This is a genomic window from Mycolicibacterium pyrenivorans (assembly GCF_025821625.1).
Lineage (GTDB): Bacteria > Actinomycetota > Actinomycetes > Mycobacteriales > Mycobacteriaceae > Mycobacterium > Mycobacterium pyrenivorans.
Window position 1 is genome coordinate 1 of record NZ_JACKSH010000287.1, and the last position, 50117, is coordinate 50117.

The window sequence follows — 50117 nt, forward strand, 5'->3', positions numbered from 1 at the left end:
CGCAGACGGGCTATCGCCCGTCAACTACGAGATCAGGGAATCCAAGACCAAGCCGGAAGCGGCATAGGAAACCCTCCACGATTTCGGGGGAACCACACTATGCGGCTTGGGGTTGATGGGTCGTGGTCCACTGTAGAGCGAACTCGGCTGGGGTGAGTTGGCCGTGGGCGGAGTTGGGGCCTGTTGGCGTTGTAGTCGCAATGCCAGTCCTCGATGATCACGCGGGCTTCCAGGAGCGAATCGAAGCGCCACGAGTTGAGCAGTTCATCACGTAACCGGCCGTTGAACGATTCGATCCAGGCGTTCTGCCACGGCGAGCCAGGATCGATGAAAAGTGGACCGGCACTGTTGAATCGGCACCAATCACTGACCGCGTGCGCCACGAACTCGGGGCCGTTGTCAAAGCGGACATAGTGCGGCGCCCCGTGGGTGAGGGCCAAGCGATCCAGAACATCGACGACGCCGTCGGCGTCTATGGCGCGATCAACTTCGATCGCGAGGGCTTCGCGGGTGAACTCGTCGGTCACGTTCAACATCTTCAGGGTGCGGCCGTCGACGGTGGTATCGAACTGAAAGTCCATCGCCCAGATGACGTTCGGCCGGATCGGTGACATCGCGCCCACGGCGACACCGATACCGGTCAACCGCTTCTTGCGGCGGCGCTGCGGGACCCGCAGGCCCTCCTCGCGCCACAGCCGGCGGATCCGCTTGTTATTGACCGTCCAGCCCGCCCGGCGGGCCATCTTGGCGGCCCGTCGCCACCCCCAACGAGGCCGGTCCACCGAGAACCGGCGAAACCAGGCACGTAGCTCGGCCTCCTCGGCGGGGATGGGCGGCGGGTTCAGGCGCATCGTGGAACGGTGGATGCCCACCACCGTGCAGGCCCGGCGTTGCGACACCCCGAACCGCTCACGCAGCACCTCGACGGCGCGGCGTTTACGGTTCGGGGTCAGAAGTTTCCCGCCGAGAGGTCCTTGAGCATGTCGATGTCGAGGGCCTGATTGATTGGCGACCAACTTCTTGAGCCGGGCGTTCTCGGCTTCGAGCTCTTTGAGCCGCTTGGCCTCGTTGGCCTTCATGCCGCCGTACTGGGCCTGTCAATGGACAGCTGAGACTGCCCGTGGGCGGACATGAAAACTGCTCGTAGGTGGCCAATAAGAACTGCCCAGTGGCGGACACGAATCTGCCCATGAGGGTGTGTCCGCCACCGGTCGGTGAGGCCGTTGTCAGCTCAGGGGTTGGACTCCTTTCCCGTGCAGGGCCTGGGCCAGGCGCACGGAATCGCCGCTGGTTTGGCACAGGTGCGCGTGATGGAGCAGCCGGTCGACGGTGGCGGTCGCCAACGTCTTGGGCATCAGCTCATCGAAACCGCTCGGGTGAAGGTTCGACGAGATCGCCACCGAGCGGCGCTCATAGGCGGCTTCGACGATGCGGTAAAGCCCTTCAGCGGCGTCCGCACCCACGGGAAGAAGGCCAACGTCATCGATGACCACGAGCTCGGCGCGGACGATCTTGGCGACGGCCTTGCCCAGTGAGTCGTCGGCGCGGTGCGCCCGCACCAGCACCCCGATCTGCTCGAGGGTGAACCACGCCACCGGCATCCCGGCCTCAATGACTTTCTGCCCCAACGCTTCGAGGAAGAACGTCTTGCCGGTGCCGGCCGGGCCGCAGACCACCAGGTTCTCCCGACGCCCAACCCATTCCAAAGTCTGCAGCGCCTGCTGGGTCGGTAGCGGGATCGAGGAGGCGCCCGGATCCCAGACGTCGAAGGTTTTCCCGGTCGGGAAACCGGCAGCTTTACGGCGAGCAGCCAGCATCGAGCGGGCCCGTCCGGCAGCTTCCTCGGTCAGCAGCGCTTTGATGACCTCGGTGGGATCCCAGCGTTGAGCGCGGGCGGTGGCCAGCACGTCGGCGGCGATCGCGCGGGCGTGCGGCAACCGCAGCCCACGCATCAACCCTTCGACGTCAGCGGGCAACGGCGGCGCGGTGGTCGTGGTGTTGGTCATGCGATGCCTGCCTCGGTTCCGTCGATGATTGTGCGGCCGAACAGGTTCCAGGAACTGGTGCCTTGGGCCAGGGAGGTGTCTTCGTCGGCGCCGCGACGGGTGGGGTCCAGGCCTTTGGCGGCCAGGATGGAATCGAGGTCGCCGGTGGCGAACCGGCCGTGGACGGCGGCATGGCCGAGCGCCCAGTCGACATCAACATGGCCGGCCAGCGCGGAGAGTTCGACGGCGTGGGCCATCTTCTGCAGGATGCGTTCGGTTCCGACAGCGGCGGCTTCTTTGAGCCATACAGCTGCGCCAGTGCCCAAGGCCAGGAACGTCTGCTCGGAGATGGTGCGGGCCCGCACGCGGTAGTCCCCGGGAACTTTGTCGTGGTGGTCAGGGAAATGAGCGTCGTCGATGGCCGGGCTTCCGGGGGTGGCGCGGCGGTGCCGCGCCACCTCGATCGGGCCCCCGTCATCGAGAGCGCAGATCACCACCTCGTCGGTCCCCGCGTGGTGGCGAATCCACACCGTCTGACCCAATAGTGTTGCCGGTAGGGAGTATTGGCAGTGTTCGAAGGTGACCATCGGAGTGTTGTCGGGAACCCGCCGGGTCACCCCCAACGCGGCGGTGTGAGGCAGGTCCGGGATTGCGTGCAGTGCCGGGCGTTCGGCGGTGAGCATCTCGACCGGGCGCCGACCCGTCGTGCGGTGCACCCGGGCATTGATGTCGGTGACGAACTGCGCGCACGCCGTTTCGACGTCGGCGAAGCTGGCGTACTGGGGCAGCAGGTTCGTCTCGGTGGGCACGATGTCGGCCTTGGCGAGCTTGACGGCGTTCTCCACCCCGCCTTTGGACGCCGGGTCGGCGGGCTCACAGGTCAGCACCGAGATGCCGTAATACCGCCCGAAGGTGACCGCGGACCGGTTGCGGACCGGGACCCCGGCGATGTGTCCGACGGTGACGGTCTTCTCGTTGTCGGTCAGCAGGTAGGTCGGGGCACCACCGACGAGGCGGAAGATGCGGTCCAGGCCGGCGAAGACACTGGGTGCGGTCCGGTCCCGTAACGCGATCACCACCCGGTAACGCGACCATGCCAGCCACGCCACCAAGAGCACCACTTTGCGGCCGGCCACCAGCGGGCCGTCGGCGAAGTCGTACTGCAGCCACAGTCCGGGCTCGGTGATCCACGGTCGATGCACGCGTGTATTGCCCAGTCGCCATTGCGATTTGATTTCTGCCAACGCTCGGCGGGTGGTGCGGTCTGTGCCGGTGTATCCCAACGCGACGAGTTTGTCGTGGGCTTTGTCGCCGCGGATCTTTCCCTTCGACTCGCCGACCCAACCCTCCAGGACGTCGCGCCAATCATCGATCATCCGGGCACGCCGAGTCACCGGCGCCAATCCGGCGTCGCGGTCTTCGACCGCTTTCTTCACGGTGTGATGCGAGCACCCGCACAGCTCCGCCGCAGCACGATAGGACCCGGTCAGGTCGTAGGCATTGAGTATTTCCATGAGTTCTCCGTCAGACTTCAAGGTAGGTCTCTCCTGCGGGTTTCGGTTCGACTAGGCATCGACATCGAAACCACAGGAGAGGCCGCCACGGCGCTGACGCGCCGGACGGCATCAAACAGGTCTGGGCAGATTCATGACCGCCGGCGGGCACTTCCGTGTCCGCCGGTGGGCAGTTCTTATTGGCCGCGAATGGGCACTTTCGTGTCCGCCAGTGGGCAGTTTTTCATGTCCGCCGACATGGGCCAACCAGCGATGCCACGTCGATTCCGCGATCTCCAGATGCCGGCACACCTCGGCCAACTCCTGACCCGACGCGAGCAGCTTGTTGCCCTCGGCGAGCTTGCGGATGATCTGATCCGGCGTATGCCGCCGGCGCTTGTTCGATGCCATGTCGTCGTCGATTCTTCCTCGCCCGAACACCGGGCAACAGAGTCCCACAACGACTGGACCACTACGACGGGCTCACCTCAGCGGCGTGGTCCCGGTCTCGTCTGCAGCAGAGAATCGACGACGCCGTACGCGCTGCGCGGGCGGTTGTTCTGCGCCGCGTGCGGACGGCGGATGCAGGGCGCCGCTCGCGTCGGGAAACGAACAACCCGCATCCTCTACCGTTGTGAACTAGGTAAGTCGCGTTCGTGCGGACGGCGGATGCAGGGCGCCGCTCGCGTCGGGAAACGAACAACCCGCATCCTCTACCGTTGTGAACTAGGTAAGTCGCGTTCGGTACCGACGGATCTGAGTGATCACCCGCGCACCGTCTATCTCCGTGAAGATGAGGTGACAGCGCGGCTTGACGAATGGATCGCCACTCTGGCTGATCCTTAAGACCTCGCACGGGGGCAGGACGTGGACCCGGCAGCCGGTACTGGCTACGCCGCCTTGCAGCGCCAGCTTAGCGAGGCGAATGCCAAGGTTGCTGCTTTGGTTACCGCCGTGGAGTCTGGTGTGGCCGTTGAGGATTTGACCGCTGCATTGCGTCGCCGCACCGCCGAACGCGACGAGCTGAAGGCCCGTCTTGAGCAAGCGGAGCGGCCTCGCGTCATGTCTGCCGCACAGATCAACGAATTGGTCGAGAAGTGGGGCGGGCTGTCATCGGTGCTTGGTGCGGCAACCGGCGCGGAGCGCGCTGAGGTGTACGCAAGCCTGGGGCTGCGTCTTGATTACGATCCCCATCTGCGACGAGTCCAGGCGACAGCCGACTTGAGTCGTGTCGCCGGATGTGTCCGAGGGGGGACTTGTCCGTCTACGACACGGGTCGTGGTCTGGCGATTGGGGCGCTGACCGCTTCAATCGAGCACCGGTCCACATTTTTCGCTCAATCGCGACGCCGAGGAGCTCGCCCATCGGGCGGCCAGCCGTCGGTACCGGACTCAAGCGGAATATTCAGAGATCGAAGCAGGATCGAAAAGAGCCGCCAATTGGCGATTGCTCCGACAAGTTCGACCAAAACCGCGTGATCGCTATTGAATGCCTTCTGGCACCCAGCCCAGTTTTCCTCGGAGATGACCCCGTCGCTTACCACATCATCGGTCGCTGCGAGGACCGCACGCTCGACTGGCCCGAGGCTTTCGGAATTCTGCCAGTCGCGCACCGCGAGGAGATCATGCTCAGGAACGCCGAGCAGTGTGGCGATTCGCCAATGTTGAGTCCATTCGTATTCGGAGCCAGTGACCCAGCCGATGCGCAAGATGACCAGCTCGCGTAGCCGCGCGTCAAGGGAACCGCGGAAGAGTAACGCGTCCAGCAGCCCATACAACGCAACCGCCACACGCGGCTGATGAAGTGCCACGCGGAATACCGACAGCTCTGCCAACTCTTCGGGCAACCCACATTCGGCAGCTCGCAGCTGGGCCTGCTCACGGTCTAGCATCGGTACGCGTTCCGCCATGGTCACGGGTGGCCCTCTCTGTTGAACCTCTGCACGCCGTTAGGGCGTGGGCAAAAAGACGTTGTGCAGCGCCCCACTTGATCGGGCACTTTCATCTGCAAGCGAAGTGAGCAGCTGCGCGAGCCCAGCGAATCCGGTTGATTCTCTGGTGATCCGGTCGAACGGCCAGCGGCCCATGGCTAGAATCTCGAGGGCTGCCCGGTAGGCGGGATACTCCACGCCGAGTGCGCCTACGACGTGTAATTCTTTATAGACCAACAAGTCTGGTTCAAACCGGGGCGCGCCGCCTCCTCCGCGGGTGCCGGCCACCACAACTGTGCCGCCGGGCCTGGCAAGGCCGACGGCATCGGCGAACGCGGTGGGTGCTTTCGCGGTGACGTCGACGACCACGTCGGCAAGCCGTCCGCCTGTCTCACGCTGGAGCGCGGTCGCTGCATCGTCCTTCGATACATCGATGGGCAGGTCGACACCGAATGATCTGGCTATGGCCAGTCGTTGTTCGTCGCGTGGGCCGACGCCGGTCATCGCAACGAACGCGGCTCCCGCCTCTTTGGCCGCCACGGCCGCACAGATTCCACGGATGCCGGGTCCCAGGATCGCTACGACGTCCCCCGCCTTGGTGTCGGGAAGACTCGCCCCCCATTGGATACCGGCCCCGAGAGGGTTGAACAACGTGGCGAGAACGGGGTCCATGTCTTCGGCAATCGGCAGTAGCATCGCGTCCCACGGAAGCTCCACATGGGTGGCGTATCCGCCCCATAACCCCGCACCGATCTCCACGTCGACGAAGCCGAACATGGTGGCGATGCCGTTGACCGCACACCGCCGGTAGTCGCCGCGGCGGCACTCGGGGCAGTCTCGGCAGGACCGGAACACCTCGACGGCCACGCGCTGGCCCGCCTGCACCCCCCAGCGTTCGCCGGCCGCGGCGCCGACCCGCTCGACGATGCCGACGATTTCATGCCCTGGAACGAATGAAAAGCCGGCAGGCAGGTGTCCGGTGAATTGTTCGTGATCCGTACCGCACAGACCACACGCTTCAACTCGCAGTATCGCACCCTGGTCACCGACGTCGGGAATGGTCATCCGGCGTCGCTCCAGATTCCGCGGTCCGGTCAGCACCATCGCCTCGGCGATCATGGAAGCTCAAACCCGCTGAACGATCCTCTTGTTCGGAGGCTGACCGTTCTGCCGACGTACATCTCACTCGCCATCGCCTCGGCGATCTGCGGATCGTCGCTGCGTGCGACAACTCTTCGCCCGTCAGACAGGTGCGCGATGATCGGAGTCCATCGAGGTTGCCCGTCTCGGTCGTAGACGACGGTGTATCCGTCCACTGTCGCGCAACCGGTCGCCTCGTCGACGCCTGCGACACCCAACCTCAATGAATCGATCTGAGCTTGCTCGACCGCCGTGTCGAGCAGTCGCCACCCGGTTGGTGGCGGGGTGGCCGACCACAGACCGACCGAATGCTTCGTGGAATACCACCCGAGGCCGGTGACGAGTCCGACATCGGTTGGGTCGCGTCTACACCGTCGGACCATCTCAACGATCGAGTGGCTGACGTAATTGTTTCCGGGACCGCCGTGATAAGGCAGGCCTCCGGTTACTGTGAGGCCTCTGTCGTCGAGCGGGTCCAAGTCGAGAGCCTCTGCAGCCATCTCAACTGCCGACGGGAAGCAGGAGTAGAGGTCGAACCACCGAATGTCGTCGGTGGTCAACCGGCCCGCATTGAGAGCCTTGCGTGCCGCTACCTCGATACCCGATGAGCGACTGAGGTCCGGCCGTTCCACGGGGAAGTACACGTCGTTGCAAGTCGCTGCTGACCAGGGAAAGACCCAACGATCGCGCGCGACGCCCAATTCGTCCGCTACCTCGGCCGCCATGAGGATGAAGGCGGCAGCCATGTCGACGGACATGATGCTGTTGAGCAGCTTGGGGTAGGGCAAGCAGACCATGCGGTTTTCCGCGGTGACTTCGCTGAGTTCGGTGGCACTTCGTGTGCGTGGGAACCAAGCCTGCTGGGGATGGCGTGCCGCCTCGGCTGTGAATGGTGCCATCAGCGTGCCCAGCCACTCCCGTTGAGCATCGAAGTCGCGGCCGTGGCGCGCGGCGATCGCGGACTCGAAGATGGGATACACCTCGTGCGGCCAACTCAGACCCACCGACAATTCGGCTTGACTCAGCCCGGGGCGGGCGTCGCCCAGGGATTCGTCGCCGGAGCGAGGCGGGGGCGGCGAGTCGAGAAGTGCCCTGCCCTGACGCTTGCGCGCGGAATGCCCGCTTTCCGCCCCGACGACCAGGACGACATCTGCGCGGCCTTCGGCTATTTCGCCACCCAATACCTCGACGAGATACTGCGGGGTGTTTCCGCCGACCGGACAGCTGATCAGGCGGGCGGGACTGATGCGCATCGCTTCGGCGATCCTGCTGGCGGGATTGTCGCGCGGTATGACCAGGATGCCGGGAGTCGCGACGGTGTCGATGCGCCGCTCGACCGCGCGACCTGCGTCTTTGACCGCGCGGCGTGCGGCCTGCACCGCCAAGTCGATCGGGTCCGCGAAGTCGTCCCCACGATGGGTGACTTCGCCCACGCCGACGACAACGGGGGTACGCGCTTCTACCGACATCGGCATCGGCACCCGCTCAGGGCCTCGGGGCTGACTTGAGACATAACTGCGATGGTGTCATGTGCGTGTGCAAGTCACAATGGTGTGCGGTCGCGGCATACTGGCTGTGTGTCGACGAAGTTGTTGAGATGGGGCGCCGCCGCGCCGACAGATCGTGGGTCAGCTCGCGACCGGTTGCTCGATGCTGCCGAGCGGTGCCTCGAGAGTTGCGGTGTGGTGGGCACGACCATGGAGGACATCGGCAGAACAGCGGGTGTGTCCAGGGCAACGGTGTATCGCTACTTCCCCAGTCGGGAGGCGGTGATGTCGGGCGTCATCCTTCGCGCCGCCGGGCGCTATCTCGACCGCATCAGCCCGCGGATCGCGGCGCACGCCGACCTGGGCTCCGCGCTCGTCGATTTCGTGGAATACACGGTTGAGGCCGCGCGCCGCGAAGAGATCATCGGATTGTTGTTCGGCAGCGACGAGGAACTCGCCGGCGTGGGTCTCGCGGCGGGGACCTCGACGTCCCTCTTCGAAATCGTCACCGAATTTCTGCGTCCCATCTTCACCAGACACTGGAGTTGCGTGGAACCGGGCGTCTCCGTCGACGACGCCGCCGAGTGGGTTGTCCGCACGATACTGAGCCTGCTGACTGTTCGGGGGCCGCGGGAGCGCAGTCGTGACGGACTCCGGGCGTTTCTGTCGAGGTTTCTCCTTCCGGCGATCCTGGCAAGTGACCACCGTCGACCGGTGTGACAACTACGGCGTAATGTCTCGACGGCAGATGAGTTAGGAGGGCCTGTGCAATTCACCACGTTCAACGAAGAGGTCGCTGAGCAACTAAAGAGGGCAGCAGAAACCACGGGCGGGTTGGCCGGTTACCTCGGCTTCCGTCACACCGAATTCACTGCGGGACGGCTCATTGCGGAGATGGACGCACGCGACGACCTGAAGACGCCGTTCGGCAACCTGCATGGGGGCTGCTTATCGGCCATGGTCGACCACTGCCTCGGCGTGGTGTTTTATCCGGTGATTCCGATGGGCTCCTGGGTCGCGACCACGGAGTTCAAACTGAATTTGCTTCGCCCGGTCTCCAGCGGCACCTGTGTAGCCACAGCTGAGATCATCGCGCTGGGCAGAACCAGCGGGGTGGCGCGGATCGACATCAGCAACGACGGCAGAGCGGTGTGTGCGGCCCAGGGAACCGTCACCGTCGTCGCACCGAAGACGAGTTCCTGATGTCGGCAAAGAGAACAGGTGATTCGTCGTCTCCCGTGGTCGAGCGTGTGCCCACGGCGGACGGGCTGTCGCTGGCGGTCGACCTCTACCGCTGTGACGCGCCGCGGGCGGTCGTGTTGCTCCTTCACGGCGGCGGTCAAAGCCGACACGCCTGGGACGTCACCGCCCAACGCCTGCACCAGCGGGGTTACACGGTGTTGGCGTACGACGCGAGGGGGCACGGTGACAGCGACTGGGACCCCGACGGACGCTACGATATGGACCGGCTTGGATCCGACCTATTGGCCGTGCGCTCATACGCCGATTCCGGCCGCCCCGTCGCCGCGATCGGCGCCTCTCTGGGCGGCTTGACCATTCTCGGAACACACTTGCTCGCCCCGCAGGACCTATGGCAGGCCGTCGTACTGGTTGACGTCACTCCGCGAATGGAGATGGACGGCGCCCGACGAGTCGTAGCGTTCATGGCGGCACACCCCGAAGGTTTCGACAGCCTAGAGTCGGCCGCTGACGTGATCGCCGCCTACAACCCGCACCGCCCTCGCCCCGACAACCTCAACGGCCTCCGAAAAGTCCTCCAACGTCGCGAAGACGGTCGCTGGGCCTGGCGATGGGATCCAGCCTTCGTGACGTCGAATTTTCAGTTTCTGCAGGGTGATCCAGACGAAGGCGCTAAAGACTTCGACATGATGAGCGCATTCCTTCTTGATGGTGCGCGCCAGATGTCCGCGCCAACGCTGCTGGTCCGGGGCCTGCTGTCTGACATGGTCTCCGAAGAGACAGTAAAGCATTTCCTCACCGTCGTTCCGCACGCGCAAACCGTTGACGTGTCGGGCGCGGGACACATGATTGCCGGCGACAACAACGACGCATTCTCGACGGCAGTCGTCGAATTCCTCGACAGGACCATATGAACCCTGCAGTCGGTTGACTGCCCTTGTAGGGCTGGCGCCTATCCTGCTCCTATGCCAACTGAACCAGTGCGGATGTCTTTCCGCCGGCATGTGCGCGACCAGGTTTTGAGGGCGACACGAGAACTCACCATCAAGAAGGGCTGGGATCAGGTCCGGATGAGCGAGGTTGCCGAATCGGTCGGCGTGTCCCGCCCGACGTTGTACAAAGAGTTCGGCGACAAACAGGGGCTCGGTGACGCGCTTGTGGTGTCAGAGGGCCAGCGCTTTATGGAAGGCATTCTTGCCGTCCTTGCCGAACACGTGGGCGACGTGCGGGGCGGCATCACCGCAGCGGTGCAATTCACCCTCTGTGAAGCAGAAGACAGCCCGCTCCTCAAGGCAGTTCTGACGTCCAACCCTTCGGGGAATGATCGCGGTGGCTCGTCGTCTACTGGAGTCCTACCTCTTCTGCCGACGTCGGCTTCCCTGCTTCAGCTCTGCTCCGCGGCTCTGATCACGTGGTTTAACGACCACTTCGACGATCTCGATCCCGAAGACGTTGAGGAGGTCGCAGATGTTTTGGTGCGACTGACAGTGAGTCATGTTGTACTCCCAGCCGCGGACATCGCCACCACCGGTGAGCGGATCTCCCGCGTAGCACTCAGGTACCTGGGAGTTGTCCACAGTTTGTAACCAGCAAGCTCTCGTGTCAGATCGAGCCGGCGAGGAGGTCTGCGCGGTCAACCCGAAGTTGCTGGCTGATGGCCCGCTTACTGGACATGAAATCCCGAGGACGATTGACGCAGTCGGCGGCGATGAGTTCGCCCTCGCGGAAGTAGAAGCAGCTGAAGTCACGCTCACGCGACGGGTCACCACTGAGCAACACTTCGTCGTACCCGGCGTTGAGACCGGCAATCTGGAGTTTGAGATCGTACTGGTCGGACCAGAACCACGGAAGCGCAGCGATTGCGCTGTGTTTTCCGCAGATTGTCGCCGCAGCGATCTTGGCCTGCTCGCCGGCGCTCGATACGGATTCCAAACGAATACGCGAGCCGTATCGAGCCATGGTGTGGCTGGTGCAGTCGCCGGCGGCCACGATGTCGGGGTCGCTGGTGCGGGCCTGGTCGTCGATCACGATGCCGTTGTCGACGGATAATCCTGCGGCCGAGGCGAGCTCGGTGTTCGGCACCACACCGACGCCGACGATGACCAAGTCGGCGGGGATCGATTCGCCGTCAGCCAGCACCACCTCCTGCACCCCACCGTTACCGAAGAAGGCTTCGACGAGAGCGTGTGTTCGGATCTCCACTCCCTCGCCGCGGTGGATTCGCGTGTAAAACGCGGAAACCTCCGGCGCGGTGACCCGTTCGAGTACACGCTCGGTTGCCTCGAGGACGGTGACGTTCATGCCGAGCGAACACAGCGAGGCCGCCGTTTCCAACCCGATGTAACCGCCGCCCACGATCACAACCCTCCGACCCGGTGTGGCGGCGGCACGGATCAACTCGACGTCTGCAGCGGTACGCAGGTACTGAATTCCGGGAAGATCCACCCCTGGTGTGGGGAGTCGTCTGGCCCTTGCGCCGGTGCACAACGCGAGCTTGGTGTACGTCAGCGTGTCGCCGGTGCTCAGAGACACACGCTTGGCACTCCGGTGGATCGCCTCCACGGTCGCATTCAAGAGTCGAATGTTCTGCTTTTCGTAGAAATCAGCGCCGCGAATCAGGAGGTCGTCGAGGCCGTTCTTGCCGGCCAGGTATCCCTTCGACAACGGAGGCCTGTGGTAGGGCAGTCCCCCCTCGTCGCCGATGAGCACGACCTCCCCAGCCCACCCCTCCCTTCGAAGATTAGCTGCCAACTGCGCGCCGGCGTGGCTCGCGCCGACGATCACTGCTCGTTCGGGAGTCATGCACTCGGCCTGGGAGTGAGGCGAACCATCAGCTTGCTGATACCCCTGACGAAATTCGATTGCACATACTCGGGTTCGCCGACCACCTCGATGTTCTCAAAGCGAGGGAGCAATTCCTCCCAGAGGATTCGAAGCTGCAACTCAGCAAGTCGGTTTCCCATACACCTGTGCACGCCGAACCCGAACGAGATGTGATTGCGGGCGTTGCTCCTATCGATGATCAACTCATCGGCCCGCTCGAAGACACGCTCATCGCGGTTACCAGAGGCGTACCACATCACGACCTTGTCGCCCTTGCGGATGAATTGCCCGTTCAACATGATGTCTTTTTTCGCGACTCGGCGCATGTACGCCAACGGAGTCTGCCAGCGAATGATCTCGGATACCATGTTGGGAATCAGATCAGGGTTCGCCTTCAACTTCTCGAACTGATCGGGGAACTGGTTCAAGGCGAGAACCCCTCCGCTCATCGAGTTGCGAGTCGTGTCGTTTCCCCCGACGATCAGCAATACCAAATTGCCGAGGAATTCCATCGGGCGGTCGATGAGGTCCTTCGTGTCCTCGTTGGCTTGCAGCATCGTGATCAGATCGAAGCCCGGTCGCTCCCCGTTGGCGGTACGGGCCGCCTTGTCGTGCCAGAGGGCGCTGAGCCCCTTCGCCATGTCGACCATGCCACGAAACACTCTGTCGTTGTCGGAAGGACCACCATTGGCTTGCTCCATGGAGGTGGCGAGGTCCGACCATTCCACGAGCTTGTGCCGCTGCTCGTACGGGAAGTCCAGCAGGGTCGCGAGCATGCGCGCTGTCAGCTCGATGGAGACGTGGTGCACCCAATTGAACGGCTGATCCACCGGTAGATTGTCCAGCACTTCCTGGACACGCGAGCGGATCAGCCCCTCCATCTCGCGCAGGTTCTTCGGCGCGACAACCCCTTGGACGGAAGCCCGCTGCAGGTCGTGTTGCGGCGGGTCCATCGCGATGAACATGGCGATGTCCAAAAAGCGGGGCGGTCTCCCGATGATGATGAACGGCTCTGCGGAGAAAGCCTCGTGGTTCTTGTCGACGGCGATGATGTCCGCGTGGCGGGTCACCGACCAGAACGGGCCGAACGGACTCTGGGCCTGGTAATGCACCGGCGCCTCGTTGCGCACGCGTTCGAAGTAGGACTTCCAGCGGCCTTGGCGGTAGAGGAACGGGTTGCTGAGATCGATGTCGGCGATATCGACGTCCTCGACCGGGGGAATAGGGGTCTCGGTGAAGATCTTCTTACCATTGGCGCCGGTTACCCACCGGCGTGTCTTGTCGTACAGGTGTGCGCCGCGGATTTGCAGCTCCAAAGGCACGGCAGACTGGGCTTTGGCGGTCACTGTCGCGGGAATACTCATATTCTTCCTCCAAATTCATGACGTTGTTTCAGAGCTGGAACTCGGGTAGCTCGACCGTCAAGCCATCCCATGCCTCGGAGGCGGCCATCTGGCACGACAGCCTCGACGTCGGCTGACGCTCAGGGTTCATCGCGAGCATCTCCTCTTCGTTGGCGCCGCAGAGACCCACCGTGTCCGACCACTCGGGAGCGACGATCACGTGGCACGTTCCGCATGCGGCTTCCCCTCCGCAATCGCCGTCGATGCCGGGCACCGCGTTGTTGACCGCGATCTGCATCAAGGACTGCCCTTCGGTCAAGGGGGCTTCGTACTTCTCGCCGTCATGAGAGACGAAGGTGACGACTGCCATGGTTAACTCTCCTCAATCTGGGACTTCTCTTAATTAGTGTTGCCGCGCGTGACCAGCGTCGCTAGGCTCGCAGGAGTCAAAGAGTTGTGTTTTTAGCTCACGCGCAGGGAGGCACGTGACACTCGACGACTCGGGTATGCCAGCGCTGGCTTTCCTGCAGATGCTGGACAGCGAGGCGCTGGGGCATGACGCAAGCAATGCGCTCCGCAGCCTCATGGTTCGCGACCACGTCACCGAGTCGATGTTGGTGGGGCGTGACGCGCAGGTCCCCTTACGGTGGTTCAGGGAGATATACCCCGATTTCGATTGTGATCAGGGAACCCGTCTGGGTTTCGCGTTCGCCGAACACGCCAAACTGACGTCCTTTGGGGCACTCAGCGTTCCCTTGGTCAGCGCGGGCTCGGTAGCCGAGGTTGTCGAGTTGCTTGCTTATCTGCCGGTAATCACCACAGCCCTCAGCCCGTCGTTCCATTCGACGGAACGCGGTCTCACGATCGGGCTCACCGGTCGCACCGGTGACGCGGGCCTGAACTGCCTGGCCGTCACCTACGGTGGGCTGGCGCTGCTGCGTCTGCTCGACATGCTCGCGGGTGCCGTACCGAATATTGAACTGCATCTGGGTCATTCAGCGCCGGAGTCGTGGGTTCTTCATGACGAAGTGTTGGCGGGTCGGATCTTCTTCGACGCCCCTAGCTCGTTCGTCCACGTTCCCGCGGCTACGCTCGAGGAGGTCTGTCGATTCTCCGATCCTGTTGCGTATCGGATTGCCGTCACCGATTTGCAGCGAACTCTCGATCAACGACGTGACACGTCGTTCTCCGAAAAAGTAAGGGACCTGCTGGAGAAAGATCCCGGACAAACGAACATCAGCCGGACGGCGGACGAGCTCTCGATATCCCCGAGCACGCTGAAGCGGCGCCTCAGCGAAGAGGGAACCACCTTTCGCGAATTACGTCAGTCGTTCTTGCAGGAGCGAGCAATTCTGCGACTTCTCGACAGATCGGTGTCTGTAAGCGAGATCGCGGCAGAACTCGGGTACGCGGACCTCACGAACTTCACACATGCCTTCAAACGGTGGACCGGTCGTTCACCGCGCCACTTCAGAAAAACGCGCGACTGAGCGGCGCATAGATCCGTCCTGGCGTGTGCTGGGCGCCCATCGGAACCGGCGGGCTCCACGATCGGCCGCATCTGTCACGTGGACGTCGTCGAAAACGACACGATCGGCACGGGTTTCGGTCATCGCAGCACCCTCTTGGTAAGAGGCGCAACGACATCCAGAGAATCCATACCGCGCTGGCGGCGGGTGCGGGCGGGGGTGACGCGGACCCCCTAGTCACGCTATGCTAACCGTCGTTCACGTCAGGACCAGCGTTGAACGCGTGGTCGGAAGGAGTCCGGATGCCACACGACCAGCCGGCCATCATCGGTGCCGCCGAACTCACTCCAGGAAGAAACGTTCCGTACACCTCCACTGAATTGCATGTGCGCGCCGCGGTCGCGGCTCTCGCCGACGCAGGGGTGGACCCAGACGAGGTCGACGGTCTCGTGTGCGCCGGCCCGATGACGAACGAGGGTTCGATCTTCCTGTCCGAGGACCTCATGGACTATCTCGGGCTACACAACCTGAAACTTCAGATGACCTGTCAGCTTGGCGGCGGAACCCATCTGGCCATGACGCGCATGGCGAGTAACGTCATCGCCCGGGGCGAGGCCGAGACGGTGCTGGTCGTGTCGGCGGGCAAGTTTCCACCGATCCGCGATGGCGGGCGCGAACTGATGGCGCTGGTGTGTGACCACGCGTTCGAGATGCCCTACGGACCGTCCGTGCCGGCGCTGTACGGTTTGATCGCGCAGGCCTGGATGCACGAGACAGGACAGGGCAAGGCGGACATCGCCGAGGTCACCGCGTCGCAGGACCGGTGGGCCGCGCTGAATCCCGCGGCGATCGCACACCGCTCACAACGCCTGACTGTGGAGGACGTGCTGGCGTCCCGCCCAATCGCCGGGCCGTTCCACTTCTACCACTGCTCAATTCCCTGCGAGGGCGGTGGCGCGCTCGTGCTGGGCTCGGCCCGCCGGGCTCGCGCGGGCAAGCACCGGCCGGTCCACCTGCTCGGCTTCGGAGAGGGTCACACCCACGGTTTTCTGACCTCGCTGGCCCGGCCGGGTCGTACCGGGGCCGCCCGTTCGGGTCCGATGGCCTTCGAGCGCTCCGGACGGGCGCCGGCCGACATCGACATCGCCTTGCTCTACGACGCCTTCGCCTCCAACCCGGCGATGATTCTTGAGGAGGCGGGTTTCGTGAAGCCCGGCGGGGCAGGCGATTTCTACCGTGACGGCTGCGCCGATCCGGGGGGCGACCTTCCGGTGAACACCGACGGCGGCCTGATCCGGTTCGGGCACACCGGGACCTCCTCTGGCATTTCGCAGATCCTCGAGGGTTATTGGCAGTTGTCCGGTCGCGCCGAGGGCCGTCAGGTCTTCGGGGCGGACACCGCGTTCGTGCACAGCTACGGCTCGATGCTGTGCAGTCACGTCAGCATGGTGATGGAGGGAGCGTCATGACCGCAGCTTCGAGTTCCCTCGACGGTCTGCACGATCCTGAGGCGCTGCCGCCGCTGACCGATGTCAACCGTCCCTACTTCGCAGCAGCGGCCCGCGGCGTACTCGTCTTCCAGCGGTGCGCGAACGGCCACCCGTTCCTCTACCCGCGGCTGGTGTGTCCCGTCTGCCATGACGGTGAGTTGGCCTGGGAGACCGCGGCGGGTACTGGTGAGATCGTCAGTTTCGCGCCGGTGTACCGCCCCCCGTGGGACTCGTTCCCGCGCAGCGAGCCGTACGTCGTCGTGCTCGTTCGTCTGGACGAGGGGCCGCAGTTGTTGGCCAGTCTCGAGGGCGTGGCCCCCGATGAAGTTGCGATCGGCGCAAGAGTGCGCGCAGTGTTCGAGCGGGTGAACGAGGACCTTGGGCTGGTCCGATTCAGGCCGGCGGCGTCGTGAGCACGTACGGGGTCTCGGTGCTCGGCGCGGACTTGGCCACCCTTCTCGAGACCGCCGAGGCTACCGACCTCGCCGGCTTCGACGCCGCCTGGGCCTCGGAGTTCTACTCGCGCTCCGGCTCGATCTCGATGGCCGCGATGGCCGCGCGCACAAAGCGCTGCCGCATCGGGTCGTCGATCCTGTATGGCGTCGGGCGCAGCCCGCTCGTGCTCGCCACCGAGGCGCGTGACCTCGACGAGCTTTCAGGCGGGCGCGTCGTGCTCGGGCTCGGCAACGGCACACGCCGCATGATGAGCGACTGGCACGGCGTGGAGGACACCTCCGCTCCCGCTTTGCGCATGGAGGAGCTGGTCCCGCTCGTGCGTCGGATCTGGAACCTGCACGAGGGCCCCGTGCGCCATGAGGGGCGCTTCTACCGGATGAATCTCGTCCCAACCGGCGACGTCGCGCCGCCGAAGCGAGCGATCCCGATCATCACCGCGGGCGTGCGTCCGCGGATGTGCGAGGTGGCAGGGCGCGTGGCCGACGGGTTGGCTGGTCATCCGCTGTTCACCACGGCTTACGTCGAGGAGGTCGCCCGCCCAGCCGTCGTGCGCGGTGCGGAGCGGGCCGGACGCGATCCCGCCGACATTGAGATCGTCTCGATGGTCATCTGCGCGGTGCACGACGACCCGCAGATCGCACGTCGTGAGGCCGCGCAGCAGATCGCGTTCTACTCCTCGGTGAAGACCTACGAGCACGTTCTCGATGTGAGCGGCTTCGCCAGGCAGGGGGCGGCGATTCGCGAGGCGTTCGCCCGGCGTGACCTGCCGGCCATGTTCGCCGCGGTCACCGACGACATGATCGACGCGATGGCGGTGGCCGGTACCGCCGCCGAGGTCCGCGACGGGCTGCGCCGCTACGAGGGCGTGCTGGACCACATCGTTCTGTACTCACCCTCGATAGGGGTCGCACCCGAACGCATCGCCGAGAACCTCGGCAGCCTCATTCGCGATTGTGCGCCGGCCTTCGCCGGCGGGAAAGGTGACCAGAGTGGCTGACGCATCGCTCATCGGGACGCAACTCGGGAGGACCACGTTTCCCGTCGACCGGTCCAAAGTGCGCGAGTTCGCACTTTCGCTCGGCGACCGCGACCCGGTCTACCAGGACGTCGCGGCCGCCCGCGCCGCCGGCTTCGGCGCGATCCCCGCTCCTCCGACCTTCGTCGTCTCCTCGGCTCACTGGCGCGCCGACGACGACATGTTCGGCGCCCTCGGGCTCGACCTGCGACGCGTACTGCACGGTGAGTGCGGCTGGGAGTATTTCGCGCCGGTGTTCGTCGGCGACGAGCTCACCGAGACTCGTCGGGTGTCGAACGTGACCAGCCGCGAGGGCAAGCGCGGCGGCACCATGACAATCGTGACGATCGAGACCGACTTCACCAACCAGCGCGACGAACTCGTCGTGCGCCAGACCGACGTCTTGATCGAAACCGGAGGCTCCACCCAATGACGACATCCCCCGCGCCGGTGGCGTTGGCCATCGGCGACGAGATGCCGAGCTCACAGTTCGGCCCGCTGACGCGCTCGCACATCGTCCGCTACGCCGGCTCCGGCGGCGACTTCAACCCGATCCACCACGACGAGGAGTTCGCCCGCGCGGCCGGCATGCCCGGTGTGTTCGGTATGGGACTGCTGCACGGCGGTGTGCTCGCGCAGCGGCTGACCGCCTGGGTGGGGCTGGCCAACATCCGCTCGTTCCGCATCCGGTTCACCGGTCAGGTATGGCCCGGTGACCTGCTCAGCTTCGGCGGCAGGGTCACCGGCGTGCGCGAGGCCGGAGGGCAGCAGGTGGCAGACCTCGAACTCGTGGTCACGCGCCAGACCGGCGAACCCGCGATAAAGGGGAGCGCCGTCGTGCAGGTGGCCCGGTGAGCGCGCCAACGAGCGACGTCACCGGCCTCGGGATGACGTTCGGGACCTTCGACGAAGGCCGGGCGTGGGTCGGTCATCGCTCCGAACCGCGGCATGCGTGGTTCCCGATCGACCGCTCGATGGTGTTGTACTACTGCTCGCTCGTCGAGGACGCGAACCCCCGTTACTGGGAGGGTGAGGACTGCCCGCCCGGGCTGCTGATGAGCCTCGGCTTCGCGCCGCAGTGGGTGCCCGGGTACCTAGCGCGTGCCGACATGATGTTCGCGCTCAGCGTCCCGTTGCCGGGCCACCACATCATCAACGCCTCGACGACGACGGAGTTCGAACGCCGGCCCCGGGTAGGCGATCACGTGTCGATCGTGGAGGAGATCGCCTCGATCTCCGAGCCGAAGACGACGCGGGTGGGCACCGGCGTGTTCATCACCACGGTGAGCACCTTCTCCGACCAGCACGGTGAGGTCATCGGCCGCAACACCAACGTGCTCTTCCGATACGACACTGCCGATAGTGAAGGCGCATCATGAACGACTCCGCCGAGCACAGCATGGTCCGCATCCCCGTGCGGTTCGAGGACATCGCCGTCGGCGACACCCTGACGCCCGTCTCGATCGACATCAGCTACAAGCGCATCTGCATGAACGCGGCTTCGACATGGGACTGGTTCCCCGGTCACCACGACCCCGACTACGCGCGCAGCCAGGGCCAGCGCACGATCTACCTGTCAACCCTCTTCTTCCATGGCTTCATCGACCGCGGCCTCAACGAATGGGCCGGACCCGATGCGCTCATCCGGCGCCGCAGAATCTCAATGATCCGGTCGATCTACCCGGGCCAGACCGCGACCCTGAGCGGCAAGGTCGTGGCCAAACGCGACGATGGCGGACGGCGCCTCGTCGACCTCGAGTTGCTCGTCTCGAGCGAAGATGGTCCGTGCGTGCCGAGTGAAGCCACCGTTGAGCTGGCCGACCCGTTTGTCGAGGTGCCGGGGTGAACTGCCACTCACATGCGAGGCGACGGTGAGGGACGGAGGCTCGGTGGCCGAGCAACCGATTCGCTACGAGGTCGTCGACAGCGTGGCCTGGCTGACGATCAACCGGCCCGAGGCGCGCAACGCGCTGAACAACGCTGTGCGCACGGGGCTTTTCGACGCGGTGCGCCGCTTCAATGACGACGACGCGGCGAAGGTGCTCGTCCTCACCGGCGTGGGCGATAAGGCGTTCTGCGCCGGCGGGGACTTGAAGGAGATGGCGCAGAACGCGCTCAAGGTGCCCCCGAAGGACTTCGCTCCGCAGTTCGGCCGCAACATCGATGTCGCGAAGCCGACGATCGCGGCCGTCAACGGTGTCGCGTTCGCCGGGGGCTTCCTGCTCGCGCAGCAGTGCGACCTGGTCGTGGCTGCCGAACACGCGACCTTCGCCGTCAGCGAGGTCAAAGTCGGCCGCGGGTCGCCGTGGGCGGCACCGCTATCGTGGCTGGTGCCCCCACGCGTTGCCATGCAGATCCTGCTGACCGGCGACCCGATCACCGCCGAGCGCGCCCACCAGGTCGGCTTAGTCAATGAGGTGGTGCCGGCCGATCAGTTGCGCGAGCGTACCCAGCAGTTGGCGCTCAGCATCGCCGCGAACGCACCGCTATCGGTGCTTGCGTCCAAGCGCACCGTGTACCTCTCGGCACAGCACCACCTCGCCGCCGCCTACGACCTGGCCGACGAGATATGGGAGCCGGTCTATCTGAGCGACGACGCGCAGGAAGGCCCGACGGCGTTCCGCGAGAAGCGCGCACCACAGTGGAAGGGACGCTGACATGGCGGTGACTATGCAGTCGGTAATCGCCGACATCGAAGCCGAAACGGCCGCGTTGCGCGAACTCATCGCACCGCTGCCCGAAGGTCCGCGCGGCTGGGACGCGCCGACTCCGGCCGTGGGCTGGGCGATCCGCGACCAGATCAGCCATCTGGCGTTCTTCGACGACGTGGCGGTGCGCTCGGCCACCGACCCCGACGGTTTCAGCAGCGACTACCTGCCGATGATGGCCGACGGAAGCATCTCACCCGACGTCATCGCTGAGCGCTACCGTCAAATGCCGGCTGCCGACCTGCTCGCGTGGTTCGACACGTCGCGTGCAGCCCTCGTTGCGGCGTTCGCGGACATTGCCCCGGCGACCCGCCTGCCGTGGTTCGGGCCGCCGATGAGCGCGGTCTCGTCGCTGACAGCGCGACTCATGGAGACCTGGGCGCACGGCCAGGACATCGTCGACGCGCTCGGCGCGACCCGCGAGGCCACGGCACGGCTGCGGCACGTGGCCCACATCGGGGTGGGTGCGCGCGCTTTCAGCTACCTGGCCAACGGTCTGGACCTCCCCGCGGACCCGGTACGCGTCGAGCTGACCGCTCCGGACGGCAGCGTCTGGACGTGGGGGCCAGCCGACGCCGCCAACCGCGTGAGCGGGCCGGCGCTGGACTTTTGCCTGTTGGTGACCCAACGCCGCCACCGCGACGACACCGCTTTGGTCGCCGACGGACCGCTGGCCGACCAGTGGCTCGCGATCGCCCAGGCCTTCGCGGGGCCCCCTGGCGGCGGGCGCGTGGCGGGCCAGTTCGCAGGGGGTCAGCGGTGAGCGTCCCGGTTCGCATCGGCAACTGCTCCGGCTTTTACGGCGACCGCATCGCCGCAGCCCGCGAGATGGTCGAGGGCGGACCGATCGACGTCCTGTGCGGTGACTATTTGGCCGAGCTGACCATGCTCATCCTGGCCAAGGCCCAGGCCAAAGACCCGTCCGGCGGGTACGCGCGGACTTTCCTCACCCAAATGGAACAGGTGCTGGGCACCTGTCTCGATCGTGGCATCAAGGTCGTCGCGAACGCGGGCGGGCTGAATCCCGCCGGCTTGGCCGCCGCGTTGCGCGAGCTGTCCGCACGTCTCGGCCTCACCGCGCGCGTCGCGCACGTCGAGGGCGACGACCTACGTGGCGACCTCCACGCAATCACGCCGCCCGTCGGCGACATCAAACCGGTATCGGCCAATGCCTACCTCGGCGCCTGGGGCATCACCGAGGCGCTGCGTTCGGGCGCCGACGTCGTCGTGACCGGCCGGGTCACCGACGCATCCCTGGTGGTCGGTCCAGCCGCCTGGTGGCACGCCTGGGCACCCGCCGACTGGGATCGGCTCGCGGGCGCGGTCGTCGCCGGGCACGTGATCGAGTGCGGCCCTCAGGCGACAGGCGGCAACTACGCGTTCCTCGACGAGATCACCGACCGCCGCTACCCGGGGTTTCCGATCGCCGAGGTCGCCGAGGACGGCTCTTCGGTGATCACGAAGCATCCCGGCACCGGGGGACTGGTCTCAGTCGGCACGGTCACCGCCCAGCTGCTCTACGAGATCGCTGAACCTGCCTACCTCGGCCCCGACGTCGTCGCCCACTTCGACACCATCCGGCTGGCTCAACAGGATGAGCACCGCGTCGCGATCAGCGGTACGAAAGGCAATCCGCCGCCGGACACGTTGAAGGTGGCGTTGAATGAGCTGGGCGGCTTCCGTAACACGATGACCATGGTGCTCACCGGCCTCGACATCGAGGCCAAGGCGGCCTTCGCCGAACAGCAGCTCTTCGACGTTCTCGGCGGACGCGACGCCTTCGACGAAGTCGACGTGAGGCTGTTGCGTTTCGACGTCTCCGATGCACCGACGAACGAGCAAGCCTGCGCGCACCTGCGTGTGACGGTCAAGGACGCCGACCCGCGCAAGGTGGGCCGAGCATTCTCCGGCGGGGTCATGGAGATCGCCCTGGCTGGTTTCGCCGGCTTCCACACCACCACGCCACCGTCCTCGGAGACCGCCTTCGGCGTCTACCGGCCGGCCTACGTAGCGCGCTCGGCCCTCACGCACGTACTGGTCGACGCCGACGGCACACGGCACGAGATCCCCGACCCGCCGACCGGTGCCGTCCCGCCGGCTGGGATCGCCCCGCCCGCGAAGCTGCCGGTGCCGTCCGGGCCGACACGTCGTGCGCCGCTCGGGTCGGTACTCGGCGCGCGGTCCGGAGACAAGGGCGGCAACGCTAACCTCGGCCTGTGGGCACGGGATGACTCTGGGTACGCGTGGGCGCGCGACTACTTCAGCGTCGAGCGGCTGCGCACACTGCTCGGGCCGGAGACGGCGCACCTGCCCATCGAGCGCTTCGAACTGCCGAACCTGCGCGCCCTCAACGTGGTGGTGCACGGCTTGCTCGGTGACGGGGTGGCCTCCTCGACCCGGCTGGACGCGCAGGCCAAGGGGCTCGGGGAATACGTGCGGTCCCGCATGGTGGACATTCCCCAGTCGCTGCTCGACACACACTGAATCCGGTGCGGGGCGCCGTCTACCTGCTGTGTAACCCCGAATCGACTACGTCAGCGGATAGGTCGTGCAATGCTGGGGCGGCTTCAACTCCTGAAGGGACTCAGCCGACCGCCACGCGAATCCGGTCACGGCGCGCCGCTGAACAGTGCCGCAACGGCCGCGGCGGCCAGCATCGCCTCAATCGTCGCGTCGTCCAGCGACGCCGGCATGTACGCGGACGCGTTGAGCAATGACAGCACGGCGGCGACCAGGCCCTGTGCGCGCTCACGGTCCAGATCGCCCCGTGCTCGTACGAGCGCGTCGACCCAGAAAGACTCGTAGCTGTGCTGTCGGCGTCGCAGGGCACGGGTCGCCAGCGGCGACAGCGAGCGGTGCTCGCGGGCGTACACGGCCAACAGACCGCGTCGTCGCGCGCCGAAGGCCGCGTGTAGGTCGACAAGGGCGTGCAGGACCTCCGTCGGTGTGCCGGCGGTGGTGGCACGCCGGGCGCCGGCCAGCAGCTCAGTCATGGCGGCGTCGCATAACTCGCGCAGGATCGCGTCCTTGTTCTGAAAGTGCCGGTAGACGGCCGGCCCGCTCACCCCTGCTGCGGCACCGATGTCGTCGATGCCCACGGCGTGAAAGCCTTGCCGCGCGAACAGGTCGGCGGCGGCCTCGAGGAGCAGTTTGCGGCGCAAACCGGCCACTTTCTGTCCTCCTGTCAATTTGTGGTTACGTTGTTCGCCGTCCGATCCGCTGGGCTGGGATCCTACCGACGCTGGCGTTGCCTGCGTCGGCACCCGCGCACCACATCGAGGGAGGTGAACGAAACCGCTAGCCCCCCGGATGCTGTCGCATCCTCTTCTCAGTTCATGATTTAGGGGCTCTGCTTCGAACCCGCGATTGCAGCGGCACGACTCAGCGCAAAACGACTCCGCCCTCGATGCCCGTGAACTGCGCGCGCAGCTCGGTCTTGAGCAGCTTGCCAGTGGCGTTGCGCGGCAGTTCGGCGACGAAGTGCACGTCACGCGGACACTTGAAGTGCGCCAGCCGCTCCCGGCACCACGCCACGATCTCCTCGGCGCTCGGTGCCTGTGTTGCCGGGTCGGCGACGACGATCGCGACGACGCGTTCGCCCCACTTTGAGTCCTTGCCGCCGATCACGGCGGCGTCGAGTACCGCCGGGTGGCGGAAGAGAACTTGCTCGACCTCGATCGGGTAGACGTTCTCGCCGCCGGAGATGATCATGTCCTTCTTGCGGTCGACGAGGGTGATGAAGCCCTCGGCGTCCATGCGCCCGAGGTCGCCCGTGTGGAACCAGCCCCCGCGTAACGCCTCGGCGCTCGCCTCGGCCTTCATCCAGTAGCCGGTGAACACATTCGGGCCGCGCACGATCAGTTCGCCCACGGTGTCGGTCGCGACGTCGCGGTCGTCGTCGTCGACGATGCGGGCGTCGACATGCATTGCGACGCGGCCGATCGACCCGGCCCGGTTGCTGATGTTCTCGGCGTCGAGGACGGTCACCAGGGGAGCGGTCTCGGTCATGCCGAAGCCCTCGGTGAAGGGCACGCCTCGCTCGCGCATGAAGTCGATGACCGTTAGGGGGACGGGCGACCCGCCGCCCATGGCGAAACGCAGCGCAGACAGGTTGAAGGAGTCGAAGTCGGACACCTGTGTGAGAGCGGTCCACATGGCCGGCACCATGAACTGAACCGTGACGTGGTGGTCGGCCATCGCCTGCAGCGTAGCTCGCGGCTCGAAGGACGGCATTATGACGCTGGTGCCGCCGACGTAGAGCAGCGGCAGGGTGTGTACTCCCAGCCCGCCGATGTGGAACATCGGCGCCACCGCGACGGTGACGTCCGCGCCCCGCAGGCCGATGTCGGTGCCGAGGACGTTGATCGCGTTCCATAGCAGGTTGTCGTGGGTGAGGATCGCGCCCTTGGGTCGGCCCGTCGTCCCCGACGTGTACATGATGAACGCGGGGTCGCGGCCGTCGACGTCACCGTTGAGCGGTTCGGGCGCGGCGCCCGAGACGGCGTCTTCGTAGCCGAGCTCGCCCGGCGCCGGCACCCCACCGGCGCGCACGACATGGCGCACGCGGACTCCGGACTCAGTGACGGCGCTCCTGGCCTGCGCGGCCAACGGCCCGTGGAAGACCAGAACATCGGCGCCTGAGTCGGCCAGGATGTAGCCGATCTCGGGTCCGGCAAGGCGCACGTTGAGCGGAACTGCAAGTGCGCCCATTTTGGCGCAGCCCAGCAGCACCTCGATGAACTCGGTCGAATTGACCAGCAGCATCGCGACCCGATCGCCCCTGCGCACGCCGAGGGCGATGAGTGCGGCGGCGACCTGGTTGGTGCGCCGATCGAGGTCGGCGTAGGTGATGTGCGCGCCGTTGCTGATCAACGCGGTGCGCCCGCCGTTGAGGAAGGCGCGCCGGGTCACCCACTGACCGATGCCGAGTTGCATTCGATTCCCTTTCATTCCGCGGCGACTCAGTAGGACGCGGGCAGTTTCAGGCTGTGCTGCGCCACGAAGTTGAGGATCATTTCGCGGCTGATCGGCGCGGTGCGCATGAGCCGGGCCGGACCCCACAACGTGGCGAGGCCGTACTCGGTGGCCATGCCGTTGCCGCCGTGGGTCTGAATCGCCTGGTCGAGCGCCAGGATGCCCGCCTCGGCTGCGGCATATTTCGCCATGTTCGACGCCTCACCCGACCCCGGATCGCCGGCGTCGTGCAGGGAGGCGGCACGCTGAGTCATCAACCGGGCCAGCTCAACCTGGATCTTGGCGTGGGCGAGCGGGTGCGATACGCCCTGGTGCGAGCCGATCGGCGCTCCCCACACGTGGCGGTTGCGGGCGTAATCGGCGGCTTTATCCAGCGCGTAGCGACCGATGCCGTTGCCGAGCGCCGCCCCCATGATTCGCTCCGGGTTCAGGCCCACGAAGACCTGGCGCAGGCCCTCGTTCTCCGCGCCGATAAGGTTGGCGGCCGGCACGCGGACGTCATCGAAGAATAGAGTGAACTGCTTCTCTGGAGTGACCGCCTGCACCGGGATGAGTGACTTGGTTAGCCCGGGGACATCGGTGGGCACGACGAGCAAGCTGAGTAGTCCGCGACCACTGTCGTTGGTAGACGTTCGGGTGACGACCAGGATCGCTTCGGCTTCGTCGACGCCAGAAATGTAGTACTTGGTGCCGTTGATGACCCAGTCGTCACCGTCGCGTTTCGCGGTCGTGGAGATGTTGTGCGAGTTCGAGCCCGCGTCCGGCTCGGTGATCGCGAAGGCCATGATCGTCTCGCCGCTGGCGATGCCCGGCAGCCACTGCTGCTTGAGTTCCTCACTGCCGAATGCCTGGATGATCGTGCCGCAGATGGTCGGCGAGACGACGGTCATCAGCAGCGGGCAGCCCGCCGCGGCGAGCTCCTCACCGACGATCTGCATGTCGTAGATTCCGCCGCCGCCGCCGCCGTACTGCTCGGAAAGGTTCACCCCGAGGAAGCCCTGTTTGCCCACGGCCTGCCACAGCTCGGTGCTCTTCCCGCCGGCCAGCGACTTTTCCAGGTAGTACTCGTGTCCGAAGTCCTTGGCGATCTCGGCGACCGCCTTGCGCAGGTCCTGACGTTCCTCGGTCTCGTGCAATTCCATGACACTCCTCACATCGGTATCGACGCGCCACCGATCGGGAGCGCGCCGGCTTCATTAGAGCTCCGTGGCGTCCGACGCCACTTCACCGCCGTCCACCGCCTCGACCACGGCGAGGACGTCACCGCTCGAGACCTGATGGCCGACCTGGACCGGCAGGGCGCTCAGCACCCCGTCAATCGGGCTCGCGACGGTGTGCTCCATCTTCATCGCCTCCAGGACGACGAGGGTTTGGCCCGTCGAGACCGTCTCGCCCTCGGCGACCGGCAGTCGGACCACCGAACCCGGCATCGGCGCGGTGAGCGACCCGGGCGGGTGCAGAGTGCTCGGGTCGACGAAGCGTGGCGCCAGCCGCAGGGCGGAGTAGCCGGCGACCGAGTCGACGTGGGCGATATCGCGGTCGAGGACTATGTCGTAGGCGCGGCGCACGCCGTTCACGCGCAGCACAACACGCTCGCTGCTGCCGGCGACAAGCTCGACGTCGGCCAACGCCTCGTCATCGACGCGCAGGCAGGTGTCCGTCAGACGTAACGTGTACCCGACGCGCACTTCGCGCCCGTCCTGGGTCTGCCATGTCGTGGTCTGCGATTGCGATGAGTTGTTGCGCCAGCCAGCGGGCAACGTGGCCTGGACCGTCGCCGCAGCACGCCGCGCGGCCACGCTGGCCACGGTCGCCGCGACGGCGTGCAGGCGCTCTGCCTGCGTGTCAAGGAGGGCAGCGCCGAGTTCGGGGACGTCGTGTCGGTCAAGGAAACCAGTGTCGGTGCCCCGCCCGGCGAACTCGTCATGGCGCAGGACGCGCACAAGCAGGTTGCGATTGGTGGTCACGCCGTGAATACGGGCGCCGGCCAGCGCCGCCGAGAGGCTGGCAAGTGCCTCGTCACGCGTTGGTGCCCACGCGATGACCTTGGCCAGCAGCGAATCGTAGTAATGACTGATCACCGAACCGGCACGAAAACCCGAGTCAACCCGCACGCCGGCGAGCGCCGGGACATCCATGGTGCGCAGGGTGCCGGTGTGAGGCCGGTAGTCGTCGGCCGGATCCTCGGCGCACAGACGGGCCTCGACCGCGTGACCGCGAATTCGCGGGTTGTGCATTTCCTCAGGCAGCGGGCGGCCCATGGCTACGAGCAGCTGGGCACGCACCAGGTCGAGGCCGGTGATCAGCTCGGTAACCGGGTGCTCGACCTGCAGCCGGGTGTTCATCTCGAGGAAGGCAAAGGAGCCGCCCTTGCCGTCCTGGCCGGCGTCGTAGACGAACTCGACCGTCCCGGCGCTCACGTAACCGACGGCGCGCGCGGCGGCGATGGCGGCTTCGCTCATCCGAGCGCGCAACGCGTCGTCGACGACCGGTGACGGCGCCTCCTCGATCACCTTCTGGTGTCGACGTTGCACGGAGCACTCGCGCTCGAACAGAGACACGACGTTTCCGTGCGTGTCGGCCATGACCTGGATCTCGACGTGGCGTGGGCGCTGGAGGTAACGCTCGAGGAAGACTGTGCCGTCGGCGAACGCGGCGGCGGCCTCACGCGAAGCGGAGGCGACCGCTTCGTCGAGCTCGTCCGGCGACGCGACAACGCGCATGCCTCGGCCACCCCCGCCGGCGCTGGCCTTGACCAGCACCGGGTAGCCGACGTCGGCGGCCAGCTTCGCCAGCTGCTCGGCCGACAGCCCCGTCGTGTCGCCACCGGGCAGCACAGGCACCCCCGCGTCGGACATCATCTTCTTGGCCTGCAGCTTCGAGCCCATCGCGTCGATCGCCTCGGGCGGCGGACCGATGAAGACGAGGTCGGCGGCGGCACAGGCACGCGCGAACCCGGCGTTTTCCGAAAGGAAGCCGTAGCCGGGGTGTACTGCGTCCGCGCCGGTGAGCGTGGCAGCGGCGATGATCCGGTGGATATCGAGGTAGGTCTCGGCGGCAGACGAGCCGGGAAGGTGCACGGCCTCGTCGGCGTCGGCGACGTGCCACGCGTCGGCGTCGGCGTCGGAATGGACCGCCACGGTGGCGATCCCGAGGTCGCGGCAACTGCGGAACACCCGCCGCGCGATCTCGCCACGGTTGGCGACCAGGACCTTGCGGATCTTGGGCATCGCCATCACATCCGGAACACGCCGTAGCCACGCTGGCCACGGACTTCGCCGTTGTGGATCACCGACAGGCAGAACCCGAGAACGGTCCGCGTGTCGCGGGGATCGATGATCCCGTCGTCGTACAGGCGGCCGCTGTTGGCCAGTGCGACGGATTCGCGCTCGATCTGTTCCTCGACGGCGGCGCGCATCTGGGCGTCGGCCTCCTCGTTGAAGGGCAGCCCGCGGTCGGCGGCGGACTCGCGCGCCACGATGGACAGCACTCCGGCCAGTTGCGCCGGACCCATCACGGCCGACTTCGAGTTAGGCCAAGCGAAGAGGAAACGCGGCGAGTACGACCGCCCGCACATGCCGTAGTTCCCGGCGCCGTAGGACGCACCCATGGTGATGGTCACATGCGGAACTGTGCTGTTGGACACGGCGTTGATCATCTTGGCGCCGTCCTTGATGATGCCGCCCTGCTCGTACTCGGCACCGACCATGAAACCGGTGGTGTTCTGCAGGAAGATGAGGGGGGTGTCGATCTGATTCGCCAGTTGGATGAACTGCGAACCCTTCTCAGCCTCCTCACTGAACAGGATGCCCCGTGCGTTGGCGAGGATGCCGACCGGGAAGCCGTGGATCGCGGCCCAGCCGGTGACGAGTGACGTGCCGTAGAGAGGTTTGAACTCGTCGAAGGCCGAGCCGTCGACCACTCGGGCGATGACGTCGCGGGGGTCGAAGGGCACCTTCGGATCAACCGACGCGATGCCGAGCAGCTGATCGGGGTCGTGCACCGGCGGGTGCGGCGGCGTGGTGGGTCCGGGGCCGTTCTTCCGCCAGTTGAGCCGCGCCATGATGCGACGGCCGATGCGGATCGCATCCTGCTCGTCCTCGGCCATGTAATCGGCCAGCCCCGAGGTGCGGGCGTGCATCTCGGCGCCGCCGAGCGACTCGTCATCGGAGACCTCGCCCGTGGCCATCTTGACCAGCGGCGGACCCCCGAGGAACACCTTGGAACGGTTGCGAACCATCACGACGTAGTCGCACATGCCCGGGACGTACGCACCTCCCGCGGTCGAGTTGCCGAAGACCAAGGCCAGTGTCGGCAGCCCCGCTGCGCTGTGCTGTGTCAAGTCGTGGAACAGCTGTCCGCCGGGCACGAAGATCTCTGCCTGTGTGGGTAGGTCGGCGCCGCCAGACTCGACGATGTTGATGATGGGCAGTCGGTTCTCCCGCGCGATGGCCATGCCGCGGAACACCTTGCGGAAGGTATAGGGGTTCGATGCGCCGCCGCGGACGGTGGGGTCGTGGGCGATGATCATCGACTCGATGCCCTCGACCACGCCGATGCCTACCACCACGCTACCGCCGACCGGGAACTTACTGCCCCAGGCGGCAAAGGGGCATAGTTCGAGGAACGCCGTGTCGGGGTCGAGCATCAGCTCGATGCGCTCGCGGACAAGCAGCTTGCCCCGCTTACGGTGGCGCGCAACGTATTTCGCGCCGCCGCCGCCGTTGACCAGCGCCAGTTGCTCCGCGATGGTGTCGAGTTGCGCGCTCAGTCCTTCGCGGTTCTTGAGATAGCCGGGCGCGGTGTCGTCGACCCGATCGGGCAGGACCTGTACCAAAGTTTTCCCTCCGGGCGAGCATCGACGTCGATCTGCTAGGCGCTGATGTTAGCCGCAATTAACATCAGGTGACAACGGCGGCAGGCCGGGCGTCAGATTTGTTTCCCGCGCCGCGATTCCGTCGAATCGCGATGGACGAAGCGGTGCGCTTCGCTGCAGATCGAGCGATCGAAATAGACTGCGGGCGCGACGGCACACAGGGCCCTTGCGAGGTCGTATCGAGTTCCTCGTCCGGCGCGTGTGGTCTACGGTCGCGATCTCGGGTGAACGCCAGCAGTGATTGTCAGCGTCGCGCCATGCGCCTCAGCCAACCGAGCCTGCAGAACGCCGGGTCGCTCAGAATCTATCGGTTCTCGTCAACTGCGGCCGGCCGCGGAGCGGCCTGATCAGGTGCCTGCCCGAGGGTATACAGCCCGAGACTGCCGAGGAAACCCGCACCGTGCTCGATAAGCATTTCAGTCGAGAGGTTCAGTTGTCCGTCTATCCAGCGACGGAGTATCTCGAACAGGCCCCCGACACCGTAGGTAGCGGCGAGATCTGCGACTTGAAGCACATCGCTGGGTATATCGAGGTGCAAACGGGCCTCTCTGAGGACCAGCTCCGCAAAATCGGTCATCAGTTCGCTTCGCAGTTGCCGAAGAAGGGGTTCCGCGCCCGATTCGACAAACAGTATGCGGGCCATGCTGGGATCGTTCTCGATCACCTGAACCAGGGCCTTGATCGGAGCGTAAGCGAGTTCTTGAGGCGCAACCGTGTCGTCCGGAATGGCGCTGGTTATCACCGCTTGGAAGGTGGCGGAGATCTTGGCAAATACCGCGCGCAAGAGCGCGTCTCGGTCGCGAAACTGCTGGTAGAAGTACCGGCTCGTCACTCCTGACTTCGCACACACGGCGGTCACGGTGCACGCGGCAGTTCCGTGGGTGCCCATGATTGAGACTGCGGCATCAATCAACATCACGCGGCGCTGCGCATCGCGTTGAGCTGCGGACAGCCCGCCATAAACACGTGCTGGACTCATGTCCTACAGTTTGGCAGTCTTATCTGACAAGGTGTAAAGTCAGATACAACTTCGAGGAAGGACCTCAAATGTCGGAAGATCAAGCCCCGGCCAGGACCCGCGTGCTGCCAAAACCCAGGCGTGTTCGTTTTCCGATGCCGACCTCCACGCAGCGGCAACATTTTGTCGATGGCGACCTGGTGATGAGCCATTTCATCTCGGTGCTTTCTGCGACGTTCCCGGAAGGCGAGGATTTCTTCATCCGCTCGGTCAGGAACTTCCAGAGTTCCATCGACGATCCCCAATTGGAGACAGCGGTCAAGGGTTTCATCGGACAAGAGGCCACACATCGACACCAGCATCGTCTCCTCAACGAGCGACTCCAGGTCATGGGGTATCCGACCGCGCGAATCGACCGTCATGTCGCACGCCTGATCAAGCGATTGGAACGGCGCTTTTCGCCGGAAATGCGGCTGTCCATGACCTCCGCGTTGGAGCACTACACCGCTACGCTGGCAGAAATCATTCTTACCAGCGAAGACGCCCAGAAGCTCATCGGACAGACAGAGGTTCGACCGATTCTGCTGTGGCATGCCTTCGAGGAGTCGGAGCACAAAGCGGTTGCCTTCGACGTCTATCGGCTCGTGGGAGGAACCGAGCGCACCCGTGTACGGGGCATGCGGATCGCTTCAGTAATTCTGTTCGGCGAACTCATTCTGCAGACTGCCCTGTCCATAACCGCTGACAAAGCCTCGTATAACCCGGTCACGTTGGTGCGCAGTCTGTACCGCTTCAGTCGCACCCCGATGTTCACCGCCGATGCGCTGCGGCGATTCCGTTCCTACAACCGCCCGGGTTTCCATCCTGATGATTGGGACAGCGCCGCGGTCCTGGAGCGTTGGAGCAAAGAACTGTTCGACCAAAACGGTTCACAGAGAGTTATCGCTCAGTCGGGATAGCAAAGGTACGGAAGTTCGGCGACGCAGGAGCATCGTTCCTGCGTCGCCGCTTTCGAACAGGGCGCGACGCGTCGGTCGACTCACGGATTCGGTGCTAGGTGGCCGGTGAAGGCGGCGGTCGGGCCCGCAAATGCAGTTCGCAGCGATCGCCACGGGGCTGGCTGGCCCTGTCGTGAGCCTCGATCAGTCGCTGACGACATAGCGTTGAGCCAGGGTTTCAGCAAGTCTGCTGGTGTGCGCGACCACTTCTTTCTCGGTCACCGCAAGCAAACCCGAGTGCCAGGCGGTGATGACTTCGACGAACCCCCCGACGGCGATCAGGGTGTCCATGCGAAGGGCTATCTCGTCGGCATCTTGTCGGAGGTGTGGCCGGCTTGCCTCAACGACCAACTGTGTTGCTTCCTGTAGCGCCACGGCGCGGCGGTCTTGTATCGGTGAGCTACCTACATGCTGAGCGAGGAGGATGCGCGCCCGGCCGGGATCGCGTGCGATCCGGCCGACTACGATGGTGATCGCCGCGGTGATGGTTTCGATCGGCGGCCGATTCGCACGTTCGGTGAAGAGCGCAGCGACCTCGCCGAGCATGTCATCGCGGACGCCATCCCAGGCAGCAACGAGCAGCTCATCGCGCGTCTTGAAGTCCTCGTAGAAGTATCGATCGTTCAGCCCTGTGCGGGCGCATACGCCGCGCATAGTGACTGCGGCCCAACCGCTCTCACTCCAAATCTCGGTTGCGGCCTCGATCAATTGCTGCCGTCGCTCGGCACGACGCTCGGCCCCGGTCCGACCACCCCAGCGCTTGTTTCTCGACCGCACCTCTCCATCTTGACAAAGCCCTCGGTCCACGACAAAACTGGTGGCATGCGACACCAATGGTGGCTGGTGCCCCCAGATGAGAGTTCCCCCACAGCAGACGTCAATGTCGCGACCCGAAAGGCAGACGAATGAGATTGCTGCCATTCGGCGGCGCACCAGGCAGAACGCACCGCGCCGACGCAGTCGTCACGGGCGCAGGAAGCGGTATCGGCCGCGCATTCGCCGTGGAGCTTGCGCGCCGAGGCGGACGCGTGGTGTGCGCCGACAGAGATCCTGTCACTGCAAAAGAGTCGGCAGAGTTGGTGAGGCAGGCTGGCGGCGAGGGCTTAGACATCGCATGCGATGTCACCGATCTTGAGCAGGTCCGCAACCTCGCTGATGTGAGCGAAGACTGGTTCGGGAAGGCTGCGAGCCTCGTCATCAACAACGCCGGAATCGGTGCGGGCGGCAACCGCATCGGCGCGACGTCGATCGAGGACTGGAACGCGGCGATTTCTGTCAACCTCTGGGGCGTTATCTACGGCTGCGAGACTTTCGTGCCTCGGCTCCGGAGCAATGGGCATGGCGGAGTCATCAATGTGGCGTCCGCAGCGAGCTTCGGCTCGGCCCCTCGGATGGCGGCATACAACGTGAGCAAGGCCGGAGTGCTCGCTCTATCGGAGACACTGGCGGCCGAACTGAGCGGTACTGACGTCAACGTCACAGTGCTTTGCCCCACCTTCGTGAAGACGAACATCGCCAACAATCCTCAAATCGACGAGGCGGCTGCAAGGCTCGCGACCAACCTGATGAAATGGACCGGCATTTCGCCACAGCACGTTGCTCGAACGACGTTGAACGCGCACGATCGCGGACAAATTTATGTAGTACCCCAACTCGATGCCAAAGTCTTGTGGCGACTCAAGAGAGCCCTACCCGGTCCTTTTACACGCACGCTGGGCCTCGTGGAGCGCATGGCCTCATGGAACGATTCAGCCGAGTAGAGGAGTAGGGAAAATGGCTTTCGCATACAGCGACATGCTCGAGACAATCAAAAACAAGCAATGGGCTCTCGCCGATATCGATTGGGACGCCCCTGGCGCGGAACTGATCACCGATGAACAGCGTCCCAAACTCAAGCAATTCATGTCCGACGTGGTGTGGATTGAGCATGTTGGAGCACGTGCCTTCGCCGCGATGGCTCCAAAGGCGCCATTCGAAGCGCTCGGAGACATTTACCGTTACTTTCACGCCGAGGAGCAGCGTCACGCCAATGCCGAACTTGCCCTGATGCGCCGCTGGGGCATGCTCGAGGAAGGCGAGAAACCGGTCCCGAATAAGAATATTCGTCTGGTGATCGAATGGCTGGACCGTTATGCCGAAGCCCTGCCCCTGACCGTCATCGGGGCTGCGATTCCGGCACTGGAGACTGCGCTCGATGGAGCGCTGCTGAGGTTTCTCCTCGATGAGGTTGACGACCCTGTGTGCGGGGAGGTGTTCAACAATGTCAACAGCGACGAATCAAGGCATCTCGCGGTTGGCTTCCAGGTCTTGAATGACCTGGGCGCCAGCCCGATGCGAATCCACGCCATTCAAACTGCGGGTGCTCTGGTCGACCCGCGCATTCTCACCGGCGCGTTGCTGTATATCCCGCTCCTGACACGCATGTTGATGAATCTCAACGCTATGGGTCTGTCCGAGGAGAAGTTATACAATGCAGTGACGCGGTATTCCAATGTCGGCGATCGCAGTGAACATACGCGTAGGGTGCCCGGCTATCACATCTTGAAGGCGCACATGTCGTCTTCCATCAAGCGGTCCCAGCCTCTGCACTTCGTGTCTCAACGCCTTGGCAATGCGATCGATGTTTTCCCTGTTCAGATTTTCGGTCGGCCGCCATCCTGGACGGACGAACTGACCTACGAACCGGTTGCCAAATGACAGGCACCACGACGACGTTGATCGTCGGCGCCGGGTTCGCAGGTATCGGTGCGGCGATCAGACTGCTTCAGGAGGGCACGGATGACTTCGTCATCCTGGAACGGTCAGATCGCGTCGGAGGCACCTGGCGAGATAATACTTATCCCGGTGCGGCCTGCGATATTCCCTCGCTTCTGTACTCCTACTCGTTCGAGCCGAATCCGGGCTGGACTCGTACCTACTCGGGGAGCGCTGAGATCCTCGGGTACATCGACGATATGGTCGCCAAGTACGATCTTGCCCGGTTCATCCAGTTCGATACCGACGTGACTTGCTTGGAATTCGATGAGGGTGCCGGCATCTGGGTGGCCGACACGGCAGATGGAAAGCGGTATCAAGCCCGGTCAGTTGTAATGGCCAGTGGACCACTTGCCAACGCCAGCTTTCCCGATATTCGGGGTATCGACTCGTACGGTGGAAAGAAGATCCACAGCGCTCGATGGGACCATGGCTACGATCTCGGCGGTAAGAGGGTTGCAGTCATCGGGACAGGCGCGAGCGCGGTTCAGATCATTCCTGAGCTCGTGAAGTCGGCTGCGTCGGTCAAAGTCTTCCAGAGAACGCCCGGCTGGGTGTTGCCCAGGGTGAACTTCAAGCATCCGGCTTGGGCGCGTTCGACCTTCAAACGACTGCCGATGAGCGAACAAGCGCTCCGCGACGCCTGGTTCTGGACCCACGAAGTGATGGCAGTGGGTATGGTCTGGAACACCGCCGCGACATCGGCGATACAGCTGGCGGCGAAGGCTCATCTGCGTCGGCAGGTGAAAGACCCCTGGTTGAGACGTCAGTTGACTCCCCATTTCAGGCCCGGCTGCAAGCGTATGCTCATGACCAGTGATTATTACCCGGCGCTACAGGCGGATAACTGCAAACTGATCAGCTGGCCGATCGCCACGTTGTCACCGAACGGTATTCGGACCGCTGACGGTGTGGAGCACGAGGTGGACTGTATCGTGTTTGCCACTGGCTTCGATGTGGCCAAACGTGGCACCCCGTTCCCGATCAGCGGCCTCGGTGGTCGGAAGCTCGGCGATGAATGGTCTCAGGGGAGATTCGCCTTCAAGAGCGTGAGCGTGGCCGGGTATCCGAATTTGTTCTTCACTTTCGGACCGAATTCCGGGCCAGGCCACAACTCGGCGCTCGTATATATGGAGGCCGCAATTGACTATATAGTCAAGGCGATCAAGCTCCTTCAGCAAGACGACATCGGTACTTTGGATGTGAGGGAGGATCGCCAGGACCGCTATCACTCCGAAATTCAGCGCCGCCTTCAACGAACGACCTGGAATTCGGGGTGCAGCAGTTGGTATTTGACCGAGGACGGCTACAACGGCACGATGTACCCAGGTTTCGCGACCCAGTTTATGAGAGAACTATCCCACTTGGATCCTCATGATTACGTGATAACCCGGCGCGACGATACACACCTCGAGCTGACGCAATCACTCTGAATACAAATTTGCAAGGCTGACCGTCAGAACGGTGAAATACAGCAATGGATCGCAAGTCCGACCGTAATTACGAGATAATCATCATAGGAGCTGGATTTTCCGGCATCGGGTCTGGTATAAGCTTGATGAAGGCGGGATTTACCGACTTCTTGATGGTTGATGACGCCGATGGCGTAGGTGGTACGTGGCACTGGAACACCTACCCGGGTATCGCTGTCGATATACCGTCGTACAGTTATCAATTCTCATACGAAATGCGGCCCTCTTGGTCGCGCACGTACGCCCACGGCAATGAGCTCAAAGCCTATGCCGAGCGATGTGTTGAAAAGTATGGGCTCCGGGACCATATCCGTTTCGACACAACCATTACCGAGGCTTGTTTCGACGAGAACGCAACACGGTGGCGTTTGACCAGCGCCAATGGTGAGGAGTTCACGGCACGCTTCGTGATAAATTGCTCCGGCGTTCTCAGTCGGCCAAAGTGGCCTGAAATCAAGGGGGTGCGAGATTTCGCCGGCGTTACGCTCCACACGGCTAGATGGGACGATACCAAAGGTCTCAGCGGGAAGAGGGTCGCAGTAATCGGTACGGGTGCATCGGCGGTGCAACTGATACCCGAAGTCGCAAAGAAAGCGGAGAGTCTGACGGTATTTCAGCGAACTCCAATTTATTGTCTGCCGAAGCCAGACTTCCCCATACCTACGTGGGGTGGAAGGCTTCTACGTTTCCTGCCGGGGGCACAATTGGCGACCCGGACCGCGAGCCAGGCGTTCGTGGAAATTACTTTCCCAATCGCCGCTCACTTTCATACGGTGATACCGTTCGCCGATGTCATGGAGAGCGCCGCAAAGCGGTACATGCGGCGCGAGGTCCATGACCCGACGACGAGAGAACAACTTATTCCGCGCTACTCGTTGGGCTGTAAACGACCCAGCTTCCACAATTCCTATCTCGCAACGTACAACCGGTCCAACGTTTCGCTCGAGACGAGCGGCATAACCCATATCGACCATGCATCCGTCCATACTCGAGACGGCAAAGCTCATCCCATTGACGTCTTGATCCTGGCCACCGGCTTCAAAGTGATGGAGTCGGGCAACATGCCAACGTACGTGTTGAAGGGACGCGGCGGGCTGGAGCAGGCTACATGGTGGGACGAGCATCGACTGCAGGCCTTCGAAGGGGTGAGCGTCCCGGGATTTCCGAATCATTTCAACATCTTCGGCCCGTACGGCTACAACGGCTCCTCGTACTTCACGCTCATCGAGGCGCAGAGTCGGCACATCGTCCGGTGTCTTCGTCGCGCGCGGGCGTTGGGTGCTAACTGCGTGGAGGTCAAGAAGGAGGCGAACGACCGTTATTTCGCCGAAGTGCTAGGGCGGCGTCACAGACAGGTTTTCTGGCAGCCGAGCTGTTCCAATGCCAACAGCTACTACTTCGACAGGCACGGTGACGTTCCACTCCGTCCATCAACGACTCTGGAGACCTATTGGCGGAGCCGCACCTTTCGCCTCTCGGACTACCGATTCGAGAATCGGCCCGAGGAGGTGTGTCCCCGGTGACCAGAATGGATGCCCCCGACTGGCAGCCCAGTCTTGCCAGTCATCTCGTCGCGATGTCCTCGCGAACCACGCTGCGCCCACTGGCGCAGCTGATGCCATCAAACGCCTACGGACTTGCGGTGATGGATCGCGTGCTTCGAACAGCGCTCGTAGCCTCACGGCCTCGGCGCGGCGTCGCAGTGCGCAAGGTTGACACTGTATTCGCCGGAGGCCCGGTTCGTGGGGACTGGATCACCACACCTGTGATTCATCCGCATGCGAACCCATTGCTGTACATACACGGCGGTGCATACTCTATGTGTTCGCCGGATACGCACCGCGGTCTTCTCGGCGAACTCGCCTCTGCAAGCGGACGCCCCATCTTCGCAGTGAAGTATCGTCTTGCCCCGCGGTATCCATATCCCGCAGCCGCGGACGATGCGCTGAATGCGTATCGCTGGCTTACCAGCGGAGGGTCCTCGGGTTCTTGTCAGCGCACCGTCGCGGTTGCCGGAGATTCAGCGGGCGGTCAGCTCACGATGGCCACGGCCTTGGGCGCACGTGCAGTTGGATTGCCGCTCCCTGATGCGATGCTGCTGATGTCTCCCGTCCTGGATCTCAGGTGCGAACTTGCCAGAGCGCGTGAACTTCGCCGCCGGGATCCTTTTGCCTCCGCTCAATCAGCGGCGCGCGCTCTTGACCTCTACGTAGGTGGCGCAGATCGCGGAGATCCGCGCCTCAGCGTGCTTGACGCGGACCTCACCTCGATGCCGCCGATCCTCATTCAGGTGGGCGGGAGAGAAATGTTGATCGATGACTCGCGCCGTCTCGCCGAGCGACTTCAATCAGCTGGATCCCACGTCGAGATCCAAGTATACCGGGGACAGATCCATGTATTCCAGGCTATGTTCCGGATTCTTCCCGAAGCCCGAGACGCGATTCATCGAGCGGGACGCTTCCTTGAAGCCTCGGAAGTCAGGTGAAAGTGTCCGAACAGGCAATGCTCCTACACCTACACCACCTCCACCGCCGCAGCGTGAAGTCAGTCGTCTCTGCCTCATGAGCAGCAACTTCGCGACGGCCTGTCGCGCATACGATCCGTCGATCGTGATCATCGGGGCCGGCTTCGCCGGGGTTGCGATGGCCCACCGGCTGAAGAAGGACGGGTTCACGAACTTCACGATCCTGGAAAAGGCTGCAGACATCGGGGGTGTTTGGCGTGACAACACCTATCCGGGAGCGGCCTGCGACGTGCCGTCAGCGTTGTACTCACTCTCGTACAAGCCCAATCCTCGTTGGTCACGGCGATATGCCGAGCAACCCGAGATACTCAAGTACCTCCAACAACTCGTGGAGAGTGGCGGACTGGCCGCGCATCTGCGTACCCAGACCGAAGTTGTCGCAATGACCTTCGATGACCAGCTAGGGCGTTGGACCCTGGTTACGAACTCGAACGAGACAATAACGTGCGATGTCGTCGTCTCGGCCGTGGGTCAGCTCTCCTTGCCCCACGTACCCGTTATTGCCGACGCAGACACCTTCCAGGGGCCGCGCTTTCATTCGGCGCGTTGGGACCGATCGGTTTCGCTTCGCGGCAAGCAAGTAGCCGTCATCGGCACAGGAGCTAGTGCCATCCAATTCGTGCCACACATCGCCCAGGAGGCGGAGCATGTCACGCTATATCAGCGCACGGCTCCGTGGATCTTGCCGAAGTGGGACAGCAGGTATGGAGTCCTTCACGACAGGGTGAGCGAGTTATTGCCGATGGCGCTGCGACTCGAGCGTTTCGCGGTATGGCTAATTTTCGAGTTGCTCGCTGTGACGCTAGTCGACGCGAAGCCCCTCTCACGCGTCCTCGGTGCGATCGCGCGCCGCCACCTACATCGGCAGGTTGCTAGCCCATCTTTGCGCGAGCAATTGATGCCTTCGGACGCGCCAGGGTGCAAGCGGGTGCTGTTCTCGAATGATTACTATCCAGCAATCGCGAGTGATCGCGTGTCGTTGGTGCCGAAGGCTATCGCAGAGCTCTGCGACAACGGTGTCAAGACCGTGGATGGAGAGTTTCGTCCTGCAGATGTCGTGATCTACGGAACCGGGTTTCGCGCCACCGATTTTCTCGCCCCGATGTCCGTGCGCGGCTCTCGCGGAGTCTCCTTGGCCGAGGTGTGGAAGACCCAGGCGTACGCATATCTGGGCATCACTGTCCCCATGTTCCCGAACCTGTTCCTGCTTTATGGTCCCAACACGAATGTGGGCTCGGGGTCGATCCTTTACATGATCGAGTCACAAGTCCGTCACATCGCAACGCTCATCAAAGCCGTGGCTGCTCATCCGGGTCATGCGATCGATGTCAGGACGGAGAGCGCGCAACGCTACAACACGCGCTTGAGAAGGCGACTACGGAGGTCGGTGTGGGCGCTGTGTGCGAGCTGGTATCGAACCTCGAGCGGGGAAATCCCGACGAACTGGCCGGGGCCTACCTTGGTTTATCGACTCCTTACCCGGAAGCCGCACAGCGGCGATTACGTCTTGAGAAACGTCGGGCGTCTAAAGGTCGGAGACCCTGCAGAACCGAGCCTGGCCGACTAAGGGCACGAGACGCGCACTTAACCGCTAGGCCAATAATGTCTAGATATTGACATCAATGTCATCTTTGTAAAGACTGGTGGACGCCGTCAAAGCGGCCCAGCGTCCAGGAGGAACCATGACGAATCACCTTCTCGCACCTGCGCACCACGTGAAGCAGCGGTTGTCCTCTGTGATCATGGTCCCCGCGCCTCGCGCCGTCGACGACAGATGGCGTCGATGGAGCCGGGACTGGCCGGTTCGTGAACTGGCACCGGCACCCGCGGGCAGTGGATTGAAAGCCGTGCGCGGGGATGCCGGACTTCCCGTGGTGGGTCACACGCTCGACTACATACGATTCGGCTCGGATTTCAGTCGAGAGCGTTACGAGCGTCTGGGTTCGGTGTCGTGGATGGGCGCGTTCGGCACCAAGATGGTGGTCATCGCCGGCCCGGACGCCACTCGAGAGGCGTTCACGAGCGAAGCGAAGGCATTCTCTCAGGATGGCTGGTCCTTCCTGATCGACGCCTTCTTCCATCGCGGTTTGATGCTCATGAGCTTCGACGAGCACTTGATGCACCGGCGCATCATGCAGGAGGCGTTTACGCGTCCGCGCCTGACCGGATACGTCGAACAGGTGACCCCATGCGTTCGCTCGGCAGTGCCTGCGTGGCCGGTGGGCCCGTCGGTTCGAATCTACCCACTGTTGAAGGAACTCACCCTCGACATCGCTACCGACGTCTTTATGGGCGGCCGCGGCAAGGACGAGAGCGATGCTGTCAACAAGGCGTTCGTCGCTACGGTCCGGGCGGCGAGTTCCCTTGTGCGTGCTCCGCTTCCGGGAACCAGATTCCGCGCTGGTGTGCAAGGGCGGCGCGTCTTGGAGGACTACTTCTTCCGGCATCTGCCGGCCGCGCGAGCCGGTGAAACGGAGGATCTGTTCGCTGCTCTCTGTCAAGCCACGACCGAAGATGGGGAGCGGTTTTCCGACGAGGATGTGGTGAATCACATGATCTTCTTGATGATGGCGGCCCACGACACATCGACGATCACCACCGCAGCGGTCACCTATTTCCTTGCCAAGTATCCGCAGTGGCAGGAGGCTGCGGCTGCGGAAGCCGCGGCCATCGGTGACGGGTTGCCGGACATCGAGGCCCTGGAGAAGATGACGGTCATCGACCGCGTGATCAAGGAAGCGCTCAGACTGCTTGCACCTGTTCCGCTGGTGATGCGTAAGACGGTTCGAGATGTCGCCATCGATGGATATCACATCCCCTCGAACACGTTGTGCGCCATAACGCCTGCCGTGAATCACTTCGATCGAACGATCTGGAGTGATCCGGAGCGGTTCGATCCCTCACGTTTCGACGAGCCTCGGCGCGAAGACCAACACCACCGATTCGCCTGGGTTCCGTTCGGAGGTGGAGCGCACAAGTGCATCGGCATGCAATTCGGGACGCTCGAGGTCAAAGCAATCCTGCACAGGATGCTGCGTTCGTTCACTTGGACGGTTCCGGAGAACTATCACGTCCGATGGGACAACACCTCGCTGCCCATTCCGGTGGACGGACTTCCGTTGGAGATGAAGCGCCGATGACCGTCGACCACAGGCCCTACCTCGAACCCACGGAGTTTCTTGACTGGCAACAAGATTCGGTACGTGACTTCGTATCATCGGCGATCCGTGGTGCCCGCGGCGACACCGAGAAGGCCATCGCCATCTTCACCGCGGTCCGTGACTCCATTTGGTACGACCCCTACACGGTGACCGACAACCCACACGCGTATCGCGCCAGCACCGTCGCGACCTCAGAACGGGCCTACTGTGTCCCTAAGGCCGTGCTCTTGACTGCAGCGTGCCGAGCGGCGGGAATCCCGGCGCGGCTGGGGTTCGCCGACGTCCGAAACCACCTCCAGACCAAGACATTGCGCGAGCGGATGGGTGGTACCGACGTTTTCGTCTACCACGGCTACAGTCTCATGTTCCTCAACGGTGCGTGGGTCAAGGCCACCCCGGCGTTCAATCGCGAGCTGTGCGCACGTTTCGGTGTCTCGCCGATCGAATTCGACGGCCGTAGTGACGCGCTACTCCATGGTTTCACCGCTGACCGCACCCAGCACATGGAGTATCTGCGCGACCGGGGAGCCTACGACGATCTACCCCTAGCAGAAATCCTGCAAGCACTGAGCACGCATTACGGTTCATTCATCGACCAGCCGAACAGCCGTCCCGACCTCTTCGCCTGAAAGGGCACTACACGATGCAAAGCACAATGCAAAATGTTCCCCTCACGGTTTCGGCGATCGTTAAGCATGCGGCAGCCATACACCCTGACAGCGAGGTCGCCACTCCGACCGGAAATGGATATCGGAGAACGCCCTACCGCATTGTGCTGGCGCGAGCGGCTCGCCTTGCCAATGCGCTGCGCAGCCTTGGCATCACGGCGGACCAACGCGTGGCCACCTTCCAGTGGAGCAACCAGGAACATTTGGAGGCCTACTGTGCGATTCCCTCCATGGGCGCAGTCCTGCACACGCTCAACATTCGTTTGGCCCCAGAGCAACTCGCGTACATCGCCAACCACGCGAGCGATCAGATTGTGTTAGTCGACGCTTCGGTTGCCCCGTTGTTGGCGCGCGCGCTCCCGGCGATGGCATCGGTGCACACCGTCATCGCGACCGGGGAGGGCGACCTTGCCCCGCTACAGGGATGCGGGAAGACCGTTCTGCGTTACGAGGAAGTGCTTGCCGGCCAAGAAGAATCATTTGACTGGCCTGAGCTCGACGAGCTGTCCGCCGCGGCCATGTGTTATACGAGCGGCACCACCGGAGACCCCAAAGGCGTCGTCTACAGCCACCGTTCGACGTACCTTCACTCCCTGACCGCCTGCACAGCTAACGCTTTGTCAGTCAGCGAGGCCGACCGTGTGCTGGCCATCGTCCCCATGTTTCACGCCAATGCGTGGGGGCTTATCTACGCAGCGTTGATGTCCGGTGCGGATCTGGTACTGCCTGACCGGTATCTCCAAGCCGAACCGTTGGTGTCGATCATCGAAGACACCAGACCGACCTTGGCCGGTGCAGTGCCGACGATCTGGAACGATGTCGACCGATATCTGGATTCGCACCCTGAGCGGGACATTTCTTCGTTACGGCTGGTCGCGTGCGGGGGATCTGCTGTTCCGGTTTCCTTGATGCGGGCATTCGAAGAGAAGTACGACGTGCCCATTGTGCAGGCCTGGGGTATGACCGAAACCTCTCCGTTGGCGACCGTTGCACGTCCGGCTCACAGAGCCGACGCGACGCGACGATGGGAAATGCGCGCATCCCAGGGTCGGCCGATCTGCGGTGTCGAAATCCGGTTGCGGGATGACGACGGGAAAGACGTGCCGTGGGACGGGCAATCAGTTGGGGAAATCCAGGCGCGCGGTCCTTGGATCACTGGGTCCTATTTCGGAGACAACGATACGGAGAAGTTCGACGAGGGATGGCTGCGTACCGGTGATGTGGGCAAGATCGACGCCGAGGGCTATCTGACACTGACCGACCGCTCGAAAGACGTCATCAAGTCAGGTGGCGAATGGATCTCCTCGGTGGAGCTGGAAAACACGCTGATCGGGCACCCTGCCGTGTACGAAGCGGCGGTAGTCGGCGTCGCGGACGATAAATGGCAGGAAAGGCCGTTGGCGCTTGTCGTCGTCCACCCCGGAACCGACGTTGTCATTGACCAACTCCGATCGTTCCTTGCGGACAAAGTCGCCAAATGGTGGATTCCTGAGCGATGGAGCTTCGTGTCCGATATTCCGAGAACGAGCGTCGGAAAGTACGACAAAAAGGCCATCCGTGCCCGCCACTCTGCCGGCGAATACCTCATCGAAATCGAAACGCAATAACGTCAAGTCCCCGGAATTCCAACAGTCGGAAGGTAATCATGTCCTCCCCAATCTCTCCCTGGATGAATGCTGAATTACTCGAGCTTCGTGACCTCGCTGCGAAGTTCTTCTCGGCCGAACTGGCGCCGCATGCGCAGCGCTTTGCAGAACAGCACCACGTCGACCGAGAACTGTGGAACCGAGCAGGCGAGCTGGGCCTACTCTGCATGTCAATACCTGAGGAATATGGCGGAGGCGGGGGTACTTTCGCGCACGAGGCGGTCGTCCTCGAAGAGCAGGCCCGCATCGGCGACAGCTCGTGGGGCGCGGGATTGCACAGCGGAATCGTGGCCCACTACATCCTGCAATACGCGACTGAAGAGCTGCGTAAGCAGTGGCTCCCCAAAATGGCCTCCGGTGAAATGATCGGGGCGATAGCCATGACCGAACCGGGTACGGGTTCCGATCTCCAGAGCGTCAAGACAAAGGCCATCCTCGACGGTGACGAATATGTGATCACGGGCTCGAAGACGTTCATCACCAACGGCCAACAGGCCGACCTGATCATCGTTGTCGCCAAGACAGATCCGAGCCAGGGCGCCGCGGGTATCTCTCTGATCGCTGTCGAGGCAGACCGGTCGGGATTCCGTCGTGGCAAAGTTCTCGACAAAATCGGCCAGCGCGGCCAGGACACTTCGGAGTTGTTCTTCGATGAGGTGAGAGTTCCGCGCTCGCATCTTCTGGGCCAGGCCGAGGGACAAGGCTTTATTCAGCTGATGACGCAGCTGCCGCAAGAGCGACTCATTGTCGCGGTGGGGGCTGTCGCAGCGATGGAACTTGCCCTGGAGCAGACGCTCAAGTACACGCGTGAGCGGGAGGCGTTCGGTCGGCCTGTCTTCGGCTTTCAAAACACCAAGTTCACGCTGGCTGAAGCCGCGACCGAAACGCGCATCGCACGAGTGTTTCTCGATTACTGCATCGACCTGCACCTTTCGGGTGAACTCGACGTGCAGACCGTCGCCATGGCGAAGTGGTGGACCACTGAGCGAGCGATGAAGGTGCTCGACGACTGTATGCAGCTTCACGGCGGATATGGCTACATGACCGAGTACCCCATCTCGAGATTGTGGGTGGATCAGCGCGTGCAAAAAATCTATGCCGGCACGAACGAGGTGATGAAGGAAATCATCTCGCGTTCCCTATGACTCAGATGAGTTGCCGCCTGCACGTTAGTCATCTAGAGGAGGAGGATTGATGGCATCGATGGTGGTGCCGTATCGCCACGACATGGGCGGCCATTGCGGATCGGGGGCTCTTCGGGATTTGACCGAATGGGCCGGGATCCGTTGGGGTGATGACACCCCGGACGAAGGTATCGTGTTTGCTCTCGGCGGGGCCCTCGACTTCTCGTATGTTCGCTCGGCGCACCTACGTCCACCGATCTACCTCGTTGGACGCAGCGCGGACCTCGAAGACGAATACTTGACCCGGTTGGGCGCGCGCTTCGAGTGTCGTTCGACAGACGACCCCGATCTCGGGTGGAAATGGGTGACCGAACAGATCGATGCCGGTACGCCGGTCATGGTGTGGACTGACATCGCCGAATTGCCCTATCTGAGAACGCATCTGAGTATGAGCCGGCACGACGTCGTGATCGTGGGGTACGACGACGACAAGGAACTCGCGTTCGTGGTCGACAACGATCGCGATACACCTCAAGCGGTGCCGTACGAGAATTTACGGAAGGCGCGAGCATCGACGGGATTTCCCGTCCCCACGCGGCACACCACCTACGCGGTCGAGTGGCCCGGCGCGGCACCAGATCTCGGCAATGCTGCCCGGTCGGCCTTCCGTAGGTCCGCGGACGCGATGCAGGGTTCGTTTGTGAGCGCGCCGATCACCGAGGGCTCCGATTGTGAAATTCAGGTGCGTGGATTATCAGGGGTATCGACCTTTGTGGAGGACCTCAAGCGGTGGCCGGAGATCTTTGACGACGACACCCTCGACGGTGCCTTGTTTGCGCTGAGCGCCTTCATCGAAAAGGCTGGAACCGGAGGCGGTCTGTTCCGAGATCTGCAGGCACGTGGATGTCGGCGCATCGCTGAAGAGTTGAGTTTCGAACCTGCGTTCCGAGCAGCGGAGGCTGCGAAGACCGCATCTGAGTTGTGGACCGCTGTTGCGCACACCGCTTACGAACGCGGTGCAGATCCGCGCCGGCGAGCGAGTGGCGCCGCATCCCTCGCTGCGCAGTTGCCGCGAGCCGAACGTCGACTCGCGCAGGCGCTGAGGGAGGCAGGGAATTTACTCCTATGAGTCCTGATTGCCTGCGGAGGAAATCAAACTGGTTGCGACCCAACGGATTTCTTTGTGAGTGCTTGGATTGCGTCAACAGAATGGAGATTCACGATGGCTGTCTTCGCTGATGCGGAAGAGGTTTACCGCTACCTCGCTGGCATCTTTCGACGAGGTTTGGAGAACGAAGACCTTGCGAACAGACTTGCCGGGTCCGGGGTGGTGTTGCGGATCCACTACACCGATCCGGATGCGGTAGTAACCGTGGATATGCCGAAGAAGGTGATAGAGACTGGTGCGGACAGTGGCGTTACACCGAATGTCGAATTGTTCATGTCCGCGGATACCGGCAACAGGTTCTGGTTGGGGAAGGTGAACTTGACCATGGCGATGGCCAAAGGAACGGTACGAGCGAAAGGTCCTGTCACGAAACTGATCAAGCTCATACCGCAGGCCAAAAACCTTTTTCCAGAATATCGGGCAATCCTTGAGGCCGACAAGCGTCACGACCTGCTCAATGTGTGATGTCAGTCCGGTACGAGACCGGGCGCGGGCGAGCGGCCGCCGCGGCCCCTGGGCGACGTGCCCGGAGATCATCCACGACAGTTCGCGGTATCGCCGTGCGCGGTCGGGATAACTACTTCAGAAGCGTCATTAGATAGAAAAGAAGGGACTTAAGCATGAAGACACGTGCCGCTGTTTTGTGGGGCTTGGAGCAGAAGTGGGAGGTCGAAGAAGTCGAGTTGGATCCGCCAGGTCCCGGGGAGGTCCTCGTGCGCCTCGCGGCCACCGGCTTGTGCCATTCCGACGAACATCTGGTGACCGGCGACCTCCCGATCCCATTGCCGGTAGTGGGGGGTCATGAGGGTGCTGGCACAGTCGTGGAGTGCGGTGAAGGGGTTGAGGAACTGTCCGAAGGTGATTCTGTCATCTTGACCTTCCTTCCCTCGTGTGGGCGCTGCTCGTACTGCGCGCGCGGCATGGGCAATCTCTGTGAGTTGGGAGCGGCGCTCATGATGGGACCGCAGATCGACGGCACCTATCGCTTTCACGCACGAGGCGAGGACGTCGGGCAGATGTGTTTGCTCGGAACGTTTTCCGAGTACACAGTGGTGCCGAAGGCGTCCGTGGTCAAGATTGACGGCGGGATCCCCCTGGATCGGGCAGCCTTGATCGGCTGCGGCGTCACGACCGGTTACGGATCTGCGGTGCGGACTGGGGAGGTGCGCGCCGGGGACACCGTCGTGGTAGTCGGAGCGGGGGGAATCGGAATGAATGCGATTCAGGGCGCGCGAATCGCGGGAGCGTTAGCGATTGTGGCGGTCGATCCGGTGAAGTTCAAGCGGGAGCAAGCGAGCGGGTTCGGTGCGACGCACACCGCGGCCTCGATGGATGAAGCTTGGTCGTTGGTCAGCGATATGACGCTGGGCAAGCTGGCTGATGTCTGCATCCTCACCACCGATGTGGCTGAGGCCTCCTACACCGCGGAAGCGCTGGCCTTGGTCGGAAAGCGGGGGCGCGTCGTGGTCACGGCCATCGGGCACCCCGACGACTCATCGATCTCAGGATCATTGCTTGAAATGACGCTGTACGAGAAGCAGATTCGCGGCGCTTTGTATGGCTCATCCAATGCGCCGCACGATATTCCGCGACTGGTCGAGCTGTACTCCGCTGGGTTGTTGAAGCTCGATGAGTTGGTCACCCGCGAATACTCCCTCGACCAAATCAACGAGGGCTACCAGGATATGCGTTCAGGAAAAAACATCCGAGGGCTCGTCCGGTTCTGAAGAGAACCATGCTCCACTGCTTGTGTTCATGTCCTTGCGCCGCTGCAGATTACACGCCGCCGGACCGCTTAGGCTGCCGCGCGTCGCGTCCTCCCTTCCTGTCTGAGGACGGCAAGCATCAGACTCCTTGTAATCAATCATCCATCAAATTCTCCCGGAGGCTGAGATGACGGACGCTGGCACGACCATGACAAGCGAGGATGGGGCAGCTCGTTTCGTTGTCGCCCCGGAGGTGTGGACCACGCCGGAGCGACGAGCGCTGAGTCAGATGGCGCGGTCTTTCGTCGAACGTGAAATCGCGCCGAAGCTAGCGCAATGGGAGCAGGTGGGTGAGATTCCGCGCGACCTGCACCTCAATGCTGCCGAGGTGGGGCTTCTCGGAATCGGGTTCCCAGAAGAAGTCGGCGGCAGCGGCGGCAATGCGATTGACTCTGCGCTGGTCACTGAGGCCATCCTGGCCGCAGGCGGGTCCACTGGCGTCTGCGCCGCCTTGTTCACCCATGGCATTGCCCTTCCCCACATTGCCGCCAATGGCTCCGACGCCCTGATTGAACGATATGTCCGTCCTACGCTCGCAGGAAGGATGATCGGCTCGCTGGGCGTTACCGAGCCTGGGGCAGGCTCAGATGTCGCGAATCTGCGCACACGCGCGGTGCGCGACGGGGACACCTACGTGGTCAACGGAGCAAAGACATTCATCACCAGCGGAGTTCGAGCGGACTTCGTTACTACGGCGGTACGCACCGGCGGACCGGGTTACGGTGGAGTTTCATTGCTTGTGATCGACAAGAATTCGCCTGGATTCGAAGTGTCCCGCCGGTTAGACAAGATGGGGTGGCGATGTAGCGACACCGCCGAGTTGTCTTTCGTCGACGTTCGCGTACCGGCTGACAACCTGGTGGGGGCAGAGAACAGCGGGTTTTTGCAGATCATGCAGCAATTTCAGGCTGAACGGCTCGGCATCGCCGGCCAGGCGTACGCGACGGCGGGTCGGGCTCTCGATCTTGCCAAGAGTTGGGCGCGGGAACGTGAAACGTTCGGTAGACCCTTGACGGGGCGCCAGATCATTCGCCATAAGCTTGCGGAGATGGCTCGACAGGTCGACGTGGCGTGCACCTACACCCGTGCGGTCATGCAGAGGTGGCTAGCGGGGGAGGATGTCGTTGCCGAGGTGTCGATGGCCAAGAACACCGCTGTGTATGCGTGCGACTACGTGGTCAATGAGGCGGTTCAGATCTTCGGTGGGATGGGCTACATGCGTGAGTCTGAGATCGAGAGACACTATCGAGATTGCCGAATTCTCGGAATAGGCGGCGGCACCAACGAAATCATGAACGAGATCATCGCCAAGCGCATCGGACTCTAGTTCTTGATATCAGTAAAGAAAGTTCTCACATCGCAGGTGAGCGGCGGTCAGGCGGGCGTTGGTCGTGTGGTTCCCCCGAAATCGTGGAGGGTTTCCTATGCCGCTTCCGGCTTGGTCTTGGATTCCCTGATCTCGTAGTTGACGGGCGATAGCCCGTCTGCG

General features: G+C 63.4%; 48 protein-coding genes. 31 read left to right on the forward strand and 17 right to left on the reverse strand.

Features of this window, described 5'->3' with window-relative positions:
• Positions 1-32: 32 nt before the first annotated feature.
• From H7I57_RS31405 to H7I57_RS34090, 4 genes are all read right to left on the reverse strand, one after another.
• Positions 33-1079: an IS3 family transposase gene (locus H7I57_RS31405; protein WP_264028403.1), complete on the reverse strand. Its 1047-nt coding sequence runs from the start codon at positions 1077-1079 to the stop codon at positions 33-35.
• 147 nt (positions 1080-1226) lie between these two features.
• Entirely contained in the window at positions 1227-2006 is a 780-nt protein-coding gene (locus H7I57_RS31410) for an ATP-binding protein (protein ID WP_264028404.1), read from the reverse strand.
• The gene (istA, locus tag H7I57_RS31415; protein ID WP_264028405.1) at positions 2003-3520 is read right to left on the reverse strand and encodes an IS21 family transposase; all 1518 of its coding nucleotides are present in this window, start codon (positions 3518-3520) and stop codon (positions 2003-2005) included. Before istA ends, H7I57_RS31410 begins: the two co-directional genes overlap by 4 nt.
• Positions 3521-3610: 90 nt before the next feature.
• On the reverse strand, positions 3611-3889 hold the full coding sequence (locus H7I57_RS34090) for a transposase (RefSeq protein WP_504928652.1): 279 nt from the start codon (positions 3887-3889) through the stop codon (positions 3611-3613).
• Between the two features lie 456 nt (positions 3890-4345).
• Between H7I57_RS34090 and H7I57_RS31425 the strand changes: the two genes are divergently transcribed.
• Complete coding sequence (locus H7I57_RS31425) at positions 4346-4780, forward strand: kinetochore protein SPC24 (RefSeq protein WP_264028406.1); 435 nt, start codon at positions 4346-4348, stop codon at positions 4778-4780.
• Between the two features lie 34 nt (positions 4781-4814).
• Here H7I57_RS31425 and H7I57_RS31430 read toward each other — a convergent pair whose 3' ends face one another.
• Genes H7I57_RS31430 through H7I57_RS31440 form a run of 3 tightly spaced genes read right to left on the reverse strand, consistent with a single transcriptional unit; the run spans position 4815 to position 8017 of the window.
• Positions 4815-5393, reverse strand: coding sequence for a carboxymuconolactone decarboxylase family protein (locus H7I57_RS31430; RefSeq protein ID WP_264028407.1), 579 nt, complete (start codon positions 5391-5393; stop codon positions 4815-4817).
• A gap of 33 nt (positions 5394-5426) precedes the next feature.
• On the reverse strand, positions 5427-6527 hold the full coding sequence (locus H7I57_RS31435; RefSeq protein ID WP_264028408.1) for a zinc-dependent alcohol dehydrogenase: 1101 nt from the start codon (positions 6525-6527) through the stop codon (positions 5427-5429).
• A complete protein-coding gene (locus tag H7I57_RS31440) occupies positions 6524-8017 on the reverse strand; it encodes an acetyl-CoA acetyltransferase (RefSeq protein ID WP_264028409.1) in 1494 nt (497 codons plus the stop codon). The genes H7I57_RS31435 and H7I57_RS31440 overlap by 4 nt, the downstream gene beginning before the upstream one ends.
• Positions 8018-8068: 51 nt before the next feature.
• On the opposite strand from H7I57_RS31440, the gene H7I57_RS31445 reads away from it, so the two are divergent.
• From H7I57_RS31445 to H7I57_RS31460, 4 genes are all read left to right on the forward strand, one after another.
• Entirely contained in the window at positions 8069-8755 is a 687-nt protein-coding gene (locus tag H7I57_RS31445) for a TetR/AcrR family transcriptional regulator (protein ID WP_109489656.1), read from the forward strand.
• 45 nt (positions 8756-8800) lie between these two features.
• On the forward strand, positions 8801-9238 hold the full coding sequence (locus H7I57_RS31450; protein ID WP_264028410.1) for a PaaI family thioesterase: 438 nt from the start codon (positions 8801-8803) through the stop codon (positions 9236-9238).
• Positions 9238-10149: an alpha/beta fold hydrolase gene (locus H7I57_RS31455; protein WP_264028412.1), complete on the forward strand. Its 912-nt coding sequence runs from the start codon at positions 9238-9240 to the stop codon at positions 10147-10149. Before H7I57_RS31450 ends, H7I57_RS31455 begins: the two co-directional genes overlap by 1 nt.
• Before the next feature lie 90 nt (positions 10150-10239).
• Complete coding sequence (locus tag H7I57_RS31460) at positions 10240-10821, forward strand: TetR/AcrR family transcriptional regulator (RefSeq protein ID WP_199559006.1); 582 nt, start codon at positions 10240-10242, stop codon at positions 10819-10821.
• Between the two features lie 16 nt (positions 10822-10837).
• Here the strand turns inward: H7I57_RS31460 and H7I57_RS31465 are convergent, their stop codons facing one another.
• From H7I57_RS31465 to H7I57_RS31475, 3 genes are read right to left on the reverse strand one after another with little or no spacing between them, the layout of a single operon-like run.
• Positions 10838-12037, reverse strand: a complete 1200-nt coding sequence (locus H7I57_RS31465) for an NAD(P)/FAD-dependent oxidoreductase (protein WP_264028413.1) — start codon at positions 12035-12037, stop codon at positions 10838-10840.
• Complete coding sequence (locus H7I57_RS31470; protein ID WP_264028414.1) at positions 12034-13422, reverse strand: cytochrome P450; 1389 nt, start codon at positions 13420-13422, stop codon at positions 12034-12036. Before H7I57_RS31470 ends, H7I57_RS31465 begins: the two co-directional genes overlap by 4 nt.
• Before the next feature lie 28 nt (positions 13423-13450).
• Positions 13451-13771 carry a 2Fe-2S iron-sulfur cluster-binding protein gene (locus tag H7I57_RS31475; RefSeq protein ID WP_036374609.1) on the reverse strand — a complete coding sequence of 107 codons (321 nt, stop codon included), beginning with the start codon at positions 13769-13771 and terminating at the stop codon, positions 13451-13453.
• Positions 13772-13886: 115 nt separating this feature from the next.
• On the opposite strand from H7I57_RS31475, the gene H7I57_RS31480 reads away from it, so the two are divergent.
• The 11 genes from H7I57_RS31480 to H7I57_RS31530 all read left to right on the forward strand — a co-directional run bounded on the left by H7I57_RS31480 (position 13887) and on the right by H7I57_RS31530 (position 23023).
• Positions 13887-14891 carry a helix-turn-helix domain-containing protein gene (locus tag H7I57_RS31480; protein WP_264028415.1) on the forward strand — a complete coding sequence of 335 codons (1005 nt, stop codon included), beginning with the start codon at positions 13887-13889 and terminating at the stop codon, positions 14889-14891.
• Between the two features lie 281 nt (positions 14892-15172).
• Positions 15173-16339, forward strand: a complete 1167-nt coding sequence (locus H7I57_RS31485; protein ID WP_264028416.1) for a thiolase family protein — start codon at positions 15173-15175, stop codon at positions 16337-16339.
• On the forward strand, positions 16336-16773 hold the full coding sequence (locus H7I57_RS31490) for a Zn-ribbon domain-containing OB-fold protein (RefSeq protein ID WP_005061010.1): 438 nt from the start codon (positions 16336-16338) through the stop codon (positions 16771-16773). Before H7I57_RS31485 ends, H7I57_RS31490 begins: the two co-directional genes overlap by 4 nt.
• Positions 16770-17813, forward strand: a complete 1044-nt coding sequence (locus H7I57_RS31495; RefSeq protein WP_264028417.1) for an LLM class flavin-dependent oxidoreductase — start codon at positions 16770-16772, stop codon at positions 17811-17813. The genes H7I57_RS31490 and H7I57_RS31495 overlap by 4 nt, the downstream gene beginning before the upstream one ends.
• Positions 17806-18264 (forward strand): FAS1-like dehydratase domain-containing protein, encoded by a 459-nt coding sequence (locus H7I57_RS31500; protein ID WP_005061013.1) that lies wholly within the window; start codon positions 17806-17808, stop codon positions 18262-18264. The genes H7I57_RS31495 and H7I57_RS31500 overlap by 8 nt, the downstream gene beginning before the upstream one ends.
• Positions 18261-18686, forward strand: a complete 426-nt coding sequence (locus tag H7I57_RS31505; protein ID WP_264028418.1) for a MaoC/PaaZ C-terminal domain-containing protein — start codon at positions 18261-18263, stop codon at positions 18684-18686. The genes H7I57_RS31500 and H7I57_RS31505 overlap by 4 nt, the downstream gene beginning before the upstream one ends.
• Before the next feature lie 32 nt (positions 18687-18718).
• On the forward strand, positions 18719-19210 hold the full coding sequence (locus H7I57_RS31510; protein ID WP_017205330.1) for an FAS1-like dehydratase domain-containing protein: 492 nt from the start codon (positions 18719-18721) through the stop codon (positions 19208-19210).
• Complete coding sequence (locus H7I57_RS31515; protein ID WP_264028419.1) at positions 19207-19677, forward strand: hotdog family protein; 471 nt, start codon at positions 19207-19209, stop codon at positions 19675-19677. The genes H7I57_RS31510 and H7I57_RS31515 overlap by 4 nt, the downstream gene beginning before the upstream one ends.
• Positions 19678-19720: 43 nt before the next feature.
• Entirely contained in the window at positions 19721-20488 is a 768-nt protein-coding gene (locus tag H7I57_RS31520) for an enoyl-CoA hydratase/isomerase family protein (RefSeq protein ID WP_070949302.1), read from the forward strand.
• Position 20489: 1 nt separating this feature from the next.
• Positions 20490-21302: a TIGR03084 family metal-binding protein gene (locus H7I57_RS31525; RefSeq protein ID WP_264028420.1), complete on the forward strand. Its 813-nt coding sequence runs from the start codon at positions 20490-20492 to the stop codon at positions 21300-21302.
• Positions 21299-23023 carry an acyclic terpene utilization AtuA family protein gene (locus tag H7I57_RS31530; RefSeq protein ID WP_264028421.1) on the forward strand — a complete coding sequence of 575 codons (1725 nt, stop codon included), beginning with the start codon at positions 21299-21301 and terminating at the stop codon, positions 23021-23023. The genes H7I57_RS31525 and H7I57_RS31530 overlap by 4 nt, the downstream gene beginning before the upstream one ends.
• Positions 23024-23148: 125 nt before the next feature.
• Here the strand turns inward: H7I57_RS31530 and H7I57_RS31535 are convergent, their stop codons facing one another.
• The 6 genes from H7I57_RS31535 to H7I57_RS31560 form a co-directional block, all read right to left on the reverse strand.
• A complete protein-coding gene (locus H7I57_RS31535; protein WP_264028424.1) occupies positions 23149-23709 on the reverse strand; it encodes a TetR/AcrR family transcriptional regulator in 561 nt (186 codons plus the stop codon).
• A gap of 211 nt (positions 23710-23920) precedes the next feature.
• Complete coding sequence (locus H7I57_RS31540) at positions 23921-25474, reverse strand: acyl-CoA synthetase (RefSeq protein WP_264028425.1); 1554 nt, start codon at positions 25472-25474, stop codon at positions 23921-23923.
• 26 nt (positions 25475-25500) lie between these two features.
• Entirely contained in the window at positions 25501-26655 is a 1155-nt protein-coding gene (locus H7I57_RS31545; protein ID WP_264028426.1) for an acyl-CoA dehydrogenase family protein, read from the reverse strand.
• 54 nt (positions 26656-26709) lie between these two features.
• The gene (locus H7I57_RS31550; protein WP_264028427.1) at positions 26710-28743 is read right to left on the reverse strand and encodes an ATP-binding protein; all 2034 of its coding nucleotides are present in this window, start codon (positions 28741-28743) and stop codon (positions 26710-26712) included.
• Between the two features lie 5 nt (positions 28744-28748).
• Positions 28749-30350 carry an acyl-CoA carboxylase subunit beta gene (locus H7I57_RS31555; protein ID WP_264028428.1) on the reverse strand — a complete coding sequence of 534 codons (1602 nt, stop codon included), beginning with the start codon at positions 30348-30350 and terminating at the stop codon, positions 28749-28751.
• Positions 30351-30693: 343 nt separating this feature from the next.
• The gene (locus H7I57_RS31560; RefSeq protein WP_264028429.1) at positions 30694-31368 is read right to left on the reverse strand and encodes a TetR/AcrR family transcriptional regulator; all 675 of its coding nucleotides are present in this window, start codon (positions 31366-31368) and stop codon (positions 30694-30696) included.
• 68 nt (positions 31369-31436) lie between these two features.
• On the opposite strand from H7I57_RS31560, the gene H7I57_RS31565 reads away from it, so the two are divergent.
• Positions 31437-32306, forward strand: coding sequence for a metal-dependent hydrolase (locus H7I57_RS31565; RefSeq protein WP_264028430.1), 870 nt, complete (start codon positions 31437-31439; stop codon positions 32304-32306).
• A gap of 183 nt (positions 32307-32489) precedes the next feature.
• On the opposite strand, the gene H7I57_RS31570 is transcribed toward H7I57_RS31565, so the two are convergent.
• Entirely contained in the window at positions 32490-33122 is a 633-nt protein-coding gene (locus H7I57_RS31570) for a TetR/AcrR family transcriptional regulator (protein WP_464489672.1), read from the reverse strand.
• Between the two features lie 128 nt (positions 33123-33250).
• Between H7I57_RS31570 and H7I57_RS31575 the strand changes: the two genes are divergently transcribed.
• The 14 genes from H7I57_RS31575 to H7I57_RS31640 all read left to right on the forward strand — a co-directional run bounded on the left by H7I57_RS31575 (position 33251) and on the right by H7I57_RS31640 (position 49955).
• Positions 33251-34105 carry an SDR family NAD(P)-dependent oxidoreductase gene (locus tag H7I57_RS31575; protein WP_264028431.1) on the forward strand — a complete coding sequence of 285 codons (855 nt, stop codon included), beginning with the start codon at positions 33251-33253 and terminating at the stop codon, positions 34103-34105.
• Positions 34106-34118: 13 nt separating this feature from the next.
• On the forward strand, positions 34119-35042 hold the full coding sequence (locus H7I57_RS31580; protein ID WP_264028432.1) for a ferritin-like domain-containing protein: 924 nt from the start codon (positions 34119-34121) through the stop codon (positions 35040-35042).
• Positions 35039-36532: a flavin-containing monooxygenase gene (locus H7I57_RS31585; protein ID WP_264028433.1), complete on the forward strand. Its 1494-nt coding sequence runs from the start codon at positions 35039-35041 to the stop codon at positions 36530-36532. The genes H7I57_RS31580 and H7I57_RS31585 overlap by 4 nt, the downstream gene beginning before the upstream one ends.
• Positions 36533-36576: 44 nt before the next feature.
• Positions 36577-38094 carry a flavin-containing monooxygenase gene (locus H7I57_RS31590; protein ID WP_264028434.1) on the forward strand — a complete coding sequence of 506 codons (1518 nt, stop codon included), beginning with the start codon at positions 36577-36579 and terminating at the stop codon, positions 38092-38094.
• On the forward strand, positions 38091-39056 hold the full coding sequence (locus H7I57_RS31595) for an alpha/beta hydrolase (RefSeq protein ID WP_264028435.1): 966 nt from the start codon (positions 38091-38093) through the stop codon (positions 39054-39056). Before H7I57_RS31590 ends, H7I57_RS31595 begins: the two co-directional genes overlap by 4 nt.
• Positions 39057-39132: 76 nt before the next feature.
• The gene (locus H7I57_RS31600) at positions 39133-40662 is read left to right on the forward strand and encodes a flavin-containing monooxygenase (RefSeq protein ID WP_011856019.1); all 1530 of its coding nucleotides are present in this window, start codon (positions 39133-39135) and stop codon (positions 40660-40662) included.
• A gap of 115 nt (positions 40663-40777) precedes the next feature.
• Entirely contained in the window at positions 40778-42235 is a 1458-nt protein-coding gene (locus H7I57_RS31605; RefSeq protein ID WP_264028443.1) for a cytochrome P450, read from the forward strand.
• Positions 42232-42885 (forward strand): transglutaminase-like domain-containing protein, encoded by a 654-nt coding sequence (locus H7I57_RS31610; protein ID WP_264028436.1) that lies wholly within the window; start codon positions 42232-42234, stop codon positions 42883-42885. The genes H7I57_RS31605 and H7I57_RS31610 overlap by 4 nt, the downstream gene beginning before the upstream one ends.
• 26 nt (positions 42886-42911) lie before the next feature.
• Positions 42912-44531, forward strand: a complete 1620-nt coding sequence (locus H7I57_RS31615) for a fatty acid--CoA ligase (protein WP_264028444.1) — start codon at positions 42912-42914, stop codon at positions 44529-44531.
• Between the two features lie 38 nt (positions 44532-44569).
• Entirely contained in the window at positions 44570-45715 is a 1146-nt protein-coding gene (locus H7I57_RS31620) for an acyl-CoA dehydrogenase family protein (protein WP_264028437.1), read from the forward strand.
• 49 nt (positions 45716-45764) lie between these two features.
• Entirely contained in the window at positions 45765-46823 is a 1059-nt protein-coding gene (locus H7I57_RS31625; protein ID WP_264028438.1) for a BtrH N-terminal domain-containing protein, read from the forward strand.
• 93 nt (positions 46824-46916) lie between these two features.
• Entirely contained in the window at positions 46917-47327 is a 411-nt protein-coding gene (locus tag H7I57_RS31630; RefSeq protein ID WP_264028439.1) for an SCP2 sterol-binding domain-containing protein, read from the forward strand.
• A gap of 155 nt (positions 47328-47482) precedes the next feature.
• Positions 47483-48589, forward strand: a complete 1107-nt coding sequence (locus tag H7I57_RS31635) for an NDMA-dependent alcohol dehydrogenase (RefSeq protein WP_264028440.1) — start codon at positions 47483-47485, stop codon at positions 48587-48589.
• A gap of 166 nt (positions 48590-48755) precedes the next feature.
• Complete coding sequence (locus tag H7I57_RS31640; RefSeq protein WP_264028441.1) at positions 48756-49955, forward strand: acyl-CoA dehydrogenase family protein; 1200 nt, start codon at positions 48756-48758, stop codon at positions 49953-49955.
• The last annotated feature ends 162 nt before the right edge of the window (positions 49956-50117 follow it).

Coding starts and splice junctions, on each gene's coding strand:
- H7I57_RS31405 (WP_264028403.1), bottom strand. CDS start 1,079: ATGAAGGCCAACGAGGCCAAGCGGCTCAAAGAGCTCGAAGCCGAGAAC.
- H7I57_RS31410 (WP_264028404.1), bottom strand. CDS start 2,006: ATGACCAACACCACGACCACCGCGCCGCCGTTGCCCGCTGACGTCGAA.
- H7I57_RS34090 (WP_504928652.1), bottom strand. CDS start 3,889: ATGGCATCGAACAAGCGCCGGCGGCATACGCCGGATCAGATCATCCGC.
- H7I57_RS31435 (WP_264028408.1), bottom strand. CDS start 6,527: ATGATCGCCGAGGCGATGGTGCTGACCGGACCGCGGAATCTGGAGCGA.
- H7I57_RS31440 (WP_264028409.1), bottom strand. CDS start 8,017: ATGTCGGTAGAAGCGCGTACCCCCGTTGTCGTCGGCGTGGGCGAAGTC.
- H7I57_RS31445 (WP_109489656.1), top strand. CDS start 8,069: ATGGTGTCATGTGCGTGTGCAAGTCACAATGGTGTGCGGTCGCGGCAT.
- H7I57_RS31455 (WP_264028412.1), top strand. CDS start 9,238: ATGTCGGCAAAGAGAACAGGTGATTCGTCGTCTCCCGTGGTCGAGCGT.
- H7I57_RS31465 (WP_264028413.1), bottom strand. CDS start 12,037: ATGACTCCCGAACGAGCAGTGATCGTCGGCGCGAGCCACGCCGGCGCG.
- H7I57_RS31470 (WP_264028414.1), bottom strand. CDS start 13,422: ATGAGTATTCCCGCGACAGTGACCGCCAAAGCCCAGTCTGCCGTGCCT.
- H7I57_RS31475 (WP_036374609.1), bottom strand. CDS start 13,771: ATGGCAGTCGTCACCTTCGTCTCTCATGACGGCGAGAAGTACGAAGCC.
- H7I57_RS31485 (WP_264028416.1), top strand. CDS start 15,173: ATGCCACACGACCAGCCGGCCATCATCGGTGCCGCCGAACTCACTCCA.
- H7I57_RS31490 (WP_005061010.1), top strand. CDS start 16,336: ATGACCGCAGCTTCGAGTTCCCTCGACGGTCTGCACGATCCTGAGGCG.
- H7I57_RS31505 (WP_264028418.1), top strand. CDS start 18,261: ATGACGACATCCCCCGCGCCGGTGGCGTTGGCCATCGGCGACGAGATG.
- H7I57_RS31510 (WP_017205330.1), top strand. CDS start 18,719: ATGACGTTCGGGACCTTCGACGAAGGCCGGGCGTGGGTCGGTCATCGC.
- H7I57_RS31515 (WP_264028419.1), top strand. CDS start 19,207: ATGAACGACTCCGCCGAGCACAGCATGGTCCGCATCCCCGTGCGGTTC.
- H7I57_RS31525 (WP_264028420.1), top strand. CDS start 20,490: ATGGCGGTGACTATGCAGTCGGTAATCGCCGACATCGAAGCCGAAACG.
- H7I57_RS31540 (WP_264028425.1), bottom strand. CDS start 25,474: ATGCAACTCGGCATCGGTCAGTGGGTGACCCGGCGCGCCTTCCTCAAC.
- H7I57_RS31545 (WP_264028426.1), bottom strand. CDS start 26,655: ATGGAATTGCACGAGACCGAGGAACGTCAGGACCTGCGCAAGGCGGTC.
- H7I57_RS31550 (WP_264028427.1), bottom strand. CDS start 28,743: ATGCCCAAGATCCGCAAGGTCCTGGTCGCCAACCGTGGCGAGATCGCG.
- H7I57_RS31560 (WP_264028429.1), bottom strand. CDS start 31,368: ATGAGTCCAGCACGTGTTTATGGCGGGCTGTCCGCAGCTCAACGCGAT.
- H7I57_RS31565 (WP_264028430.1), top strand. CDS start 31,437: ATGTCGGAAGATCAAGCCCCGGCCAGGACCCGCGTGCTGCCAAAACCC.
- H7I57_RS31575 (WP_264028431.1), top strand. CDS start 33,251: ATGAGATTGCTGCCATTCGGCGGCGCACCAGGCAGAACGCACCGCGCC.
- H7I57_RS31580 (WP_264028432.1), top strand. CDS start 34,119: ATGGCTTTCGCATACAGCGACATGCTCGAGACAATCAAAAACAAGCAA.
- H7I57_RS31585 (WP_264028433.1), top strand. CDS start 35,039: ATGACAGGCACCACGACGACGTTGATCGTCGGCGCCGGGTTCGCAGGT.
- H7I57_RS31590 (WP_264028434.1), top strand. CDS start 36,577: ATGGATCGCAAGTCCGACCGTAATTACGAGATAATCATCATAGGAGCT.
- H7I57_RS31600 (WP_011856019.1), top strand. CDS start 39,133: ATGAGCAGCAACTTCGCGACGGCCTGTCGCGCATACGATCCGTCGATC.
- H7I57_RS31605 (WP_264028443.1), top strand. CDS start 40,778: ATGACGAATCACCTTCTCGCACCTGCGCACCACGTGAAGCAGCGGTTG.
- H7I57_RS31610 (WP_264028436.1), top strand. CDS start 42,232: ATGACCGTCGACCACAGGCCCTACCTCGAACCCACGGAGTTTCTTGAC.
- H7I57_RS31615 (WP_264028444.1), top strand. CDS start 42,912: ATGCAAAATGTTCCCCTCACGGTTTCGGCGATCGTTAAGCATGCGGCA.
- H7I57_RS31620 (WP_264028437.1), top strand. CDS start 44,570: ATGTCCTCCCCAATCTCTCCCTGGATGAATGCTGAATTACTCGAGCTT.
- H7I57_RS31625 (WP_264028438.1), top strand. CDS start 45,765: ATGGCATCGATGGTGGTGCCGTATCGCCACGACATGGGCGGCCATTGC.
- H7I57_RS31630 (WP_264028439.1), top strand. CDS start 46,917: ATGGCTGTCTTCGCTGATGCGGAAGAGGTTTACCGCTACCTCGCTGGC.
- H7I57_RS31635 (WP_264028440.1), top strand. CDS start 47,483: ATGAAGACACGTGCCGCTGTTTTGTGGGGCTTGGAGCAGAAGTGGGAG.
- H7I57_RS31640 (WP_264028441.1), top strand. CDS start 48,756: ATGACGGACGCTGGCACGACCATGACAAGCGAGGATGGGGCAGCTCGT.